The 57,671-nt window shown below is 41.2% G+C and carries 54 protein-coding genes and 1 tRNA gene; 29 read left to right on the top strand and 26 right to left on the bottom strand.

Features of this window, described 5'->3' with window-relative positions:
* Nucleotides 1–488: 488 nt before the first annotated feature.
* Both BUE31_RS15670 and BUE31_RS15665 read left to right on the top strand, forming a co-directional pair.
* Complete coding sequence (locus BUE31_RS15670) at nt 489–1,679, top strand: DUF5009 domain-containing protein (protein WP_073404736.1); 1,191 nt, start codon at nt 489–491, stop codon at nt 1,677–1,679.
* A gap of 620 nt (nt 1,680–2,299) precedes the next feature.
* The gene (locus tag BUE31_RS15665; protein WP_143167138.1) at nt 2,300–4,345 is read left to right on the top strand and encodes a DUF5916 domain-containing protein; all 2,046 of its coding nucleotides are present in this window, start codon (nt 2,300–2,302) and stop codon (nt 4,343–4,345) included.
* 432 nt (nt 4,346–4,777) lie between these two features.
* On the opposite strand, the gene BUE31_RS15660 is transcribed toward BUE31_RS15665, so the two are convergent.
* Nucleotides 4,778–5,632 carry a ThuA domain-containing protein gene (locus tag BUE31_RS15660; RefSeq protein WP_073404734.1) on the bottom strand — a complete coding sequence of 285 codons (855 nt, stop codon included), beginning with the start codon at nt 5,630–5,632 and terminating at the stop codon, nt 4,778–4,780.
* Nucleotides 5,633–6,010: 378 nt separating this feature from the next.
* Between BUE31_RS15660 and BUE31_RS15655 the strand changes: the two genes are divergently transcribed.
* The 4 genes from BUE31_RS15655 to BUE31_RS31085 all read left to right on the top strand — a co-directional run bounded on the left by BUE31_RS15655 (nt 6,011) and on the right by BUE31_RS31085 (nt 13,479).
* On the top strand, nt 6,011–8,734 hold the full coding sequence (locus BUE31_RS15655; protein WP_073404733.1) for a TonB-dependent receptor: 2,724 nt from the start codon (nt 6,011–6,013) through the stop codon (nt 8,732–8,734).
* A gap of 15 nt (nt 8,735–8,749) precedes the next feature.
* On the top strand, nt 8,750–9,982 hold the full coding sequence (locus tag BUE31_RS15650) for a right-handed parallel beta-helix repeat-containing protein (RefSeq protein WP_073404732.1): 1,233 nt from the start codon (nt 8,750–8,752) through the stop codon (nt 9,980–9,982).
* 116 nt (nt 9,983–10,098) lie between these two features.
* Nucleotides 10,099–12,816 carry a bifunctional YncE family protein/alkaline phosphatase family protein gene (locus BUE31_RS15645; protein WP_073404731.1) on the top strand — a complete coding sequence of 906 codons (2,718 nt, stop codon included), beginning with the start codon at nt 10,099–10,101 and terminating at the stop codon, nt 12,814–12,816.
* A 510-nt stretch (nt 12,817–13,326) separates the two neighbouring features.
* The gene (locus BUE31_RS31085; protein ID WP_159440696.1) at nt 13,327–13,479 is read left to right on the top strand and encodes a hypothetical protein; all 153 of its coding nucleotides are present in this window, start codon (nt 13,327–13,329) and stop codon (nt 13,477–13,479) included.
* A gap of 998 nt (nt 13,480–14,477) precedes the next feature.
* Here the strand turns inward: BUE31_RS31085 and BUE31_RS15630 are convergent.
* The gene (locus BUE31_RS15630) at nt 14,478–15,338 is read right to left on the bottom strand and encodes a helix-turn-helix domain-containing protein (protein WP_073404728.1); all 861 of its coding nucleotides are present in this window, start codon (nt 15,336–15,338) and stop codon (nt 14,478–14,480) included.
* A gap of 126 nt (nt 15,339–15,464) precedes the next feature.
* Between BUE31_RS15630 and BUE31_RS15625 the strand changes: the two genes are divergently transcribed.
* The 3 genes from BUE31_RS15625 (at nt 15,465) to BUE31_RS15615 (ending at nt 19,914) form a co-directional block, all read left to right on the top strand.
* Nucleotides 15,465–16,412 (top strand): phytanoyl-CoA dioxygenase family protein, encoded by a 948-nt coding sequence (locus BUE31_RS15625; protein ID WP_073404727.1) that lies wholly within the window; start codon nt 15,465–15,467, stop codon nt 16,410–16,412.
* Between the two features lie 239 nt (nt 16,413–16,651).
* A complete protein-coding gene (locus BUE31_RS15620; RefSeq protein ID WP_073404726.1) occupies nt 16,652–18,445 on the top strand; it encodes a hypothetical protein in 1,794 nt (597 codons plus the stop codon).
* Nucleotides 18,446–18,612: 167 nt separating this feature from the next.
* Nucleotides 18,613–19,914 carry a CehA/McbA family metallohydrolase gene (locus BUE31_RS15615; RefSeq protein WP_234997842.1) on the top strand — a complete coding sequence of 434 codons (1,302 nt, stop codon included), beginning with the start codon at nt 18,613–18,615 and terminating at the stop codon, nt 19,912–19,914.
* 142 nt (nt 19,915–20,056) lie between these two features.
* Here the strand turns inward: BUE31_RS15615 and BUE31_RS15610 are convergent, their stop codons facing one another.
* On the bottom strand, nt 20,057–20,677 hold the full coding sequence (locus BUE31_RS15610; RefSeq protein ID WP_073404725.1) for a hypothetical protein: 621 nt from the start codon (nt 20,675–20,677) through the stop codon (nt 20,057–20,059).
* Between the two features lie 107 nt (nt 20,678–20,784).
* On the bottom strand, nt 20,785–21,561 hold the full coding sequence (locus BUE31_RS15605) for a helix-turn-helix domain-containing protein (protein WP_073404724.1): 777 nt from the start codon (nt 21,559–21,561) through the stop codon (nt 20,785–20,787).
* 128 nt (nt 21,562–21,689) lie between these two features.
* On the opposite strand from BUE31_RS15605, the gene BUE31_RS15600 reads away from it, so the two are divergent.
* A complete protein-coding gene (locus BUE31_RS15600) occupies nt 21,690–22,160 on the top strand; it encodes a YybH family protein (RefSeq protein WP_073404723.1) in 471 nt (156 codons plus the stop codon).
* A 115-nt stretch (nt 22,161–22,275) separates the two neighbouring features.
* Here the strand turns inward: BUE31_RS15600 and BUE31_RS15595 are convergent, their stop codons facing one another.
* Nucleotides 22,276–22,839 carry a dihydrofolate reductase family protein gene (locus BUE31_RS15595; RefSeq protein WP_073404722.1) on the bottom strand — a complete coding sequence of 188 codons (564 nt, stop codon included), beginning with the start codon at nt 22,837–22,839 and terminating at the stop codon, nt 22,276–22,278.
* 326 nt (nt 22,840–23,165) lie between these two features.
* Here BUE31_RS15595 and BUE31_RS15590 point away from each other — a divergent pair, with 326 nt between their 5' ends.
* The 5 genes from BUE31_RS15590 (at nt 23,166) to BUE31_RS15570 (ending at nt 25,929) form a co-directional block, all read left to right on the top strand.
* Nucleotides 23,166–23,618, top strand: coding sequence for an SRPBCC family protein (locus BUE31_RS15590; RefSeq protein WP_073404721.1), 453 nt, complete (start codon nt 23,166–23,168; stop codon nt 23,616–23,618).
* Nucleotides 23,599–23,922, top strand: coding sequence for an ArsR/SmtB family transcription factor (locus tag BUE31_RS15585; RefSeq protein WP_073404720.1), 324 nt, complete (start codon nt 23,599–23,601; stop codon nt 23,920–23,922). Before BUE31_RS15590 ends, BUE31_RS15585 begins: the two co-directional genes overlap by 20 nt.
* An 18-nt stretch (nt 23,923–23,940) precedes the next feature.
* Nucleotides 23,941–24,387 (top strand): SRPBCC family protein, encoded by a 447-nt coding sequence (locus tag BUE31_RS15580; RefSeq protein ID WP_073404719.1) that lies wholly within the window; start codon nt 23,941–23,943, stop codon nt 24,385–24,387.
* Between the two features lie 124 nt (nt 24,388–24,511).
* Nucleotides 24,512–25,363 carry a DUF2911 domain-containing protein gene (locus BUE31_RS15575; protein WP_073404718.1) on the top strand — a complete coding sequence of 284 codons (852 nt, stop codon included), beginning with the start codon at nt 24,512–24,514 and terminating at the stop codon, nt 25,361–25,363.
* A 26-nt stretch (nt 25,364–25,389) separates the two neighbouring features.
* Nucleotides 25,390–25,929 (top strand): SRPBCC family protein, encoded by a 540-nt coding sequence (locus BUE31_RS15570; protein WP_073404717.1) that lies wholly within the window; start codon nt 25,390–25,392, stop codon nt 25,927–25,929.
* Between the two features lie 201 nt (nt 25,930–26,130).
* Here the strand turns inward: BUE31_RS15570 and BUE31_RS31575 are convergent, their stop codons facing one another.
* The 4 genes from BUE31_RS31575 to BUE31_RS15550 all read right to left on the bottom strand — a co-directional run bounded on the left by BUE31_RS31575 (nt 26,131) and on the right by BUE31_RS15550 (nt 28,259).
* Nucleotides 26,131–26,265 (bottom strand): hypothetical protein, encoded by a 135-nt coding sequence (locus BUE31_RS31575; RefSeq protein ID WP_255376666.1) that lies wholly within the window; start codon nt 26,263–26,265, stop codon nt 26,131–26,133.
* Between the two features lie 196 nt (nt 26,266–26,461).
* Complete coding sequence (locus BUE31_RS15560) at nt 26,462–26,851, bottom strand: response regulator (protein WP_073404716.1); 390 nt, start codon at nt 26,849–26,851, stop codon at nt 26,462–26,464.
* A 309-nt stretch (nt 26,852–27,160) separates the two neighbouring features.
* Nucleotides 27,161–27,571: a VOC family protein gene (locus BUE31_RS15555; RefSeq protein ID WP_073404715.1), complete on the bottom strand. Its 411-nt coding sequence runs from the start codon at nt 27,569–27,571 to the stop codon at nt 27,161–27,163.
* Nucleotides 27,572–27,764: 193 nt separating this feature from the next.
* Nucleotides 27,765–28,259 carry a hypothetical protein gene (locus BUE31_RS15550; protein WP_073404714.1) on the bottom strand — a complete coding sequence of 165 codons (495 nt, stop codon included), beginning with the start codon at nt 28,257–28,259 and terminating at the stop codon, nt 27,765–27,767.
* A 942-nt stretch (nt 28,260–29,201) separates the two neighbouring features.
* Between BUE31_RS15550 and BUE31_RS15540 the strand changes: the two genes are divergently transcribed.
* Entirely contained in the window at nt 29,202–29,744 is a 543-nt protein-coding gene (locus BUE31_RS15540) for a GNAT family N-acetyltransferase (protein WP_234997841.1), read from the top strand.
* A gap of 73 nt (nt 29,745–29,817) precedes the next feature.
* Here the strand turns inward: BUE31_RS15540 and BUE31_RS15535 are convergent, their stop codons facing one another.
* The 3 genes from BUE31_RS15535 to BUE31_RS15525 are packed head-to-tail and all read right to left on the bottom strand — an operon-like array spanning nt 29,818 to nt 31,855.
* Nucleotides 29,818–30,501 (bottom strand): hypothetical protein, encoded by a 684-nt coding sequence (locus tag BUE31_RS15535; protein WP_073404711.1) that lies wholly within the window; start codon nt 30,499–30,501, stop codon nt 29,818–29,820.
* Nucleotides 30,498–31,424, bottom strand: coding sequence for an ATP-grasp domain-containing protein (locus BUE31_RS15530; protein WP_073404710.1), 927 nt, complete (start codon nt 31,422–31,424; stop codon nt 30,498–30,500). Before BUE31_RS15530 ends, BUE31_RS15535 begins: the two co-directional genes overlap by 4 nt.
* The gene (locus BUE31_RS15525) at nt 31,424–31,855 is read right to left on the bottom strand and encodes a hypothetical protein (protein ID WP_073404709.1); all 432 of its coding nucleotides are present in this window, start codon (nt 31,853–31,855) and stop codon (nt 31,424–31,426) included. Before BUE31_RS15525 ends, BUE31_RS15530 begins: the two co-directional genes overlap by 1 nt.
* A 565-nt stretch (nt 31,856–32,420) precedes the next feature.
* Between BUE31_RS15525 and BUE31_RS15520 the strand changes: the two genes are divergently transcribed.
* The 3 genes from BUE31_RS15520 to BUE31_RS15510 all read left to right on the top strand — a co-directional run bounded on the left by BUE31_RS15520 (nt 32,421) and on the right by BUE31_RS15510 (nt 35,060).
* A complete protein-coding gene (locus tag BUE31_RS15520) occupies nt 32,421–33,227 on the top strand; it encodes a bestrophin-like domain (protein WP_073404708.1) in 807 nt (268 codons plus the stop codon).
* A 293-nt stretch (nt 33,228–33,520) separates the two neighbouring features.
* Nucleotides 33,521–34,396 (top strand): alpha/beta fold hydrolase, encoded by an 876-nt coding sequence (locus BUE31_RS15515; protein WP_083619982.1) that lies wholly within the window; start codon nt 33,521–33,523, stop codon nt 34,394–34,396.
* 94 nt (nt 34,397–34,490) lie between these two features.
* Nucleotides 34,491–35,060, top strand: a complete 570-nt coding sequence (locus BUE31_RS15510) for a dihydrofolate reductase family protein (protein WP_073404707.1) — start codon at nt 34,491–34,493, stop codon at nt 35,058–35,060.
* A 160-nt stretch (nt 35,061–35,220) separates the two neighbouring features.
* Here BUE31_RS15510 and BUE31_RS15505 read toward each other — a convergent pair whose 3' ends face one another.
* The 6 genes from BUE31_RS15505 to BUE31_RS15480 all read right to left on the bottom strand — a co-directional run bounded on the left by BUE31_RS15505 (nt 35,221) and on the right by BUE31_RS15480 (nt 41,102).
* The gene (locus BUE31_RS15505) at nt 35,221–36,084 is read right to left on the bottom strand and encodes a sugar phosphate isomerase/epimerase family protein (RefSeq protein ID WP_073404706.1); all 864 of its coding nucleotides are present in this window, start codon (nt 36,082–36,084) and stop codon (nt 35,221–35,223) included.
* A gap of 17 nt (nt 36,085–36,101) precedes the next feature.
* Nucleotides 36,102–36,827 carry a 3-keto-disaccharide hydrolase gene (locus BUE31_RS15500; protein WP_073404705.1) on the bottom strand — a complete coding sequence of 242 codons (726 nt, stop codon included), beginning with the start codon at nt 36,825–36,827 and terminating at the stop codon, nt 36,102–36,104.
* Between the two features lie 43 nt (nt 36,828–36,870).
* The gene (locus BUE31_RS15495; protein ID WP_143167137.1) at nt 36,871–37,263 is read right to left on the bottom strand and encodes a c-type cytochrome; all 393 of its coding nucleotides are present in this window, start codon (nt 37,261–37,263) and stop codon (nt 36,871–36,873) included.
* Between the two features lie 246 nt (nt 37,264–37,509).
* Complete coding sequence (locus tag BUE31_RS15490; RefSeq protein WP_234997840.1) at nt 37,510–39,132, bottom strand: DUF6377 domain-containing protein; 1,623 nt, start codon at nt 39,130–39,132, stop codon at nt 37,510–37,512.
* A 42-nt stretch (nt 39,133–39,174) separates the two neighbouring features.
* Nucleotides 39,175–39,930: a DeoR/GlpR family DNA-binding transcription regulator gene (locus tag BUE31_RS15485; RefSeq protein WP_234997839.1), complete on the bottom strand. Its 756-nt coding sequence runs from the start codon at nt 39,928–39,930 to the stop codon at nt 39,175–39,177.
* A complete protein-coding gene (locus BUE31_RS15480; protein ID WP_073404702.1) occupies nt 39,927–41,102 on the bottom strand; it encodes an MFS transporter in 1,176 nt (391 codons plus the stop codon). Before BUE31_RS15480 ends, BUE31_RS15485 begins: the two co-directional genes overlap by 4 nt.
* A 187-nt stretch (nt 41,103–41,289) precedes the next feature.
* Here BUE31_RS15480 and BUE31_RS15475 point away from each other — a divergent pair, with 187 nt between their 5' ends.
* Both BUE31_RS15475 and BUE31_RS15470 read left to right on the top strand, forming a co-directional pair.
* Nucleotides 41,290–41,481 carry a cold-shock protein gene (locus BUE31_RS15475; RefSeq protein WP_073404701.1) on the top strand — a complete coding sequence of 64 codons (192 nt, stop codon included), beginning with the start codon at nt 41,290–41,292 and terminating at the stop codon, nt 41,479–41,481.
* A 5-nt stretch (nt 41,482–41,486) separates the two neighbouring features.
* Nucleotides 41,487–41,936, top strand: a complete 450-nt coding sequence (locus BUE31_RS15470) for a cold-shock protein (protein WP_073404700.1) — start codon at nt 41,487–41,489, stop codon at nt 41,934–41,936.
* A 376-nt stretch (nt 41,937–42,312) separates the two neighbouring features.
* On the opposite strand, the gene BUE31_RS15460 is transcribed toward BUE31_RS15470, so the two are convergent.
* On the bottom strand, nt 42,313–42,693 hold the full coding sequence (locus BUE31_RS15460) for a DoxX family protein (protein WP_073404698.1): 381 nt from the start codon (nt 42,691–42,693) through the stop codon (nt 42,313–42,315).
* A gap of 221 nt (nt 42,694–42,914) precedes the next feature.
* Between BUE31_RS15460 and BUE31_RS15455 the strand changes: the two genes are divergently transcribed.
* The 8 genes from BUE31_RS15455 to BUE31_RS15420 all read left to right on the top strand — a co-directional run bounded on the left by BUE31_RS15455 (nt 42,915) and on the right by BUE31_RS15420 (nt 49,945).
* On the top strand, nt 42,915–43,496 hold the full coding sequence (locus BUE31_RS15455; protein ID WP_073404697.1) for a Crp/Fnr family transcriptional regulator: 582 nt from the start codon (nt 42,915–42,917) through the stop codon (nt 43,494–43,496).
* Nucleotides 43,497–43,579: 83 nt separating this feature from the next.
* A complete protein-coding gene (locus tag BUE31_RS15450) occupies nt 43,580–44,470 on the top strand; it encodes an MBL fold metallo-hydrolase (protein WP_073404696.1) in 891 nt (296 codons plus the stop codon).
* On the top strand, nt 44,464–44,931 hold the full coding sequence (locus BUE31_RS15445; RefSeq protein WP_200801931.1) for a nuclear transport factor 2 family protein: 468 nt from the start codon (nt 44,464–44,466) through the stop codon (nt 44,929–44,931). Before BUE31_RS15450 ends, BUE31_RS15445 begins: the two co-directional genes overlap by 7 nt.
* Nucleotides 44,932–45,187: 256 nt before the next feature.
* Nucleotides 45,188–45,622 carry a Crp/Fnr family transcriptional regulator gene (locus BUE31_RS15440; protein ID WP_159440695.1) on the top strand — a complete coding sequence of 145 codons (435 nt, stop codon included), beginning with the start codon at nt 45,188–45,190 and terminating at the stop codon, nt 45,620–45,622.
* A 355-nt stretch (nt 45,623–45,977) separates the two neighbouring features.
* Complete coding sequence (locus BUE31_RS15435; protein WP_143167136.1) at nt 45,978–47,258, top strand: carcinine hydrolase/isopenicillin-N N-acyltransferase family protein; 1,281 nt, start codon at nt 45,978–45,980, stop codon at nt 47,256–47,258.
* 499 nt (nt 47,259–47,757) lie between these two features.
* Nucleotides 47,758–48,585 carry a carboxypeptidase-like regulatory domain-containing protein gene (locus BUE31_RS15430; RefSeq protein ID WP_073404693.1) on the top strand — a complete coding sequence of 276 codons (828 nt, stop codon included), beginning with the start codon at nt 47,758–47,760 and terminating at the stop codon, nt 48,583–48,585.
* Between the two features lie 29 nt (nt 48,586–48,614).
* A complete protein-coding gene (locus BUE31_RS15425; RefSeq protein ID WP_234997838.1) occupies nt 48,615–49,544 on the top strand; it encodes a hypothetical protein in 930 nt (309 codons plus the stop codon).
* Between the two features lie 29 nt (nt 49,545–49,573).
* Nucleotides 49,574–49,945, top strand: coding sequence for a hypothetical protein (locus tag BUE31_RS15420; protein WP_073404691.1), 372 nt, complete (start codon nt 49,574–49,576; stop codon nt 49,943–49,945).
* 313 nt (nt 49,946–50,258) lie between these two features.
* Here the strand turns inward: BUE31_RS15420 and BUE31_RS15415 are convergent, their stop codons facing one another.
* The 7 genes from BUE31_RS15415 to BUE31_RS31080 all read right to left on the bottom strand — a co-directional run.
* Nucleotides 50,259–53,714, bottom strand: a complete 3,456-nt coding sequence (locus BUE31_RS15415) for an ABC transporter permease (RefSeq protein ID WP_143167135.1) — start codon at nt 53,712–53,714, stop codon at nt 50,259–50,261.
* Between the two features lie 208 nt (nt 53,715–53,922).
* The gene (locus BUE31_RS15405; protein WP_073404690.1) at nt 53,923–55,191 is read right to left on the bottom strand and encodes an Hsp70 family protein; all 1,269 of its coding nucleotides are present in this window, start codon (nt 55,189–55,191) and stop codon (nt 53,923–53,925) included.
* 223 nt (nt 55,192–55,414) lie between these two features.
* Nucleotides 55,415–55,540, bottom strand: coding sequence for a GIY-YIG nuclease family protein (locus tag BUE31_RS31690; RefSeq protein WP_410504001.1), 126 nt, complete (start codon nt 55,538–55,540; stop codon nt 55,415–55,417).
* A gap of 69 nt (nt 55,541–55,609) precedes the next feature.
* A tRNA-Val gene (locus BUE31_RS15395) sits at nt 55,610–55,684 on the bottom strand.
* Between the two features lie 231 nt (nt 55,685–55,915).
* Nucleotides 55,916–56,227, bottom strand: coding sequence for a hypothetical protein (locus tag BUE31_RS15390; protein ID WP_073404689.1), 312 nt, complete (start codon nt 56,225–56,227; stop codon nt 55,916–55,918).
* A gap of 432 nt (nt 56,228–56,659) precedes the next feature.
* Nucleotides 56,660–57,127: a thioredoxin family protein gene (locus BUE31_RS15385; protein ID WP_083619976.1), complete on the bottom strand. Its 468-nt coding sequence runs from the start codon at nt 57,125–57,127 to the stop codon at nt 56,660–56,662.
* A gap of 79 nt (nt 57,128–57,206) precedes the next feature.
* Nucleotides 57,207–57,671, bottom strand: a 465-nt coding sequence (locus tag BUE31_RS31080) for a hypothetical protein (RefSeq protein ID WP_200801930.1), incomplete at its 5' end; no start/stop codon positions are given.

Below are 57,671 nucleotides of genomic sequence, written 5' to 3'. Positions count from 1 at the left end.
TCCTTTACTCTCTATCACTACCTGTGTAAACAATTCTTATTTGCAGTGCTATTGGTCTGAAAGACCTTTCCCGGCTTGCCTTTGGTCTTAGTTTACTTTTTTTTGGAGAATAATTCCCGCTGATAATCATTCCTGATTACCGGAAAGCATTCCCTTTGCCTTTACTATATCGCATTATCGCAGGCTTTTGCCGTGTAATAATGTAGATAGTTCTTCTATTGTTTTGTCTTTTCTGCTGATTGGCTAAAAAAGGCGTCATTGCAATAATGCTCAACCAGCCTTGGTTTACATGCGGAAATGCCCGATGGATGAAATTATATCCATACTACAAAAACACTACTGAAATTTCATCTTTCCTGCACTTTGCTTGTGTATTTTAAAAAGATGCCCCCGCTTTTATAAATATAACAAAAACGATACATGAAAATCTGAACTATACCTCCTATATTTAAATCAGTATTTCTATTAACCTGATTAAACCCTTTACAATGCTTCAGCCGAAACGCCTCCTGTCTATTGATGTGCTCCGCGCCATCAATATGTTTTTCATGATATTTGTTAATGATCTGAGTGGTGTGAGCCATGTACCCAAATGGATTGATCATGTTAAAGGATCTGAAGACGGGATGCACTTTGCCGATACAATTTTTCCTTTATTCCTGTTTATAGCCGGCTTATCCATTCCTTTAGCCATAGGCAGGCGAATTGAAAAGGGTAATTCCTTCGTCTCAATAGCCGGTTATATCCTGTTACGGTCATTTGCGCTAATAGTAATGGGCTTTTTTCATGTTAATATGGAAGAATACAGCAAGCAAGCTTTTTTACCTTTACCTGTTTGGGAATTGCTGCTAACCATAAGTTTCTTTTTAATCTGGATGGATTATCCCGAAACGCTTGCTAAAACAAAACGATATGCCTTAATAGGTACCGGTATCGTAATTATTGCTGTCCTGGCATTTTTATACAAAGGTGTTGCCGAAGATGGAGGCACCCGCTGGCTTGAACCGTCATGGTGGGGCATTCTTGGCCTTATAGGCTGGGCGTACCTGGTTTGTTCAGGCATATACCTGCTGATAAAAGGCAACTTTACAGGATTGATTATTGCTCTTTTATTACTGGTTGCTGTAAATCTTATTGTTCATGGCAGGCCAGTTATTAATGGCGAAATGCTTCGCCTTAAGATCTGGGTAATTAAAGATGGCTCCTGTGCAGCTTTGATGATGTTTGGTGTGGTAGTATCGTTATTGTATTCAAAAATAATTGCGAAAGGAAGTTACAAGTGGTTATGGCCGGCATTTACAGTTTTAGGCGCCGCATTAATAGGACTGGGCTTTTTTGTAAGGCCATATACTCAGGGGATCTCAAAAATCCACTCAACACCTGCGTGGATCTTTTTATGCACTGGCATTGGCATAATAATGTTTGAGCTTATTATATTCCTGGTTGATGTTAAAGGCAAAGCAAACTGGTTTAAAATTATTAAACCGGCAGGCACAAGCACGTTAACCTGTTATCTGATACCATATTTATTAGTCGCTTTAATGTCGCTGGTGCATTTCAGGTATCCGGAATTTTTAGATGAAGGTACTGGCGGTATCATCCGCTCATTTGCCATATCATTTATCGTTATCCTTATAACTGGCGTACTTGAAAAACGAAGGATCAGGCTTAAAATATAAATCGCTTACTGTATACAATACCGAAACCAGGGGATAACTTATGATGATGAATAGGCGGGGTAATGCTTTGGGTGTATAATTCAGATCTTAAAGGATATTTGCCGGATGAGATAAGGCGGGGTACAAAATAGCCTTAAAACAAAAAAGAGGAAGCAAGCGCTTTCTCTTTTTGTAGTAACTGACCTCATTATTCATCATAAAGAACTAGTTGGTTAGACCGAAAATAATAATTACGCAAATATATATTCTATGGAATTAGCAGACTAATTTTTTTGCATTTATTTTCAAAAAAAATGCATTTATAGGGCAAAAAAATACTAACAAGGGGTGGTTTACTAACAATATCAGTATTGTTACGCCTTAATTGATGTTTTTGGCTCGTCAAATTATGATATTTATGCAGAAATAATCAATAATGCCCAAAAATGAGGTAAACCGGGTTTATATCGATGAAAACCCTTTATTTTTTATAATTTAATCATTAAAAATACCCGGATTTGAAGTTAAGATTTTTACTCATCTGCTGCTTATTTAGCTTGCATATTTTTGCTCAAAAAAGGAATAATAAATTCCGGTATCATATCCACCGGTTAACCTCCTCTGTTAAAATTGACGGCGATATGGACGACCCAGCATGGCAGGATGCCGAGGTTGCCAAAAACTTTTATATGGTTTTACCTATGGATACCAGCTTTGCAAAAGTGAAGACCGAGGTAAGGATGGCTTATGACGATAAAAACATCTATATTTTGGCTGTATGCTATAAAGTATTAGCCGGCCCCAGTATGGTTGAATCGTTAAAGCGCGATTTTGCTTTTCAAAAGAACGATAACTTCATTTTCTTTATGGATACCTATAATGATCAAACTAATGGTTACTCGTTTGGTTCAAATGCGGTAGGCGCTGAGTGGGATGGTACTATGTACGAGGGGGGAAAGGTTGATTTGAACTGGACAAACAAATGGGTTTCGGCAGTTAAGGATTATCCCGACAGGTATGTTTTTGAGGCTTCTATCCCTTTTAAATCTATCCGTTACAAAAAAGGAATCTCTGAATGGGGTATAAATTTTAGCCGCAATGATTTGAAAACTACCGAAAAATCAAGCTGGACCCCAGTTCCTCGCCAATTCCCTACGGCATCACTGGCTTATACAGGTACATTAGTATGGGATGTGCCACCGCCTGATCCGGGGCCTAATATTTCCATAATCCCATATGTTTTAACTGGGGTAACCAAGGACTATGCCGGGCACAAGAATGCCGCTTTACACCTTGAAGCAGGGGGGGATGCCAAAATAGCCATATCATCAGCACTGAACCTCGATCTTACAGTGCATCCCGATTTTTCGCAGGTTGATGCGGATAAGCAGGTAACCAATTTAAGCAGGTACGAGCTTTTTTACCCTGAAACACGCCAGTTTTTCTTAGAGAATGGCGATCAGTTCAACAACTTTGGGTACGCATCCATCAGGCCGTTTTTTTCAAGGCGGATAGGGTTAACATCGAATATAATAGGAGGTGCACGTTTAAGCGGCAAGCTTGATCAAAACTGGCGTATCGGGGTTATGGATATGCAAACCAACAGCAATGATGCAACGGGCGTCCCGGCTCAAAATTTTACAGTTATTGCCTTACAAAGGAAGGTATTTGCCCGTTCAAATATTGGGTTCCTGTTTGTAAATAAAGAATCATTTAACTACCCGCCAACAACCTCGGCAACCCCAACCGACTCGAAATACAACAGCAATTTTGGCCTTGAATTTAACCTGGCGTCTGCTGATAATTTATTTACAGGCAAGGCCCTTGTTTTAAAATCATTCAGTCCCGATAAAAGAGGGCACGACTTTACGCAGGCCGGTAACCTGCAGTTTGCTAATAAATATTGGAACGTTGGCGGCCAGTACGAGGTGGTTGGCACAAACTATAATGCAGGTGTGGGCTATGTGCCGCGGCAAGGCTATATTAAGCTCAACCCTTACATCGGGTACCTTTTTTTTCCTACGCATGGCGCTATTCTGAGCCACGGCCCGCAGCTTAATCTTACCGACTATTACGATGGATCATTTAATCCGACAGATAACCGGGCTTTCTTTTCGTATCAAATAACATTCAGGAACAAAAGCATTTTAACCGGCCTGGTGGAGCGCGATTACGTGAAGCTGCTGCAGCCTTACGACCCAACAAATTACACGGGTAGCTTTTTACCAGTAGGATTGCAAAGCACCTGGCACAATGCGGAACTATCGTACTTCTCAATCCCCCAAAGTCTCTTTACCTATGATTTTACGGTGGATTACGGGGGCTATTATGACAAAGGAAAAAAGATAAGTGTGGCAAATGATATTGGCTATCGTTTTCAGCCCTTTGTAAATATCCAGATGAACACCACCTATAATAATTTGCAGCTGCCACAACCATGGGGACAAAAAACATTCTGGCTGGTTGGGCCACGTGTTGATGTTACCATGACCAACAAATTTTTCCTGACCGGCTTTTTTCAATATAACGAGCAAGGCAAAAACATTAACATAAATACCCGCCTTCAATGGCGCTACCGCCCGGCATCAGATTTCTTTATTGTTTATACCGATAACTACCTGCCCCGTCCGTTCTTTGTTAAAAACAGGGGGCTTGTGTTTAAGTTTACCTATTGGTTGAACAATTAGTGATTAGAGGTTAGTTGATTAGAGATTAGGGGAGAAGATTTACGAAGTTTTTAAAACTTCGTAAATCTGTTGCAGATAAGAAAAACTAACCCACCCCCGGGCTGTGTCCTCACAGCACGCCGCTGACAGGTAAACGACCAATAAAGGTCTAATATTAACACTCCAACTCCCGAAGCTAACTAATCTCTGATCACCAGTCTCTAATCTCATTCCCCCTGACTGTGTCCCCACAGCACGCCGCTGACAGGTAAGCGACCAATAAATGTCTAATATTGACAACCCAACTCCGGAAGCTAACTAATCTCTGATCACCAGTCTCTAATCTCCCCCGTGCTGTGTCCCCACAGCACGCCGCTGACAGGTAGACGACCAATAAATGTCTACTGCTAATGCTCCAACTCCCGAAGCTAACTAATCTCTAATCACCAGTCTCTAATCTCTAATCCCCAACCATAAAATAGCATCAATCACCATCTTCGCTTCCATTGGACTACTAAAGGTGTACGACAATGTTTTATCAGTATTATCATACTTGTGCTCATAATCCATATCGTTATGGCCCATGTTAAAGTATACCATTTTGTATTTGGTGTTGGTCCATACGGCGGGGTAGTAGCCGCTGTGCCAGATCTCGCTTTGCTTTGGCCCGGTGCCTAACGGGAAACTGGCGGAATCAATTGATGCCAGTATTTTTATATCCGGGTTTTTACGCAGGTCAAATTCCCACCTGTACCATTCGTTTGGTGAGGTTTTAAATATTTTGGGCAAATGTTTAGTAGCCGGAAATTTTGTATCAACATCTAAAGTTGCTGATGAAGGCCTCCATATATTGCTAACGTATTGCCCTGAACCCAGGAACTCCTTATGATACCAATCCCAGTCCTGGTTATATTTAGAAGGGGTAAGCGCAAAGGCAGAGAAGTGAAAACCCATCCATCCACCGCCATTTTTCATATACGTTTCAAATGCTTCCCTTTGCGCAGGCACATCAGGCCGGGTGTCTAAAAAAATAACTACCTGGTAATGCGATAAAAATTCAGGATTAAGGTTATTCCAGTTTTTGGTTGAATCATAAGCGAAATTATATTTTGCCGCCATTTTAGGGAACCATCCGTTTGCCTCATGCACAAAGCTGATGTGTGCCTTATCTTCTTCGGCAGTATAAAAAGCAATCACCTTAAATTTTGGACTGATGTTTTGTGCCTTAACGCTTGTTGAGGACATAAATAGCAAACAGATATTGAATAATAAAAATGCGATCTTTTTGACCCGGGATAGTAATGACATTTTGTTGTGGTTTAATTGGTACAGGTTAAAATTAGATACATTAATTGTTATTTGAATTTAAAAACCAGCCTAAATATGCCCAGATGTAGATTTGTAGAGTGTTTGTAGTGGGAGGAGTCTTTAGGGTGATACATAAAGATAATCCACACCCGCACAACTGGAGAATCTTTTAGCATAAGTTCTCTCAGGAAATACCAAAATTCAACTTTTCGGTATTAAATAATTATTGCTTAATTGTTGATTTCATGTTTGGTTTTTGTTTGAAAAGTTGTCAAATATTAAGTTATGATTATCACTTAATTAACTATTTTTCATATGAGGGTTTATTCAGTTTTCCTCCAGTATTAACATGATGATTTGCAAAAAATCACACGTTATATGATCAGCAAAAATTACTTATTTGTTCTGTTTATTTTATTGGCTTCTTATGCATCAGCACAAAATGCATCCATAAAAGGGAAGGTAACGGATGGTAAAAGCAGGGAGCCATTGCCAGGGGCTTACGTCCGCTTAGACGGATCTAAGAAAGGATCATCAACCGATGCCTTTGGAAATTTCGAAATCAATAAGCTAAATCCCGGCGAGTACAAAATCAAAGTCAAATATGTTGGCTTTGGAGAGTTTGAGCAAAAAATAACTGTAGCTGATGGGCAGGTATTTGTATTGAATATAGCTTTGTCCGAGTCGAAGGAAAACCTTAAAACAGTAAATGTTTATGGTAAGCTCAATGAGAGTAATGAGTCATCGTCAAGGCAATCAGAAAAGAACGCAAATAATGTAACCAATATACTCTCAGCAAGGGCAATGGAGCGTTCGCCCGATTTAAATGCCGCCACAGCAATAACAAGGGTTTCGGCCGTAACTTTACAACGCAACAGCGGATCTGACGAAGCATATGCCATAATCAGGGGTTTAGAGCCCCGTTATAATAATACACTTATAAATGGTGTAAAAGTAACCAGCCCTGATCCTGTTTCGAGATTTATTTCTTTAAATGTTGTGCCTTCTGATCTGTTAGATCGTATAGAAGTAAGCAAAACCCTCACACCCGAAATGGAAGGCGATGCTATTGGCGGCACTGTTAACCTGGTTTTTAAAGATGCTCCGGATCATGAATATTTTAAAATAGACGGATCAATTGGTTATAGTGCCATATTCTTTAACAGGAAGTATGACAATTTTAACCAGGGCGCAGTTCTTCGTCAAAGCCCTACTGACAGATTTGGCCCTAATTATGCAGCTCCTGCAGGATATTTTACAAGACCTAATCTTGATTTTACAAAAAAGAATGCGCCTCCTACAACATTGGCAAGTTTTACTTACGGACGCAGATTTTTTAATGACAAGCTGGGATTCATTGTTTCTGATAGCTATCAAAACCAATATTATGGAACAAACTCTGAATTTAACATAGCCATATTCGATCCCAAAAACAATAATAAACCTGTTATTTCAGATGTTGCCAACAGAACCTATTCTACCCAGCAATTAAATAATGGTTTATCGGCTCATTTGGATTATAAGATTGATGATAAGAATAAAATTGCTCTGGATAATGTGTTCCTTTATACATACACAGCCCAGGCACGCTTAAGTATCGATACCTCAATAATAGGTGGTAACGGCGGTCGCGTTGGGCCAGGGACCGGAACTGTTTATAACGACAATCGTTCTTTTCTCCAGAATCAATATGTTGAAAATTTAAAACTTAGCGGTAAACATGCTATTGGTAATCATTTACAATTTGATTGGGCAGGGATCTATTCCAATGCCACATTAAACTCACCTGATAGGGCTGATCTTACCTTAAATCACCTTATCAACCCTGATTTTTCCAGTACACCTAATTACTTTGACGCCATATCCAGGATCTGGGCTAAAAGCGGGAACAAGGACCTCAGTGCTACTGGTAATTTAAGCTATACAACAAAACTGGGAGAAAATAGTGCATTGCAAATAAAAGCAGGGGGATTATATCGCCACAGCACACGTTTTAATAAACAAAATGAATATCAGCTAAAGCCCGCACCTGAAGCAAACGGGGTAAAAAGCCCTTTTACAGATATTTACCAGGCAAACTGGATAGTGTACAATGTAACCGGAAGTTTACGAAGTGACGCTGCTAATTATACGGCGTACGAAGATATTAGTGCCGGCTATGGTGAGTTTAAACTAACATTGGATAAGCTGGATGTAATTGGCGGAGTACGCGTGGAAGGCACCAAACAAGGATATGATACCCATCCCGTTGTGCTGGTTGTAAGGAGCAGCGCACAAAAAACATATACGGACGTATTACCAAGCTTACAACTTAAATACAAGCTTACAGATCTTTCTAATTTAAGAGCTTCATACTTTAAGTCAATCTCGCGCCCCGCATTATTTGAAATTGTACCTACTCCTGTGTACGGTCAAAGTACAGATATTACGGGAAATCCGGATGTTCAGCACTCGGAAGCAGATAATTATGATTTGAGATATGAGCTTTATCCTAAAAACGAGGAACAATTTTTTGTAGGCGCTTTTTATAAAAACATTAAAAACCCGATAGAGTTTGCCTTACAAGGACTTGACCAGGGAGGCCAGGCATCTACCACGCCGCAAAACTTTGGAACAGCTAAAGTAGCGGGTGCAGAAATTGTTTACAGCAGGTATTTTGGCAATTTTGGTGTGTCAGGCAACTATACTTATACCTATTCAAATATTAAATCGCCTAAAGTAGTTAATACACCAGATGCCCAGGGAAACATTATAAGTGAGCTTAAACTTCAAAACAGACCATTGCAGGGACAAACCGGAGACGTGGTGAATTTATCACTACTATATAAAAACGATAAACATAAAACTTTTATCCAGCTTGCCTATACCTATACCAGCAAAACGCTTCCATTTGTTTACAACGGCTACGGTTATGATTATTACACACAGCCGCAATCTTTCTTAGCATTATCAGGCGAGAAGCAAATCAGCAGGCACGTAACACTTACCGGCAAGGTAAACAATATTTTAAATACCCCCACTACAGTTAAAATTGATAACCTGGTGCAGTCAAAAGACCTTTATAACGTAAGCTTTAATGTAGGTTTCAGGTATTCGTTATAATTTAAAACTATCAAAATGAAAACAAAAAATATTAATTTATTCATCACGGTTATATTACTGTTAACAGTAATAGCTTCCTGTAAAAAGGCAGAACTTACTACTTTTACTAAGATCAAAATACCAACTTCCAGCCCTATTCAGCCCGGTAACATCAGCGGATTTGTAAAAGGTACTTTGCTAACCGGCCAAACATATACGGTTACCGCCGATATCACAGTAAAAAAAGGAGATACCTTATCCGCCCAACCCGGGGCTATTATAATAGTAAAGAATAATGCACAGTTTACCATCCAGGGGGTTCTGAACTTATTGGGCTCACAAACTCAGCCTGTTCTTTTTAATTCTGACGTTAACAAGCCTGGTACCTGGGGTGGGTTTCAATGCGATAGCGCACAGGCAGTAAATATTAAATGGACCCATGTGGACAATACAGGTGGCCCTGATGCTTCAGGAAGTGCCCGTAGGACAATTGTTGTAAATAAAGTTGGGGTACCGGTAGACATCGAGGATTCATGGTTTACTAACGGACAGGATGACCTGATGGGCTTGTTTGGAGCCAAAATAACGGTTTTGAGGAATACCATAAGTTCATCAGGAAGTACCGATGGTGAAGGGATAAACCTTAAATCAGGCACTACAGGGATTGTAGCTTATAATGTAATATTCAGCCAGGCCGGTAGTGGTATTAAGCTGGAAACCAACAAAAATGTGCCTTTTCCGCAAACAGAAGTTGATGTTTATAACAATACCGTAGTTGCTGTTGGATGGAGGCGGGGATCTGCCGAACCTGGTCGGGGAACCTCAGTTGGTGTAAATGCAATTGGCCATATTTATAACAATATTTATGTGAATTGCTATCACGGCCTTGAGGTATTTAATGATGCCGATGTAGTACACACCACTTATGGCAACAATCTTTTTTATGCAACTGTTGACAGCTTTACCGACCTTGTTGACCCAACCATACAGATAAACATCAGGGACAATTTTTATCCTGCAGGTGCTTCAGGAGTACCACAACCTACTGATCTGATCTCGAAAAAAGTAGGTGACCTTGATCCGCTGTTTGTGAAGTTTGATGGCACCGTAGCTGCTCCTAATGGTTATCCTAATACTAATGATTTTCACTTGAAACCAGGTTCACCGGCATTCGGGGCGGGCAATTCGGACTTTGATAAAAAAATCAAAGGCTTGGGTAACCAGGATTTAGGCGCTTACACAACTGATGGAAAAGGAAATCAGCACTGATCATAAACAGCCGGCAAACAACATTTAGTTACAAAACGGAATTGTTACCAGAATATGCTTCATTATTAACAAGTAGTTTAATGATGAAGCATATATTTGGCGTATAATTACTGCCCATGTATAAAAATACAAAGCTCCCCATCTTTTTTATCGCATTAAGCATTATAGCACTAGCTGCATGTCATACCGCTAAAACCAATAAGGCTGATGCTGACAATGAACAGGTAAATATGCACAGCGCCTATGATGACAGTACCCTTAACAATAGAATTTTACCTGTATTAATGCCATATAACAGGGTGATAGACCCGGCCGGGAATGTAATAGCGTTTGGCGATCCTGCCGATGAAAACCATAGCATGGATGTTAAACTGATTCCCGGGACAACATCAGTAGCCGTGGAGGACAGGTTTGGTATTGCGATAATTGATACGGTAAAGCAAAAGGTAACAGCGCGATGGGCTTATAACAGCGATACTAAATACAGCGGGCTAATGAGCACCTACTCAGGGCTCAAAGTTTTAAAATCAAATCAAAAGACTTATGTTTTTTGGAGCGCGGCAGTAGCTAAAGGACGGCAGTCGCGTTCACTTGTGTTACAGGCCGCCTGGGAAGGCGGGAAATTAAGTATCGTAAATACTTTTGAATTTAAGCCTGAAAGCCCGGCCCCGCTGGCCATGCCAAACGAAGTGGCTTTAAATAATGAAAATGGCACCAACTATTTATATGTTGTTTTAAATGGCAACAACCAGCTGGTTAAGATAAACCTTAGCGATGGTAAAACTGTTTGGACAAAACAAACAGGCGTGGCTCCATACGGGATAACTATAATAAAAGGAAAGATTTTTGTAACTAACTGGGGCGGCACCCAACCAAAAGATACTTTAAGCCGTGAAACTGCCGGCGTACCTTATGGCAGCACTTATATTGACCCCAAAACCGGCGCTACAGCATCAGGAACGGTATCTGTTTATGGTTTGGATGGTTGGGTTATTAAAGAAATACCGGTGGGCCTGCATCCCAACGCCATTATAAGCAGTGCGGACGAACAATTTGTATATGTAGCAAATGGCAATAGCGATATGGTTTCGGTTATTTCAACTAGCAGCCTACAGCCTGTTGATGCTATTTCCGTTAAACTAATGCCCGGTAAAAAAAGCTTTATTGGCGATACGCCAAATGCCCTTGCAATTAATAATGCCGGCACCACATTATATGTTGCCAACGGCCTTGATAATGCGGTAGCTGTTGTAAAATTAGGATCAAAAGCAGCGGCAAAAGGCTTTGGGAAAAGTGAAGTACAGGGTTTTATCCCTACTGAAGCCTATCCCGGTGGTTTGGCGCTTGACGGCAATACCCTTTTTGTTACCAACCTTGAAGGCGAGGGATCGCGGGTTAGCAGTAAAGAACTTAAAAAGGGTGAAGATTCTGTTAATGGCAATGCAGATACCTATAACTCGCACCATCAAAAGGCAACAGTTTCTATTATTCAAATACCGGATAGTAAAGGATTGCAGGAATATACCGACCGTGTAAAAAAGCTAAACTTAACCTTCAGGCAGGAGATTGCCCAATTACTGCCGCGCAAAAACATAGCCCCAAAGCCAATGCCGGAGCGTATAGGAGAGCCATCTGTATTTAATCATGTACTTTATATTATAAAGGAAAACCGCACTTACGACCAGGTTTTAGGCGATATGCCCGAAGGCAACGGCATGAAATCGCTTTGTATTTATGGCGACAGTATTACACCTAATCAGCATAGTTTGGCCCGAAACTTTTTATTGCTTGATAATTATTATGCATCAGGCAAATGCTCGGCCGAAGGGCACCAGTGGACGGATGCCGCTATGGTTACTGACTATGTTGAAAAAAGTGTGAGGGCCTGGTTCCGCAGCTACCCGCATGTACAGGAAGATGCGCTGGTTTATGACAGTAATGGCTTTATATGGAACAATGCTGCAGACCATGGCAAAACGGTAAGAATTTATGGTGAAGCCTGCATCCCGCACTTTGATGATAAATTAACTTGGACAGATATTTATAATAACTACAAAGCCGGTAAGCCATTTAATTTTACCAATACCAGCACCATATCAAGAGTGCGCCCAATGTTGTCGCAAAATTTTCCTGGATCCGACGAGCACCGCATCCCGGAACAGGTGCGGGCAAGCGCGTTTATCAACGAGTTAAAGGATTATGAAAGTAAACCAGGGGATCAATTGCCGCAATTGATGGTGATGGCTTTATCCGCAGATCATACAGTAGGCACGCGGCCTGGTTTTCCAAGTCCGAATGCAATGGTGGCCGATAATGACCTGGCGCTTGGCCGTATTGTTGAAGCCGTAAGCAAAAGCCGTTTCTGGAAAAATACGGTGATCTTTGTTACTGAGGACGACTCACAGGCAGGCTGGGATCATGTATCGGCCTATCGTACCACTGGTTTTGTGATAAGCCCATACAGCGTATTAAATAGAAATGTAAGTACTAACTATAATCAAACCAGCTTTGTACGCTCAATTGAACAAATATTAGGGATCCCACCTATGAATATTATGGATGCTACAGCGCTGCCAATGTTTAAATGTTTTACCAATAAACCATCTGCCCAAACTTATAGTGCCCTAAGCAACCGTGTACCTATTAATGATATTAGTCCTAAATTGTCATCCCTAAAAGGAGCGGCACTACATTATGCCAAGCTTTCATTACGGCCCGAGTACGACCATATAGATGGGGGCAATGATGATGTGATGAACCGGATCCTGTGGTTTGCTGCAAAAGGGAAAAAGAAATACCCGGCTAATTTGGCGGGCAAGGATGCGGATGATTAAAGCAGGATAAATAACGTTACGCGACTATGTATTATTTTAACCCAAATAGAAATAAAGGTAGGACTTTTGCATCCTACCTTTATTCATGGTATGGTAGTTTCTTTTTTAAATACATAATTATATAATTTCAGTATAAAACTAATATAATTATGTATCTAAAAATTGAACCGACAACAAAGAAATTGTAGAAACCCTTTTCAAGGAAACTATTGAAAAAACAGAAAATAACATGCTTTTTACTAAAAAATTGGAAAATGGATGTTATTTTCTAGAGATAATTAAACCAGGTGAAGAACCGCCTATTTCTTAAAGCTTGTATGATACTTTATATGCTGCGCTGCTCTCACTAATGTGAAACGAGGATGAGGCCCACAATAATAGGAAGAATACACTACAGAATATCTTTTTGAATACTTTACAGTTTTTGGAGAGAAGAATTAGTTATAACAAGTTAACATCCGTTTTCTGAAAATTTATCTTTTTCTTTGAAGACTCTTATTATATTTAAGTATGAAAAAGAAAAAAACAGATACTCCTTTAAAGATAAATACTGATTTCGAGAAGGCTTTAAAAGTGGTTCTATTAGGGAAGAAGGAAAAGGATGATAAGAAGGACAAGGAAGAGGTTAATAAGTTAGATCAGGAAGAGGATATTAAGGAGTAACTTTATAAGGTTAATGTTGCAAGTTATAATTATTTAATTACATTTGTATTATTGATTAATGTAAATACTTTAATCAAGTAAAAAGCCCCCGAAGTCGTTACCTTCGAGAGCTTGGATACTAAGGGTTTCACGGCCTCTATATGGACTCAGACCTCTGATATGATTTTAAGGCTAAAAAGGCCTTCTTGTCGTATTGGAGGTTTTCCTATTTGTATCTTGAGTGTAAAAGTATATAAAAAGGAATCTATATTTTCAATTTATTTCCAAACAAGTTTTCAACTTTCTTATATAATGCTATTTGTCAGAGTGTTATGGTGTGAGTTTATGGACTTTCCATCGTGTAAAACTCACAAAATTCTCAAAGTATTTTCTTTTTCCTTAAGACTTTCCATTAATTTCAGATATGGAAGATGAAGAATTCAATAAGTTTATCGGTACTATAAAACTAGGCACTCAACCCTCCTTAGATGGAGTTCAATTGACTAAGAAGCAGTTTTCAGATTGTTCAAATGTTATCAGGTCAAAACATCACCTTAATTGGGATAATTGGATGATAACAAAATTGATGAACACGGTGGTTAAGGAGGAAACGAAATGATTAAGAAAGTAAGAAGTAGAGAACTGTTCAAGGACAGAACAGTTAATTATACAACATGGTATTTTTTAAAACTTCCAACATGGAAAGTTGTGGATGTTTATATAACAGATCCTACAAATTTATGATGAAATCACCTATTATATCATAACCCTAATATCATCATAAGATTGTTGAGTATACTTAATTATTGAGGAACCATCATTTATGGAAGTTAACGTAATCTTACTAGTTCCGTCCTCTAATTTCTCTAACGATACAATATGATCAATGTTTATGGATACAAAAGTTCCATAAACATCTACTATTTCAATGAAATTTGGCATATCTTTTTTTCTTCCAATTTACTAAAATTAAATCATGCGACCGTTTTTAGGTTAAAGTAATATATAGTCGCGTAACATTATTGTTTTCCGGCTTTACTATCCCAGCTTCGCCTGAAATCGGACGGGTTTTCTCCAACAATCTGCTTAAATAGCTTATTGAAATAGGAAATGCTTTCAAAACCTATGGCGTAGCAGGTTTCACTTACGTTATGGTTTTGCATTAACAGGTTTTTTGCCCGCTCAATTCGGTATTGGTTTACAAATTCGGTAAAAGTCATGTTGGTTTGCCTTTTAAAATACCGGCAAAAGGCGGGTGTTGTTAAATTTACCTTCTCTGCAACTATGTTAACATCTGGCTTTTGATGGTATTGGGCATCAATATATTCATAAATGGCGCCCATCCTGATCTTATCCTTTAAAATAAAGTTTTTGCTGGTTAGGTTATCATTTAAAATAACGTATTCATTTGAGTTTGCCAGCAATTGAAAAATATTGATCAGCTGCAATAACTGATCAAGGGAATTTAAGCTGCCCAGCTGTTTTAGCTTTTGGGCGACAAGGTTTTTGGTTTCGCCGCTAAAGGCAATTCCATATTCAGCGCTTTTAAATAAATTATTGATCACAGAAAATTCAGGAACAAGACCTACAGCCGTACCCAGGAAATCAGTTCTCAGCTGGATCACTATCTGGTGGTAATCACTTCTTAAACGGTAATCAAAATTAAGGTGGGGGAGGTTGCCCCCGATAAACACCAGGTCGCTATGGGTATAAGTTGAGATATGTGTGCCCACATGGCGGATCCCTGCGTCGGCTTCTACATAAACGAGTTCAACTTCCGGATGATAATGCCATAAAAATGTATTTCTTAAACGGGGTGAAAATAGCTTGAACGATTTCCCCGGCTCAAACTCCACCTTTTCCAGTTGGATCTCATTCATACGCAATTGCTCTGTTAGTGATATCTAATTTAAGTAAAATGTCAATACAGAGCAAATTTTGGTTAACATATAGAATAATGAGCCATTATATACAGGCTACTTTTGATTCATCAAACCAATTTAATTATGCAAGCAGAAACAATGAATGCCCACAAGGAGATCCCCGGAAACCCTTCAACTGCAAAATCAAGCCAGATAAAACTAAACGACCGCAGCAATGGCGAGCCGCTTCGTTTACTTAGTGAAGATGACTGGAACTTTTGGATAACCAATGGCTATGTGATCATAAAAAATGCCGTACCAAAAGAACAGGTTAAAAAAATGGCCGACTACCTGTGGCAATATGAAGATAAAAACCCTGATGATATAGAAAGCTGGTACAAAAAGCCTAATGCCCAAATGCAAATGAAAGAGCTTAACAATACGGGTATGGTTGAGATCTATAACCACCAGTATATGTGGGACAATAGGCAATATCCAAAAGTTCATGCCGCTTTTGCTGACGTTTGGGGAACCGAAAAGCTTTGGGTGACTATTGACCGGGCGAACTTGAACTTCCCGCTGCGCCCCGGCTTTGATTACAAAGGGTTTATACATTGGGATTATGACCCTGAAACCAAACCTCAAAATGTGCAGGGTGTTTTGGCCCTGGCCGATCAGATGGATGAAAGCATGGGCGGCTTTCAGTGTATCCCCGAATTATACCGTACTTATGACACCTGGAAGCTAACCCAGCCGGATGATCGGGATCATTATAAACCCGACCCAACAGGATTTGAGATAGTAAAGGTTAAGTTGGAAGCAGGCGATCTTTTAATATTTAACAGCCTGCAGCCTCACGGCATAAGGCCAAATACAAGTGGTGATAAAGTGCGCATAGCACAATATATTGCCATGATGCCTGCCCAGGAAGATAATGAAGAGTTACGGAAATGGCGAATTAACAGCTGGCAAAACCGCGATGCCATGGAAGGCTATGCATTTCCGGGTGATCCACAAAAGCGCGAAAAGCAAAACCCTGTGGCTGAACTTTCCGAATTAGGAGAAAGGCTGCTGGGCCTGAAGAAGTGGTAGGCCGGGTTTGCTGATTTAAGTGAACAAATTGGAGTGAAAAAAGCTATAAGGCCCCAGGTTTTATAGCTTTTTTTCTTGTTACAGTTAATAATTTATCCCCAATATTTAATAATATTCTATTTGTAAATTATCAATAATTGTTTTTATATTTATCTATAAATTAACATATTGCTTATTAAGCATTGTGTTGATAACCTGAACACTTTTATCAATATTTAAACCTTTCAATCACAATTATTATGAAACATTCATTCAAAATCATTGCAGGGATTATTTCCGGCTGTGCACTATGGTGCTGCTGTAACACTAAAACAACCCCTGCTGTTGATAAAATTAAACTCCCACAGGATGTTTATCCTTCTTGTACGGTTACACCTGCTATGTTTAACTCTTGGTTTGCCAGCGGCAAGGCCGAGCCTAACGGATTGGTATTGCCGGCTAACAGTGTTGCCTTTTTGCATCAAAACAACTGCGAATTTTACCAATGGTCTGAAAATATGTTTTTATGGCTTACTTCCCCAAATGCCAAACAATACGGAAGTGAAAATACGGTATTAGAGTCGCCTTTATTTTATGATGTTTTACCGGCAGATTCAACCGGTAACCGCAAATTACAACCTCATACTGCTAATACCCCATTAAGAATGGCCAGCCATGTTACCAAAAACGGCCCGAACAGGCTCCCTGTTATTATTGATACAAAGGGAAGAATGCTGGAAGTTGAAACAGCAGAATCAGCCCCGAAAGCTAAAGCGCTGGTAAAAAGCGCTGCTGGAGCCCAGGTTGAGGTGGATCATGTAAGCCTTGACAGTAAAGGCGCTTTTGTATTTATGGACAAAGCCGGGAAAGTTATTCAGCACCCGCAGGCAATTATCCGTCATAAGCTCAACCAGAAAAATATAGTGGAGCGGTTTACAGCAGGTGGCAGATCGGTATTTTTGGATGCCGCAGGTAACCAGGTGCAAACCGAGGCAGGGCAGGCAACCGGTGATGTTTTGATGGCGCAAAATGGATCATTAGTGTACTATTTAACGATGGTGAATGATGTATATGCCTGGTTTTTAACCGGTGCAACAAACGGCAAATTAACCGCTAACACCTTCCCAACCACACAGGGCGCTTTAGATAGTATCATCACTTACGCCAAAGCCAATAATGTTACCCTGCCTGATTCAAATGCTTTGGCTATGGAGCTTAAAACTTCATGGGTTGAGGCCAGCTCCCTTTCAAACGCAAGCGATTATGTAACCGTTATGGCTACAATCCCAACATACAATACATCAAACCCACAACAATGGATTCCCAATGGCGAAAAAACAGTGAAAATGGCATTGGTAGGAATGCATATTGTCGGCAGCGTTGCCGGGCACCCGGAAATGATCTGGTCTACTTTTGAGCACCAGAGCAATACGCCTAATGCCGAATACCAGTACCTGGATAGCAATAAAAAGGTAAAAGTAGTACCGCAGGATACCGGTACCGGCTGGCTGTTCAGTAAAGATGCTTCGGATAAATCTTTCAATGTTTCGCATATGACGAATGTTGACAAAAACTTTAATTCAACCGATACCATTACCGCCGATTCCGGCTTTACCATTACGCCGAGCAATACCCTTAGCGCATTGCCATGGGGCAGCGCCAAAGATTCTGTTACCAACCAGGAGGATCAAAGCTCGGCAGCTTCAAACAGCGAGATCATCTCCATCAACAATAACATCCGCTCATTGCTGGGCGATAAAGATGTGCGCGGCAATTACCTTTTAATAGGCGCAACATGGACAAGCGGGGGCGCAGCACCAACAGGTGGCGTGTACGGGCTCAACGGCACGGCCCCGGGTGTATCAATAGGCACAAGCGTGCTGGCTAACAGTACCATGGAAACCTATTTCCAGCAACCCAAATTCTCGTGTTTTACCTGCCACTCATCATCAGTCCCTGCCCTGAATCCGGATAGCATAAGCCATATTTATGGGAAAATAATTCCGTTGATTACGGTTCATGATGATATGGAGAAGAAGAAAAAAGGGAAATAGATTGTTAGTTTAGATTTAAGTTTGAATAAAAGCACCTGTAGACATTGCAGGTGCTTTTTGTTAACATCATCTCATTCCTGGTTCATATAGTTTATAAGCCGGTTACAGCTGTCATTGTAACACTGTTTTTACCTCATTTTACCGGTGTTAACAATTTTTTAATACCAATGGATAGGGATATGTTATTTGCCGGGTATAATTTCGGGCCAATGGTTTCACACGAACTTTTAAAGAATATGATATTAAAAAATACCAGGAAAATAGCCCCGTTCAAGGGTATTGTATATACCGGATTACTGGCGATTATGGCCTGTTGCACTAACAGTTCTGCACTGGCCCAGTCGGGCCATGTCAATCCCTGGGCGCCTGTGGAAGTTGGTCCATTGCCTCCTATCGCAAGCCTTACAGATGGCATGTGGCTAAAGGGTGATCTTCATGTGCATTCCATTCATAGTAAGGATGCCTCGAATAACTCCGTTGCAAAAATCATCGCCTTTTGTAAGTCTGTCGGCATGGACTACATCGGCATTACCGACCATGACAATCATGTAAATGGCGATGTTGCGCATAACACCTGGGCAGATCCCGAGTTTAAGTCAGACTCCGTATTACTGCTGTATAGCGCAGAATGGACAACCACCCGTGGCCACGGCAATGCGTTCTCGGCCAAACCATATGATCACCAGCGGCTATATGATGTCCGCGATCAGCGCGATGTGGTGGTTGGGGCTGTGAAAAAGGAACTCGGAATTCACCTGTCGGCCAATCACCCAAGCGGAAAAGATCATTTCGGATTTTCTTATGACATGGTCGAATCTATCGAAGTATGGAATTCTGCTATCTGGTCCAAAAATGCCAATGCGATCATGATCTGGGACGATATGCTTTCATCAGGCCGCAAACTTACCGGCAGGGGTGGGAGCGACTCGCATCACGGCACTCCTGATTCACCCGATAAGGCAACGAAGAACAGCTACCAGGCAAAGGCCAACTATGTAGGAACCCCAACAACCTGGGTGTTTGCTAAAGCACGGACAACGCAGGCAGTTATAGACGCCCTTACTAACGGCCGTGTTTCAGTCAGCGCAAATCCATACGCACCCCGCGTTGAATTTTACGCTGACCTTGACCAGGACGGCAAAATGGATATGATGATGGGCGACGATGCCAAAGCAACGGGGAAGCCTGTCAAATTCCGGGTTCAGCTTACAGGAAATACTTCTCCGGACAGCACCTATAAAGTTAGTGTGGTAAAAAACGGCGACCCGTTCGGCACCTACAAAGCTACAGGCAAAACGCCTGTGGTAGAGTTCACCGATACACCGGCAACACTTGGTCGTACCTATTACCGTGTTGTGGTTGAGGGGCCGCCCACAGCCTATCCGCAGGTTCCCGGATCAATGGCGCTGAGCGGTAATATGGTAGGATTGTCAAACCCGATCTATTTTAATTTTGATCCGAATTTTTGATGTGGGAGGGAGCATATATTAGAGTAAAAAGACTCTAATATACAAAGGCCGGATATTTTTACCAGGCCTTTGTGATGGAGGCTCCACAAATCTCTAACCATTTCATATCTAATTTGCGTTTAATAGCGGATTTGGACAGAATCTACTTAAAGTCTTCGTGCTTTTGATCCTTTAAAGAGTTTGGTTCTAATAATGGTTCTTCGTATGTTTCCTTAGGGCTGCTTAAAGGTGGCTTTGCCTTATTTTTTGAAAAGTCAAGCTTATAGCCTACGTTATCTTTAGTGGTAACAAATACATTATCGTACTCTTTATCATCTTCAGCCAGAAAGAGCATCACTTTCTCGTTAATACTTTCCTTTGGTATCCAGTCATCGCCAGCTTTAGTAGTGGCCCATGCGCGCACTTGTGCATGCCATTTGATATCACTCGGATACTTAAGATAATTGACCGCAAAGCAATAGGTAGCAAAGTCAGCATCATAAGGAAAAGTAACAGCAAATGAAGTTGAGGACAGTTGCCAGAGCCTCGGCAAAGCAGCAAAATCATCCTTATTATACATATTACAGAATGCAATTAATGCGTTTTTTATGTCTTCATGATTTGCATTATCCACTAAAATAATTTTGTCATTTTCTTTTTCGACTGTAGGCTTCTTATCTTCTGATGGGCGGGAAGGATCTTTTGCAAGTTGATCCCCCGATACACAGGCTTTAAGAATCAATCCAATAACAATAACTACGGCTATAATAAGTAAGGTCTTCATAACGATTGTAAGCGTACGCTAAAAGTAACATATTTTAACGCATGTCCACAAATCTAAACATTGTATATCCTCCTTCGTCAGGTCAAATTGGAATCAACTATAGCATCCTAAAGCCCTTTCACTTGATTAGGCGTTAACCCGGTATACGATTTAAATTCCTTAATAAAGTGTGCCTGGTCATAATAACCGCATTCAAAAGCTATAGAAGTAAGCGGTGCGGTGGATGACCTTATTAGCTCAAGGCTTTTGTTAAACCGCTGAACAGAAAAAAACTTTTGGGGCGTTATGCCAACCCAATCAATAAAAAGCTTTTGAATATAACGTTCAGAAAAGCCGGAGTGTGTTGATAGATTTTGTATGTTGAAGGGTTTATCTTCTTTATAAACATGATCACACAAATACTCAACTAATTTCAATTGGTGATTGCTTTTTTTATTCCTGGTTAACCGCTGAATTAAAAACGCTTCAAGAACTTCTATTTTCTGCTCAATGGAAGGTTGTTCCATTAAACGATCATAAAAATCAGCAGACTCTCTGCGGAAAATATCGCAAAGATCAATCGACTCATTGGTAAAGTCCGATGCCGGATTGGGAAAAAAAAGCGAATTGGCGTATGGATGGAACCGTGTTATTAAACAAGTATTGCCTTTTGCAATGGCGGCCCTGGTTGGGATAGTCCAATGCCCTAACACCTCTAAGCTGGGCACTTTCATCGACTGATCTCCCCGGTGCCTGACAGTGTCGCTACCGGAGATGTCAATACAAAGTTCTACAGATCCGCTCGGATACATAACTTCCATAACGTCTGCAGGGTGCCAGCAAGTCCAGTAATTCTTTATATAGGGTTTTAAAATATCAGATGGAAAAAACACCCGGTCTCTCATACTCAAATATAATGATGTTGTGATAATTATTAAGCAACGTTGCCATACAATTCTTGTTCGTTTTTATACAATTTTCTCTGTTTAATGGATTTTACCTTTGATGAATATCAAACTAAAAATTTATTAAAATGAAAAGTTACAAAAAAAGCCTGCTAATTTTCTTCCTGGCATTCGCGCATTTTATTGCCAATGCACAATCGAATCATACAAATGCTTTAAATGAAGCTAAAAAGGCTATTGCCGCAAGTAATGCTACTTATTTTACCGCAATTGCAAAAAACGACGGCTCTATTCTTAATCATTACGCAGAAGATGCCTGCTTGTTGCCGCCTAATTCGCCTATTCTATGCGGGCGTACTGCAATGGCAAAGTTCTTTAAGGATGGATACGAAAATTACGGCCTTAGGGGAGGTAAATTCATTACCCTAAATATTTACGGAGACGGCCTTGAGTACGTTACCGAAGAAGGTCTCTGGCAATCATTTGACGCCAATGGAAAGTTATTTGACGATGGCAAATTTTTAGTGCTTTGGAAGAAGACAAAGAATGGTTGGAAAATGTTCCGGGATTCGTTCAGCACTAATCGTGCTCAAAAATAGGATGGAGGGAAGTCCTTTTTTCAATTAAAACAATAGTAGAGCCTGATAGAAATATCAGGCTTTTGTGGTTTCTCACTCTGCTAATTTTCTATTGAAACCCTGGCAGAACATCCTATTATTTTCTTATCTCGTAAACCAGCTCAACCATTCCGCTTTTGTAGGCTTTAACATCTTTTAAGTGTAATGCTTGTTCCTGTCCAATCTGATCAAAAAACGGCATTCCATCACCTAAAATAACAGGCAGAATTGACTGTCTTATTTCATCCGCTAAGTTTAAACGAATGAAGTCTTTAGCAAGCTTAGCACCGCCTACAAGCCAAACATTTTTGTAATTTGGTTTTAGTCGTTCATTGACTAATTTGTTCAGGTCGCCCGAGTAAGTTTCAATGTTCTGCCTGTCAACCGGCAGTTTTCTGTGAGTTAACACAATGGTCGGCACATCTCCATAGGCCCAGCCATAAGATTTTGAAAGTTCCAAAGCGTGTTCATAGGTCCGGGAACCCATTACGTAGCAGTCTATTGTTTTAAGAAATTCCTCCACATCTTGCCCGGTAACAGTAACTCCTTTCTCGTAGTTGTCAGCTGTCTCGAACCACGAAACGCTATTGTCTTTTTTGGCAATATAGCCATCAAGACTTGAAACCATATGGATGGTTATTTTAAATTGATCTGCAGTCATCTATGTGTTATTTGAGGATATGCGTTGTTGAATTGTTTTTGGTTTTGTTGTCCGTACTATAGTGTTCGAATGTCTTCGGTTTCGTGCGATAATTATATGCACAGCGATAAAAACCCCTCGCCTGGTGTAATAGGCCAGTTCTTGAAGGAACCTGTTACGCTTTCATCGTTATTTAAAGCTACCAAAAAATCTTTATTGTGCGGTTGAAAAATGGAGAAAGGTGACTACTAAGACGGACAATTAGCGCTTGTTTTAAAATTTATTAAAAAAAATTTGCGTAACTCAGAAGTTACTTATACATTTGAGTAACTTAAAGGTTACCTATTATGGCAAAAATTATTAAACACCAATTTTTCTTCCCACATCCGCCGGAGACAGTTTGGGAATACCTGACAAAATCTGAACTGATGGCGCAATGGCTCATGAAAAACGATTTTCAGCCTATTGTAGGCTTTGACTTTCAATTCAGGACAGGCCCGATACCTAACCTGAATTTCGATGGCATCTTCTACTGCAAGGTACTAGCGATCGTCCCCTTTAAAAGGCTTTCCTATTCATGGAAGAGCGGCCCTGGCGAGGGCAAGATCACACTTGATTCAGTTGTGATATGGAAACTGGAGCCCAAAGACAAAGGCACGGAGGTTTTCTTAGAGCACAGCGGTTTCGCGAAAAAAGAAAACCTGGATTTTTACAACGGCTTGCTGCATGGCTGGGTGGAGAAACTCCAAAATATCGACAAACTTTTAAACACTGCACCACATGGCCATACCAAAACTTGATACCTTCCAGGTGATCGGAGACCCCAGCAGGCGGAAAATGCTGATACTGCTATCAGCGGATAGTTTGACCATCAACAGCCTGGCAGACCATTTCGATATGAGCCGCCCTGCGGTATCCAAGCACATTAAAATACTGCAAACTGCGGGGTTTATTTCCATTCAGGACATGGGCCGGGAACGGTACTGCACACTGAAAAAGGATGGTTTTGAAGAGCTGCAGGCCTGGCTTTCATACTTCGACCAGTTCTGGACATCGAAACTGAAAGCGTTAGAAACCTTATTAAATAACAAATTACCCAACTAAAGCATCGCCAAAAAGGTTATGAATAAACAAGATTTTACAACTACGATTGAAGTGGAGGAAACTCCGGAACAAGTATTTAATGCAATTAATAATCCCCGGGCCTGGTGGTCGGGCGAAATTGAGGGCAGTACAGTCAAGCTTAACGATGAGTTCACATATCGTTATAAAGAATTTCATTTATCAAAGCAACGAATAGTTGAAATGATCCCTGATCGAAAAGTAGTATGGCTTGTTACTGAAAGCCAAATTAATTATGCTGAAGATAAAAAGGAATGGACCGATACAAAAATGAGTTTTGAAATTTTTGAAATGGACAACAAAACGCAGCTCCGTTTTACTCACCAGGGATTGATTCCCGAAATTGAGTGTTTCGATAGCTGTTCAAATTCATGGAGCCAGCTTATCCAACAAGGTTTATTTAGCTTGATTACCACAGGTAAAGGAGAGGAGATTTTTTTAGGGTGAAGTTTTAACGCAAAAGCCTGGTTCGCAGCCTTTCTCTATTTCGTAACATAAGATTAAAATCAGCCACAACAAAATAACCACAACAGCTTTTATCATTCAAAAATCAACCAATAATTACTCAACTATGAAAGTCTCATTATTTTATCTTCTCGCGTTAATTAGTTTCAGTTTCTATAGCGCCTCTGCCCAGGAATTGAAAGGAAAAATACCGTCAACAAGTCCCGGCCAACGTATTGAACAGGATTTTGGCCTTGGCACCATTTCGGTAAAATATTACAGGCCAAATACCAAAGGCAGAAAGATATTTGGCGGCATTGAACCCTATGGCACAGTATGGCGTACAGGAGCAAATAATGCCACCGTCATCACGCTAACAGATACGATAGCAGTGGAAGGTCATACCGTTGCGCCCGGTGCATATTCGCTCTTTAGTATCCCCGGCCCCGATGAGTGGACCATAATATTTAACAAAAATACCAGCCAGTGGGGCGCGTACTCCTACGATGAAAAGCAGGACCTGCTTCGGTTTAAAGTAAAGCCGGTAAAACTAGCCGCCAGGATAGAAACTTTGACCATTCAGTTTGCCGATGTTCACCAGGAGGACGGTGTGCTTCAAATATTATGGGAAAATACGGGCATCAACCTCCGGTTAAGAACCGATATAAACAAGCGCATCATGGCCAATATACAGGAAGCGATGAAGGGCGATAAAAAGCCTTACTATATGTCGGCCATTTGGTATTATAATCATGGGCTGGATCTTAACCAGGCGCTTGCCTGGATGCAGGAAGCCGATAAAGCACAGCCCGCGGCTTTTAATGTAAAATACTGGCTGGCCAGGCTACAGCTAAAAACAGGCGATAAAAAATCGGCGATCACTTCCGCCAACGAAGGCCTTAAACTGGCTTTGGCTGAAAATAGCCAGGAATATGTGCGCATGAATAAAGAGATTTTGCACGATGCAGCTATAAACTAATTTAAAAATAAAAAAAACATAAAAAAATGACAACAACAGATTTTACCGCTACCATATTGGTAGACCAGACTCCGGCAGCAGCTTTCAACGCCATCACCAATGTACGCGGATGGTGGTCGGAAGAAATTGAAGGCAGCACAGATAAGCTCAATGAGGTGTTTAACTATCATTTCGAAGACATTCACCGCTGTCAAATGAAATTAATTGAACTCATTCCTGATAAAAAAGTTGTTTGGCACGTGATGGACAACTATTTTAAGCCCGGGATTTTCAATGATGCTTCACATTCTTTGTCCAGCGGCGATGGGTTCGCTAAAACCGAGTGGGTAAACACAAAAATTATTTTTGAGATCTCTGAAAAGAACGGCAAAACACAAATCCGCTTTACCCACATGGGTTTAGTCCCGGATTATGAATGTTTTGATGTCTGTTCAAATGCATGGGGCCACTATATAGGTGAAAGTTTGTTGAACTTGATAACCACAGGAAAAGGCCAGCCGAATAGTACGGACAACCCGATGACTACAGATGAAGAGAAATTTAAGTCTGCCGCAGGTAATGCCTGAAATTCTTCAGAAAAAAGTCCCTGTTAGGGGCTTTTTTCACCAAATGAAAAGCGCCCTTCACGATAGTTCTTCCGAATCTATCGTTATGTAATCAATCCATTTTGTACGGAAAATTTGATTAATGTGGCTGTATTTTTACTTCCGGTTTTATCCATTAGGCTTTGCCGATGCCCTTCAATAGTTCTCCTGCTTGAAAATAATTTAGCGGCAAATGGCAAATAGAGCCGGGATACGCAGAAAGCTAAATAATGCACGGATCACCATTTCCCTTTTTTTTGAAAGAGAAATGAGTGTTACATTGATATTTTGGTTAATGGTGTTATTTGTTGTGATCATTTTAGAGCTGTTTGGTAAGATCTGATCACGACGCTAATCAGGCGGACAATGCGAATCCCTTAACCGTCCCATTGCAGGGCCTCTGTCAAATCATTCCGAAACACTTTGATCAAACTCCAATCTTAACCATACAGACTATAACAAACCAGCCCACCAATAGTTAATATCCACGATTGTACATTTTAAAAGAGACCAATCAAGCGGGTTCAGCCATGGGGTGGCGCTTTCTCCGCCTGTGCAGGTATGTCTGGGTCACGCGGTAAAGCACTTCCATGTCAAATGGCTTTTTCAAATAACCGTCAAAGCCAAGCTTATGATATTCCTGGTCAATCTGCTTATCGGAGCTAAGGGCGATGACCGGCAAACGGGGGAAATGCGATTTGATCCAGTGTGAGATTTGTTTATCAGAGTGGTGCCTAAGCCAGCAATCAAGTAGTACGAGTTTGGGATGGTACCGCCGGATCATCTCCAGGGCATTTTCGTTCGTATCGGTCAGGCTGCAAACCCGGTAGCCCTCCATTTGTAAAGCAGTGGTCACCACATCAAGGGTGGCGGCATCTGCTTCTTGTACCATGATCGTTTCCATAAACTTTTAATTTAAGTGAAAAAGACAGAAACCCGAACAAATGTATAAGTAGTAACAGTTGAAAAAACGAATAAAGTTAAGCATTAAAGCTACTAATTTTTAACGTAAATACTGGTCCGTATCGTATTTTTTTTAAATTTTATTATACGTTAAATTGGTAGGAGTTCAGGAGAATCAAAACAAGCAGTGGCCTGTTCGATTCCTTCCCCGGGGAAAGGAATCGAACAGGCCACCCTTTTTTACAATCTTCCGAACACCTGTAATGGGGGCATAAGACAATTCCCCGTAGATGTTGCGCTATACAAAGGGTCAGCTCCTGTTGTAGTTCAGCATCCAGTTGATCCCGAATTGATCCCTTACGGAACCGAACAAGGCATTCCAAAACATTTCACTGACCGGGGCCAGCTCCAGGCCGCCCTCTCCAAGCTCCCGGAAGAACCTGTGGATCTCTTCCTCGCTGGTGCAGCTGATCGCCAGCTGGATATTATCGCCAACAGTCTGTCCTTTGGGACCGCTCATATCCGAACCCATAAGCAGCATCTTACCGTTCAGCGTGAGGGCCGAATGAAAGATTTTGCCCTTTCCCTCCGGCCAGTACTGTTCCATAGGTGAGCCATCTACCAGTTGCAGGTCTAATTCTCCGCCAAAACGAGCTTTATAAAAATTCATAGCCTCCCGGCACCTGCCGTTAAAGCCAATGTAAGGGTTAATTGTATCCATCGGGTTAATTTTAATGTATAGTCCTAATTTAATAATTTAGAGAGATTTTAATAACAAGCCTATAGTGCTTTGAAAAAATAGGGATTGGCGCTTCCCGGTTATGCAGTCACGTACCACCGCTTTTACTTATTCAGTAAAGGCTGATCGGTCTCATTTTCTTCAATAATACACAAAAAGAGCGTACAGGGTATTTTTAATCATAGCGCATGGCGGGATAGTTCAGCAGCCTGCGCCACAAGGCGATCTGGCCGATGATGCTGGCTTCGCGGTAGATGGTAAAGGACAGGAGTTCATAATAGGTCATTTTCATGAAGCCCATATCTATCTCGCTGTCCAATTTTTCATCATTCATGCTAACCAATACTTCCCTTGCAGCTGGGCTGATCTTTTCCCAATCTGTCAGATATTCGGCCATGTCAGGATACCTGGTATCGTTCTGGATGCCCTTGTTGTCCTGGAATAGTTCGCCGCCATTCTGTTTGTACTCAGGGTGGGTTTCCGAGGTCATTTGGTACCGCTGGTGCACCAGCGAACCGGTTAGCCAGGCGATGTGGTTCGCTTTGGTATTTAAACGGTTATAGGTATCTTCTTCCGCGATCCCTTCGATGGCTCTTTTAAAAAAAGTGGTCTGCATATCGAACAAGGTCAGTAAGCCTTCTGTTCTGCTGCTGGCTGTTTTGGTTTCCATAATATAGGTTATTTTTAGTAAAGTTATCACAAAGTGTCATGGCAATAACGGTGTTGTCGTGACAAAGTTGAGGGGTATTTGTGACATCTTTTTTATCACCGGGTCGAAAGCCAGGTTTTGTTGTTTTCTTTACTCACCGCCCAAGTTTGGACTAAACATCATTTTAAACCAACGGGCAATGTCATTAAGTTAAGGGAGAATTGCAGCTCACCCTCTTTACCGCTTGCGGTAGAGAGGGTCGACCAGCGAAGCGAGGTCGGGGTGAGTCGACGCCAGTGCATTTGCGCCAATACATTCGCGTTAACGCCGCTTGCAGAGGACTCACCCGGTCGACGCTTCGCTGGACCGCCCTCTCTTTTGCAAGCAAAAAAGAGGGCAAAAAAGCTTAACTTAATGACATTGACCAACGGGACACTTTTTTCGAAAAAGTGGGTTTACATGGTTAGCATAGTTTATGGTTAATGTTGTTTTATATTATTGATAATCAATTAATTAATATTGTTTTATCAAAATGTAATGGGCTTACATCAATCAGCCCAAAATACTAAAATGTTGCTAATGCTTTTAGTATTTTTAATTTAATTACTTATTTTTATAAAAAATAAGGAGAGCAAAGCAAAATGGAAAGGCAGGAATTGGTTTTAAAATCACACAAAATTTCAGAATAATGAAAAACAGCAATATCACATTGACTAAAACAGAAAAAGATGATTTAAACGCATTTTCCGTCCTCGCGGGGTCTCCACAATGCTATTAAGTTAAGAGAATGTGGTCTATAACTAGCCACATAACTTCGTCGAATAGCCCCACCTAAATCCTCCCCGGTAGGGAGGACTTAAAAAAAGCGCGAAGCTAAAGTCTCCCCTACCGGGGGAGATTTAGAGGGGGCTAAAAGGCTTTGGGAGAGAATCGCATTTGTGTTTCCCCTTAACTTAATAGCAATTGAGAGACCCTGCTGAGACAGAGGGCTCAAAACAACAAAATCACAAAAATCTCAAAATAATGACAAACAACAATATCACATTGATTAAAACAGAAAAAGATGATTTAAATGCATTTTTTCAATTTCAGCTTGACAAAGAAGCAAATTATTTAGCAGCGTTCACAGCTAAAGACCCAAACGATAAAACTGCTTACATTGAAAAGTATTCAAAGTTTTTAACTGACCCGACAATAAATATGCAGACAATAAAAGCTAATGATGAAATTGTAGGTAGTGTAGCAAAATTTATTATGGAAGGGGATGCCGGGATTACTTATTGGATTGACAGAAAATTTTGGGGACAAGGAATTGCCACAACAGCGCTTAAAGACTTTTTAAAAATTGAACAAACCAGGCCGATTTATGGACGTGTTGCATTTGACAATTATGGTTCACAAAAAGTTTTAGAGAAATGCGGTTTTGTAAAAATCGGAAAGGACAAAGGATTTGCTAATGCCCGGCAAACAGAGATTGAAGAATATATTTATAGGCTTTCAGAGTGATAAGCCGCCGGGTTGGACAACAACCGCCTGTCCAGGCATTTTGCTTGGACGGGCGGCGGGGGCTACTTTATTCTTATTTGCTTTTATTCCGTTTTGAAAGAGAATCTGCAAGTAATATGATCTGTTTAATATCAGCCGCACCAAGCGTTTTTAATTGAATGCTAGATAGCGATTTACTGATTTCCTTTATTTGTTCCTTGTTGCCCCCGGCAATTATCTCTATTTGTTGGGGCTTAGAAGGCGCTGTAATATAAAAGAATGTCAGATAAGACATTAGGATAAAAGTTAAGCCACCCGTCGTATAAATCCCTCTGACGAACGCTGTTCTTGCCTTCCCCAAAAAGTCTAGTTTTTGTGTGTTTAATTCGTGATTTTTCTGAATGCAATATAGGTAATCCCCTACTTGCTCTTCCTTAAATTTAGTTATATCGGTGAATTTCTTGACGGTATCTGCGCTGCCCCGTGCATAATAATATTTAAACGGATTGATCCCTTGTAGCCCGTTGATCATCGAAATAATGTATAATACGATGATCAGCGTAATGCAGATTGCCAATATGATTTTGACAACAGGATGCATGGCATCTCTTGTATTAAACAAAATGGTGATCAGTAGTCCGATAAGGGACAGAAATATCCCAGAATTGGAAACAATCTGGGCACATTTGCCTTCAACCATTTTCTGGCGGTCATTTTCCTCCTCGTAAAGATTTTTAAGGTATTCAATCTTGTCATCTAATAAAGTGTCGCCTTTCATAGGTTGGTCGTTAAATATTGAATAATGGATGCTGAAATTTTTAAACCTGTATCCATTTCGATCCAGGCCCACTGACCGTTTGGATTGATTTCCAGAAACCAATACTTACCGGCTTTATCTTGGATCAAATCAATTGCGCCGAAGTTGATGCCTAATGTCTGGCATAGTTCTATACATTGCCGACTCACCTCCGAAGGGATTTCACAGGCTGAAAATTGCAATTTAATCTTTCGCCAGTCCACCTTGGTTTCCTCATGCGCCTGGGAGTCAACCTTCGCGGCAAATACCTTGCCGTTAACCACGGTAATCCTAAGCTCATATTCTTTTTCAATATACTCCTGATAGATACAAGGAGTCAGGTCAAATTCATCGAGGGTTGCCATCTCAACTTCGCCAATAAGATTCGTAAACAATAGCGATGTGGAACCGTTCTGTGGCACATAACCCGAATATAGCGGCTTGATAATAATTTGTGAGTTTTGACCGTAAAATGCCTTTAATTTTTCTTTGTCATTGGTGATCAGTGTCCTTGGTATATTCATCCCAATCAATCGTGCTTTTTGTAATTGGAGAAGTTTATTTTCGGCCATCCTGATCCGGAAGGGGTCGCTTAACCATTTAAAATGAGCTAAAGCATGGTATAAATTCTCCAGTAACGCTTCAAATTCTTGGAAAAAGTATTGCTGTTCAGCAGGATTCATTCCTTTGAGGTCAGGCAATTGCGTCCGTCTGTACCAAATACTTTTGATTTCAGAATGTTCTTTAAAGAAGACCTTAAAGTCACCCTTATCGCTGATTTCATAAAGGGGCGACACCAACAAATCCTCGCAATTAAGCCTGAAATAAGAAATTTCCTGTTGGTTGAGTTGATTGATTAGGAAATCTGCCGTATAATCTTCCTTGTGGGTAATGATTAGGATCATTATTTGTCACTGTCAGTAGCTTCCTTGGCTTCGGTGAATGTCTGGGTGGAAAGCATTTGAAAAAGCCGGTGGGCATCCGAATCGCTAGTTTCCGCATTCACTAAAGTAAGAGTATTGGTGTCTGTCAAAGCCCTGATACGATTAATCGTCTCGTTAAAGTCACTGTCGCCGCTTTCAAGTTGGTTACGCGTAAAAGTGTGAGTGGTGAGCTGATCATAAGCAGTTTTAGCTGAGCGGTTAATGTCAGAATCCGTCCCTTCATCATCAGCTTTGGTAAAGGTGGTCGTGCCTAATTGTGGTAGTTGAATTGCAGGATGATTCGTTCCTTTCAATACAGAAAGGTTCAAATCGGCCGAATATTCAATGAGTTGCGAGCCCTTTTCAAGGATATTTATAGGCTTTTCTAGGAACTGGTATACAAATGGTCTCATGGTTGGTGTAAATTTATTTTAAATATATAAAATTAATTCGGCAGCCGGGTCAAGTGTGCACAGTTGACCAAATGATTTTTTGAGTATCCAACTCAATAGCTTGTTTTACCCGTACGCCCTGTCGATGTCTTTTATGAGGTTCCTTACACCCGCTTCAAGGGTCCCCCTTGTAGCCCGAAGGACAGATAGCCAACAAGCAAATACCCTGCAGAATAAACAACCTGAAGGTTATTTGCTTTATTAAGTATCACCAAAATAGTACTTTAAAATATGAGCCGTAATTATAAGTACAACAAACAGGAAGAATTATAGATTAAAAAGCGGACTATTTAGCATACGGGCCACAAGCCGGGGCCGCTTGCGGCAGCGGAGGACCACGCCGGGACAAAATTATTGTATAAATAACTGACGGAGGTAGCTGTGTTAACATTGTACATCGTCTGTAAGCCTTACAGCGCCTATAACAGAAATAGGAAAATTAAGATCGGGTAGTTTGATAAAATATAAAATTAGGCCTATTGTAGTTATTAATTTTTAATTAAGTAAACTTACATAAAAATTAATCATGGTATTGTTAAATGCATTTGTATATAAAACACAGTTGCCGCTTATTGCGCTTGTTTTGTTTGCGGGCATTTTGCTTTTTTATTATTTGGGCGTAAAAATTGGCAGCTATATAAAATTACACCACCCGGAAACTAAGGTTGAAGGCATAGGTCCCCTTGAAGGTGCATTGTTAGGCTTGTTATCGCTGTTGCTTTCCTTCACCTTCGGAGTATCCTCTTCCCGCTATGATGCCCGCAGATCGCAGATTGTACTGGAAGCCAATAATATCAGTACAGTTATTTTACGTGCTGATATGTATCCCGATACAATCCGTAGCCAGTTGAGAAACGACTTGCAAAAATATGTAGAAACCAGGATCGCTTATTACAATGCAGGGGATGATACAACCATCCATCAATTATATGCGGATGCCGGAAAACTGGCCGGCATTATTTGGGAAAGAGCTATAATCGTAAAAAAGGAATCACCTGATTTCGTACGTGACAATCAAATGATCCCTGCAATTAACGCCATGATGGACAGTGTTACCGAGAGGGATGCAAGCCGGCTGGCCAGGGTGCCTGACATTATTATTTATTTACTGGTTAGCCTTACTGTTTTGGGTAGCTTTATTGTTGGCTATGGTAAAAAAGAAAAGAAAAATGACTGGATCATATTAACCTTGTATTCATTAATGACCGTAATGACCATCTATACCATTTTAGACCTTGACCGCCCAAGACGCGGCTTTATACAAACAACTACCCCCCACGAAAAAATTAGTGAACTTCGAAATTATTTTTTGAGCGTTGATAAAACACCATAATAGTTAAGGCATCGGAGCTAATAAGATTGATTCGATTATTATATTAGTCCGCAAACACTATCTATATTCTTTGTACAAACCCGCCCGGTCAAGCGTCGTTCGCTACCGCAATGTTACTAGCCTTTGCGCTATTGCCTCCCCGTCATACCCACGCCAGTAGGGAGGTAACAAATCTTCAATTTTAGTTTGTCACGATCCACCCCTCAAACTGTCATTTTTACACAGCGTAAAATCCTGAAATACCTTCGATCTTTGAATTGTCAATAAAATCAAAACAATTTAAATAACATATCATGAAAAGAGTATTTAAAGGATCTAATGTCCTCAAACCGGTATTAATAACTGCTATGCTTTTTTTTACAGTATTTCTGTCTAAAGGGCAACAGCGTAAACCTGCCGACAGTGGCTATGTGCCTGTTAATGGCATTAAAGTTTATTACGAAGTATATGGTGAGGGTAAGCCTCTGGTTTTGCTGCATGGCGCTTTTATGAACATTGAGATGAACTGGGGGCAATTAATACCTGAATTGTCAAAAACAAGGAAGGTAATTGCCCTTGAAATGCAGGGACATGGGCACACGCAGTATTCAGACAGAAAATTAGACCTGGCTACCATGGCAAGTGATGTAGAAGGCGTAATGAATTACTTAAAGGTTGATAGCGCCGACGTGGTAGGGTATAGCATGGGTGGTTCCATCGCTTACCAACTGACGGTACAAAGCCCTAAACGGGTAAAAAGATTGGTGATCATTTCTTCTACTTATAAAACCAGCGGTTGGCTGCCTGTAGTGACTAATGGGTTCAAAGCTTTGAAGCCTGAATTTTTAACGAATACTCCTATGAAAGCCGCATATGATGCAGTAGCGCCTGACAAAACAAAATGGACAAAGTTCCTGGAACAGATGCTTGCTTTTGTAGGGTCGACATTCGACATGGGCGACAGCAATATTGCGAAAATTACGTCGCCGGTATTGATCATCTCGGGCGACAATGATGGCCTGGATAAAGTTGAGCTGGCAAAAACCTATCAATTACTGGGAGGTGGTGTATCTGCTGATATGGCGCCGATGCCAAAATCGCATTTAGCCATTGTTCCTTCGCAGGGGCATGTGAGCCTGATGATGCAGACAAACACGATATTAGGTTACCTGGGTGGCTTTTTAAAGTAAACATAATTGCATTTGGTATTGAAAAGATGCTTCGATAAATATTTCGGACGATGAGCGTTAATGTTAGATTTATCTATAAACCAATTATAAACAAATGAGAAAGATCAGAATTTTTGAACATATCTCGCTGGATGGCGTGATAGAACACGACGGAGACTACACCTATGGCGCATGGACTACACCCTATCGAAGCCCTGCCGGGGCGGCAATCCTCTTTGATGCATACGGACCGAACTTCGACCTGCTGCTTGCCCGCCACACCTACGACATATTTAGTAACTTTTGGCCTAATGCCGGAGATTTCCCAATGGCAAATGCTATAAACGCTGCAACGAAACACATCGTAACCCACAGGCCCGACAGCCTGGAATGGGGGCCGGTAAAGAATTTGGGCGGGGATGTTATAGAGGCGATTCGCGATCTTAAGTCAACGGACGGCCCCGACCTGATCGTAGTGGGAAGTTCGACGCTAACATCCGTGTTGCTTGACCAGGGACTGGCTGACGAGGTTGTGCTGATCACTTACCCGGTTTTGCTTGGCCGGGGTAAACGCTTATTGTCGGATAATATTGACGCCCGGGAACTTGCTTTTGTTGACTCGAAGACCACGCCCACAGGTTTGTTCATCAACACTTATCGACACGTTGGACCGCTGAAAAGCTAATCTTTTACCAATATAGACGCCTGAGCGGGCTACAAGTCTACCCGCCCGGTCAAGCGTCTTTCGCTTTACCGCGAACAATTTTGAGTGCCTACACTCAACAAAAAAGCCTTCAGAAATTAATCTGAAGGCTTCATTTTTGTGCTCCATACTATAGCGTTTTTTATAAGATGTCGCGAAGATATTTATTGCTTTGCGCAATGCTGGCATAAGGATCCATCTTGAAATTTTCCTGTTCAACAATATAGTATTTTACGCCTTCGGATTTCGCTGCCTTGAATATTTTCTTAAAATCAATACTACCGCTGCCTGCTTCAGTATTCAACTTTGGATCGGCTTTATCCATATCTTTTACGTGAATCAATTTAAAACGCCCCGGATAGTTTTCAAGCCATTGCACAGGGTCATTTCCCGCACGAATAACCCAATAGACGTCCATTTCAAAATCCACAAGATCAGGATCAGTGTTTTTTAATAACACGTCCATGATCATCAGTCCATCAACTGGTTCAAATTCAAAATTGTGGTTATGGTAGCTGAGTTTCAGTCCAGAATTCTGCACACGTTTTGCAGCGACGTTGACCCAGTTGACAAGTGATTTTATATCATTTGCGTTTTGTCGCAAATTCGGACTTATGTAAGGTATGACCACATAATCCTGTTCCAGAATTTTCGCTGCTTCTATCACATTGTCAATCGTATTAATCTCTCCTGATTTAAAGAATGCATCCATTCCATAATGTCCGCTTGGCGTAGTCAAGCCATTGCTCCTGAGCAATTTCTTGAACTCTACAGCGCTCAGTCCCCAAAAACCATTTTCTTTGGAATAGCCGAAAGTTTCCACTTGTTTGTACCCTGCAGCTGCCACTTTGGCAATTACACCCTTTACATCTTTGGGCAATTGCTCACGAAGTGAAAACAGTTGCAGCCCATACTTTTGGTTAGTTTTGGCAAACATTAATTTCGGCATTGTAATAATGCCTGTTGTAAACAGGGCGCTCTGGCCCAGGAATTTTCTTCTGTTCATCGTATTGGTTTAAAAAACTATAGCGCTTTAATTTTTATGTTTCTGAAAGCCACTCCGGTCGACCAATCCTGTAATGCAATACCACCGTTGATGTGTTTGCCAAATTCAGGAAACTTGCTGAAATGAGAACTTGCGACCTTATCGGCCCAGGCTTTGGAGGAAAAATCTTCTTCCGCAGTTAATATCCCATTCAAATAAAATTTCACCTTCCCGTTTTGTTGTTTAATTTCAGAATGGTTCCAGGTATCTGCCGGCCGGCTTTTCACCGGAGTTTTTTGAGGTGCGAAGCTATAAAGGCACCCGGACCGTAACTGTGGTTTTGGGAAATCAGGATTAGCACTATCCAGTAGTTGATATTCCGGCCCGGATGCCCATGCAGCAGGAATCTCTTTTCGTTCCAAAACGTTTACAAACACGCCGCTATTCCCGCCTTTAGGAAGTTTCCAATCAAACTTAAGGTCGAAGTTTTTGAATTCCTGATCTGTTACAAGATCACCAGCGCCAGATTTGTCCAGCGGGTCGCAAACAAGCGCTCCGTCCTTCGCTTTCCATACCGTAAATTGTGAGGTACCGTTGTATAAGTGCCAGCCTGCTGTGGAATGTCCGTCAAATAAAAGCTGCCAGCCGTTGGCCCGCTCCGTCTTCGAAAGGTTGTTGTTTTGATCGCTCCTGAAGGCAAAGCAAGTTATAGCCAGCCCAATGATTACTGCAGCTGCTATTGATGTGGTGATTTTATTTTTCATGATCTATAGGTTTAATTGAAATTTGATCCCAGGTGCATTTCTCTCATTTGTATTTAAGGATAAATCTTACAATAGCGCTCGCGTCGGTCATGGAGAGTGAAGGATGAGGGCTCATCGGGGCGTCCCCCCAATGGCCTGATCCGCCTTTTATTATTTTAGCCGCAAGCGAATCAATATCATAATGCCCATATCGCTTAGCTACCTCCGAAAACGCGGGGCCGATTAGTTTTTCCCTTTCTTTATGACAATTTCGACAATCGTTCTTCACAATTAACGCTGCGCCTTCATCTGTAGAAGTCATAATTGAAATCGTGTTTGAATTTTCCCTTGCGGAATCGTGTGTTTTAGTTACTGCGGCACTATCTGCCAATACTGTGTCGGCAGTACTTTTCTGGTTTGTTGAATTACCACCGCAACCAGCTAGCAGAAAAGACACACACAGAATAATTATTAATCGTTTTGTCATTTATAAATTAAAAGTTTGTTACAGTTAAATGATCCGGGGGGATCGGTTAGTTTTTTTGATTTATTATCGGTTGTGTAAAGGTAAATCGATTATGGATTGCGTTATACTGACACAATAAAAAAGTAGTATATAAAGTCTTATAACTATCTTAAAATCAGTATATTGATATAGTAATCGGATCTAAAAAAGTAGTGGCGGGAGGGAAGTTAAATCCTATTATGCTTCAATCAGGCCTATTTTCATTACACTTTGTTCAAAACTGTCGCGCGATAGCGCTGCTTTATTCCTGGCACTTGTACGGTAGTTATAAATTGTACTTAATGAATATCGAAGAAACGCCGCAATTTGGGCGCTGTCTGTTATTCCAAGTCGTACCAATGCATAGATCCTGAGTTCAGTATTTAAGAGTTCTCCGGGCTTAACTGATATCCTCTCCTCTGGGATCAGGAGCGAATTGAACCCGCTGATAAAATTCGGATAGAGACTTAAAAAGATCCTGTCGAATATTTTGTACAATTCATCTACCTCTTCATTCACCATAGCAGGCGACCGTAAAATTTTTATCAATTCGTCGAGGTGTTTTTCAGAAGCTTTCTTATTCAGCACTTTCCTGAAATTCTCCAGTTTATTAATATAGGCGGAGCACAGGTCAAAAAATTGAGCGATATATACTTCTTTAATTTTGTTGGCTTCCAGCAAAGCTGAATTTGCTTCATTGAGCCGCAAATTTGTAGAATTCAAAGTCCGGTTAAGTTCACTTAGCTGTACGGTTGTGGAGTTCAATGCTTTTTTCATTCGCGACTCCCGTTTCATTTGTTTGTAAACATATACTGCTACCCCCGCCAGAAAAATGGAAAGTGCGCTAATTAAAATAAGATATAAGCGAAGCTGGTCTTTTTGCTTTGCTTCCTTCTTTAAGTAAGCGGTATTAATAATTGCATAAAATTCGGATATATGTAGTGTGCGGAATTTTGAATCGCTGAACAACGCATCTTCAATTGCCGACTGCGTACAACGGTAAGCATTATCAATGTCTCCGGTAGCATTTAGCAATAAAGCCAATTCTTGCATAGAAGCGTTATCTTTAATAGCGAATTTGACATCAAGCGCGGCAGACTCAGCATAATATCTAATCGCCTTTGTGTTTTCATTTTGCTTTGCATAGTCAATGCCCAACAAATAAGTAAACATGGCGTAATCAGGAGTGTTTTTATCCTTCGTTTTCAAAATGTTCAGTATAAAATTCTCCGCCTTTTTGGTGTAGCCTAATTTTATATTACGTACCGTGGAATTTACTTGATAGTCGATAGAATTATGATCCAAAACGGCCAGTAATGAATCCTGATAAAGGCCAACCCGGCTCTGATATTCATCATTTTCGTTATTGGCAAGATAATGTTCATAAAATTCGGCCTTTGCCGCGTAGTAATCCGCTAACTGATTTCTTGAGATTCGGCGGGGATTAATACTTTCGAGAATGTCATTTGCCTCAAGAAATTTATTCAGTGGAAAATAGATATTGGCAAGATCTAACCCGGATCTCACGATCAAATCCGAACGCCCCATCGATTTTGCGAGTGCCGAATTCCTCAGGGCATACGAAACCGCTGAGTCAATTTGAAATTTCTGGTACTCATAGTATAGAATGCTGTTTATCCGGTATTGCTCCAACGGGGAACCCAACGCTGCTTTCGTTCTTTTTATAGACGCTATTCGCTCTTCTTTTTGCCGGGTAAATATCGCTTTATCGGCGATAGCCTTGTTTAGGTCGGAAAGCGACGCATCATTCTCCCGCGCTTTCTGATCAGCAGTAAGCAAAGAAATTAAAAAAATCAACAAATATTTAACCTTCACAGTGCAGCCTGGCCTCCTTGCCGGGTTCTATAAAATTTCTATATCATAATGCCTGAACGCATCAAGGCGTTTATCGTCGCTTTGCAGATCGGTTATAAGCGTATCCACCTCATCTAAACCACAAACCTTAAAAAAGTCAGTGGTTTCAAGTTTTTCGAAATTGCTCAGCACAACGGTTTTTCGGGATGATTTCATCAGGGCCTTTTTGACCTCGCCATCTTCAAGCACAGCTGCAGTAATGCCAACCTCACTATGCACTGCGCAAACCCCCATCATGTAAATGTCAGCCTGGTACATGCCTGCTTCAGCACAGGTTTGCTGACTAACATTAGTTTGAGTTATGCGGTTATAATGTCCCCCCAAAACGATGATTTCAATACCCTTATAAGTATTTAAAATTGGGATCAATGCCACATTGTTAGTAATTACCCGAAATGTAGCATCCTTTGGAAGCATCGAAGTTAATACTTGAATGGTTGTTCCTCCGTCCATAAATACTGTTCTTGCATTTTTTAACAACTGTACAGCTTTTAATGCAATTGCATTCTTACCTTCCGCAAAAATCCCCTCCCTGTCATGGAAAGACAACGGGTTCTTTGCCGGGCTGATCGCACCCCCTCTTACTTTAACCAAAAGCCCGCTTTTATTAAGCAGTTCAATGTCGCGGCGTACCGTATCTTCTGATACGCCCAGGTCTTTCGCCAACCCTTCGAATGTGACTTGATTCTTGGCCCTCAATTCTTTTAAAATGATTTCAAAACGTTCCTCTTTAAGCATATTCATTGTACATTACGGATAGATTTAACCTGGTAGGTAACCCCTATTGACAGCAGCAGTAACCCTGTAACAAATAACGCTGTTGGCAACGAAAAGTGATGGGCTATAAATCCCAAAATAGCTGGTCCGGCAAGCTGTCCGGCATAGCCCATGGTTCCGATCACTGAGACAGCCTTTGAGCTGGGCACGTTTTTTATGCGGCCGGCTGCGGTAAAAAAAACGGGTACGATGTTCGCTGCGCCAACTCCAATAAGAACAAAACCTATAAGCACGGCAAAAAGCCAGGGAGCGAACACCACAAGGATAAACCCGGCGAACGCGATAATACTTCCATAAATAACAACATGTTTGCCCCCGGTTTTAGAAACAATTTTGTCGCCGAAAAGCCGCATCGTAGCCATTGCAATGGAGAAGGAGGCATAACCTATGCCTGCCATAGCTTTATCGACACCTTTGTTGTCTCTGAGAAAAACTGCGCTCCAATCTAAAACTGCGCCCTCTGATAAAAATGCTATAAAACACATGGCGCCAAGAAAAAGTACTGCGCCATTGAGCAGGCTGAATTTTTTATTTCCTTCGGTCTCGGTTAAATTGATGGACTTTGCGGATATTTCATGTTCGGTATTTTGGTCCATTAAGGAACTGAATTGTGTTAGGGTGATCGCAAGTAAACTTACTGAAATAACGCCTGCTGTTATAGCGGGGGAGAGGCCGGCCTTGATTAGAACACCTACAACAATTGGCCCGCACAGCCCTCCTACGCTAAAGAGGCCATGTAGGGATGACATGATATGCTTGTCGGCCATGTTTTGTACATGCGCGCCGTGAGTGTTCATTGCAATGTCGATTGACCCTACGCCCGAACCGAATATAAACAGCATTCCCGCTATTTCAAACCAATTGTTTAACCAAAGCACGATAGGGAAGCTAACAGCTATCACTATAGCTGAAACGGTGATCACTATCCTTGTTCCTGTTTTATGAATAAGCCAACCGGTAAGAGGCATTGTTATTATAGCCCCTGTGCCTAAAAATAATAGAAGCAAACCTAAACTGCCATCATTTATTCTCAACTTGTCCTTTACAAAAGGAACCATTGGAGCCCAGCTGGAAATGGCTAAACCACAAACCAAAAAGATAATTTTCGTGGCGTTTTTTGCGTGTTTTAAATTGTTCATTAGCTGGTATCGAAATTGTTTTGCAATATAATGCAAATTTGCATTAATTCGCAAATTGCTTGAATTGATATCTTAAAAACATTTCGGGAAATAGGACTCAAATGGATATACTTGCTTATCAATATGTGCAACGCCTAAACTTCGTAAATAATAAATCGTACCTTGCAACATTATTCAAAACAATATCATGGCAACAGGAACAGTTAAATTTTTTAATGAATCAAAAGGCTTCGGCTTTATTACGCCCAGCAATGGTGGAAAAGACTTATTTGTGCACGTTACAGGCTTAAGCGGCCAGATTCGCGAAGGTGACGAAGTTACTTTCGATGTGGAAGAAGGCAAAAAAGGTCCGGGTGCAGTTAATGTTAAATTAGTTTAAGCGCATTGGGAAGATCTACAGAAACATTCGGTAAAAAGGAAAAAGAGAAGGCCCGCCTTAAGAAGGCCAAAGACAAAAAAGAAAGGGCTGAAGACAGGAAGGCAAATGCCGGTACTGGTAAGAGCCTGGAAGATATGATGGCTTATATTGATGAGTATGGAAATATCACGTCCACGCCGCCCGACCCTTCCAGGAAAATAAAGGTCAATTCAGAAGATATTCAAATCGGTATCGCTAAACGGCAAGACCTGCCACATGACACTGTACGGAACGGTGTAGTTAGTTTTTTTAATGAAGCAAAGGGCTATGGCTTTATCCGTGACCTACAAACTGAGGAAAGTATTTTCGTGCATATAAACGCCCTTACAGCACCATTAAAGGAAAATAACATGGTTACATTTGAAACCGAGCAAGGGCAAAAGGGCCTGTCCGCAATCAACGTGAAAATAAAATAAATCCTTCCTCCCGGTCAAGAGCCTTTCGCTTAACCGGGAACGATTTTGAGTGTCCGCACTCAACACAAAAGCCCTCAGAAATTAATCTGAAGGCACTGCTACTGCAATCGTTTTACATTTTACTGCCGCAAGGCTCCAGCCTTGCGGCCAGCTTGTAGATGACAAAGCTACCAGTAGCAAACTATCCAATCACGAATACTCTTAAACGTACAAATTTTGCAATAACAAAGCGGCCCGCTTCAATAGTAAAACAGGCTGCCTTTCAGCTAACCACAAGGCAAGAGCCTTGCGGTAGCGGAAAAACGTTTGCGGTAGTTAGGGTTTCAGAACAATTGATTTGATATTTCGGAATGAGTTGGTCAGTTGTCCCGGAATGTCAAGACAGAGGTTGATTTTGACGTAACTTCAAGGAACTCAAATAAGAAATAACCACAGTCAGTATAATAAAGAACGTTGTACCATACTTATCTATTCCATTTCCATTGGCAATTAACACATAAGTGGCGCCGGTGAAGTAAAAAATAAAGCCCGCGTAAGCTGCTTCGTGGAATCTTTTTACGGGTTGTAATAAAATTGTAATGGCTCCCAGTATTTTTACCGTGCCCAGAAATGGCATTAAATACTGTGGTAAACCGAGGTTGTGGTTTACTTTTACCAGGGACGCTATCTGAAGTATGTTCAGGATACCTGAAAATCCGACGAAGGCAACGAAGACTGTAGAAACCCAATAGGTGATTTTTATTTGTTTACTATTCATTTGATATATTTTAGAGGATTAATTACAGATCAAGATTAGGGTTTTCCGCCATCCAAAAGTAAGCGGTTACCCAAAAGAAAGCAGTTACCTTTATGTAAGCAATTGATGGACTGCTCATTCAGTACAAATCATTAACTTGCCGGAACAAACTGGATTATTGCCCAACACAACATTTATATATACCTGGATCTTCCAGGTTGACCGAATCATTTACTATGTCTATGCACCAATTGCTACGTGAAAATATTGAACAACATGTCCATCTTACTGAGGCGGAGCTTTCCGGCTTTACGACATTGTTTGAATTGAAAAACGTCAGTAAAAAACAAATGCTTCTAAAAGCGGGCGAAGTTTGCAGGTTTGAAGGCTTTGTTACCAAGGGAATGTTCCGGGTTTATCATATTGACAAAAACGCAGCAGAACAAATACTTTATTTTGCCATTGAAAACTGGTGGATCACGGATATTGACAGCTTTACTAATGAAAGACCGTCGCAGCTTTTTATTGAAGCTATTGAAGATAGTGAGGTGCTTTTAATTTCAAAAAAAGACAAGGAGTTTGCTTATGCAAATTTACCCAAAATAGAGAAGTTATTCCGGGTAATGACCCAAAAGACTCATGTTGCCCTGCAAAGAAGAATGATAGATAATTTAGGTAAAACTGCCGATCAACGCTATGCTGAGTTTATAGAAAAATACCCCCAGCTTTTCAGACGCCTTTCTAACCTTCAGATAGCAGCTTACCTGGGCATCAGTCACGAATTTTTGAGTAAAATAAGAAATAAGATCGCCCATAAAAGATAGGCTGAACTTCATTTATTGAACTTGTTCAACCTTTTCAGGTAGTTGATGACCGCATCTTTGCATTGTCATTAAAAACAACAAAAATGAAACCAACTATTTCAGCAGCATTTTTAATCATCTTAATCTTATTCAAAATGGACGTACAGGCACAAAGTTTCAAAACTATTGAAGCAAACAATCTAAAACTACAGGTTTACAACGCATCAGAAAATAGTTTTGGTGTAGCTTCGGTCATTGTATCAGGAAAAACCGATGCGGTTCTGATCGACGCACAATTTACCCTGGCAGACGCTGAAAAGGTAGCCCGGGAAATCAAAAATTCAGGTAAAAAATTAATCGCTATTTATGTTTCTTACGGCGACCCTGATTTTTATTTCGGGCTGGAAGTATTCAAAAAATATTTCCCGGAAGTAACGGCTTATGCTTCACCGGCAACAGTGGAACACATTAAAGCCACGGCTCAGAAGAAATTAGAGGTTTGGGGCGGACAATTGGGTGATAAAGTCACTTCAAACGTTGTTTTACCGCAGGTTCTAAAAGGAAATAGCATTGACCTTGAAGGTCAGAAATTGGAGATCATCGGCTTAGAAGAATTTCCGGCTAAAACTTTTGTCTGGATACCTTCCATCAAAGCAGTGATCGGTGGTATTAATGTATTTGGAACCACTTTTCATCTTTGGATGGCTGATGCACAAACAGCAGAGGCCCGTAAAGAATGGATCAATGTTTTAGACAAAATTGAAGCGTTACATCCGGCTATTGTGGTTCCTGCCCATGCTAATTCTGGAAGCCCATTTGACGAAAACGCAGTGAAGCATACAAAAAACTATATCCAGTTCTACGAAGAGGCTTTGAAAACCAACAAAACTTCGGAAGCCCTCATAGCCGCTTTAAAAGCAAAATATCCTGCGCTTACTTTTGACATCGCCTTGCAAATAGGTGCAAAAGTAAACACAGGTGAAATGAAATGGTAAAATTATCAACCCTGTTCAGCCTGGCTATGTTTATCGCGCTGCCAGGTTGTTCTTTAAATAAAAATAAAATGACAAATTTAGAGATCGTAAAGAGCACTTACGAAGGTAAAACTTCTGAAGAAAACGGAAAAAACCTGGCTAAATATGTAGCAGAAAATATCTCCTGGACCGAAGCAAAAGGTTTTCCTTATGCAGGAACTTATATTGGCCTGGAAAACGTTACAAAAAACGTTTTTAGCCGGTTAGGCAGTGAATGGATCGATTATAAATTCACACCGGAAGGTTATGTGGCGAGCGACGATAAGGTTGTTGCCTATGGCACTTACACGGGTACCAACAAAGCCACAGGTAAATATTTTGAGGCAAGGGTAGCACACCTTTGGAAATTGAAAGACTGGAAAATTACAATCTTTGAGCAATTTGTTGATAGCCAGATGGTTAATAATGCCATGAAGCTGTGATCCTGTAACTAATATCTTTACATTATTTTATCCGAATAAAGACTCCGAACATACTTCTGTCGGAGCCTTTAATATAAAAGACCTTAACATGAAATCTAATCCCTTTGTATTTTTCAATAGCTTAAGATCACAAAGCTTCGAAAGCTGACGAGCCCTGGTTACCCCTTCAGCGCCAATGCTTCAACATTGGCGGCAAGCGCATGGCGACACCCTAAATATGACAAGCAATATGGATAAGAAATATCTTTACCAGGATATGCAATCAAAGGTTTCGATTTCTAAAGCTGACTTTGAAAAGTTCGTCGACTGTTTTGAACTCAAAATAATCGGCAGGAAACAAAAACTTATAGAAGAAGGGAAGCCCAACAATAAATTATACTTTATTGAGGAAGGTCTTTTATTTTCTTATAAAATGCTTGACAATGGCAACCGGCAAGTGATCCAATTCGCCAAAGAAAATTATTGGATTTCTGATTTATATAGTTTTTTTTCAGGCTCAAAGGCTTTATTTACCATTCAGGCACTGGAATTTTGCAAAGTTTGGGGATTTTCAAAAACAGATTTTGACAAAATTTGCGAACAATATCCTGAAATGGAAACTCTATATAGATCCCCCGCCCGGTCAAACATCTTTCGCTTAACCGCAAACGATTTTGAGTACCGACACTCAACAAAAGTCCTCAGAAATTAATCTGAAGACTTTCTATTTAAGTGGGAGTTACTAAATTTAAACCAGTAACCCTCCTGATTATAAATAGGGGATACCCTCAACCAGCTGAGATAAACTCACGGAATATCCAGGCCTACCCGCTAATTCTGCTGGAAACGTCTCTCCAGCGCATAGCCATTGTATTCCTCTTGATAGATAAGCCTTTTTTCTTTTCCCTGGGCGGGGATCGTTTCATTCAGGCCGGAGACGTACGTTGCTGTCACACTTTGGTGCTTTAAGCGTCTTTAACAAGATGAGCCGTTAAACACTAACTTCTCTTTTGAATTATAAATTCATGCCCGATTACCGTAAATTTTCTGATAAAGAGCCGAAAAACATGAAAAAACTAAAAATACTTTTTATACTCGCCCTGCTGCTTACAGCAGAGACCACTTTTGCCTGTACCATCGTTTCCTGCACCCGTAAAGGACAGGTATTCGCGGCAGCCAATGAGGATGATTACAGCTCTACTCCCTATGCCAGGATCTGGTTCAATCCCCCTGCAAAGGGAAGGTACGGCTCTGTATGCTTTGGCCTGACCGACGGGCAGGCGCAGGCGATGATGAATGAATACGGACTATACGTTGATTTTACGGCACAATACAGTATTGACCCTTCAAAATACCATCCGGCCCATCCTTACCAGGGCGATTTGTTCTTTGAGATCCTGACGAAGTGTAAAACGGTAAAAGAGGCTTTGGCCTTTATGAAAACGCATGATTATGCCTTTGGCTCACAGGCACTGCTGGCCGATGCAACCGGCAGTTCGGTGGTAATCAATATCGGTGATAAAGTACTCAAACAAGGCAGTTTCCAGATCAACACCAACTTTAATATCAGCGACTTGAAAAAGGGTGTTTCAGACCGGCGGTACAACCTTGCAAAACAAATGCTGGTTAAAAGCTCAACCGTATCCCTCGCCTCGATGAAGGCCATACTGGACCGAACCCACCAGGAAGGCGACCTGACCACCTTATATTCCTATGTTTTTGATATGAAACGCGGACTGATCTACGTTTACTTCTTTCATAATTTTGATGACGTTTATGTCATTGATATTAAAAAGGAGTTAAAAAAAGGTTACCGCCTGGATAACCTGGCAGATCATTTCCCGGTTTCTTATGCCTATGAAACCCTGGTACAAAAAGACCCGAACTATAAAAAGGAGCAAATACTGGGCGCTTACTATAAAGGCGGCCGGCCAGACAGCCTGATAGACCGTTATATTACCAGGGCGGCTCATCCGGCAGCTAAAGACAGCACGCTCCGGAATGTCATGATTGAAATAGGCATACAATTGATAAAAGATGCCTGGAACCAGCACGATGGCGGTCACATGTGGGATTACTGGTTCAGCCTTCCGGCCGGATACGCCATCACTCATTTTAAAGACAAACGCCTGGATGCTGCTGACCGTATCTTTAAATCTATTACCGGCGGCCCGATAACGGATATCAAGATGAAGAACTTTCTCACCGAGCTGGAAGCCTACATCAGCCTTGTACAGGGCGATGCGGCTACCGCGAAAGCTTTATATGCCAGCGCGTCAAGTGACCCGAATGTGGCTTACCCGGTTTCTTATAACCGTGCGAAAAAAATGTTAACCGAAATTAATTGAGCCATGAAAACAGCCGTCAAGTTGCTCTGGCTATTTGTCAGCAGCTCCACTTTGGCCTGTTTTGTCACGAGTACGCCACCTCTTTTGGCCTGCGCTGCATACCCGCGCCCAATGTCATTAAGTTAAGGGAAACACAAACATGATTCACCCCAAAAGCCTTTTAGCCCCCTCTAAATCTCCTCCGCTAGTTAGCGGAGAGACTTTTAGCTTCACTCGTGTTTATTTTTTTAAGTCCTCCCTACCGGGGAGGATTTAGGTGGGCTATCGGACGATGCCATGTGGTTAGTTTATAGCCAACGTTCTCTTAACTTAATGACATTGTACCCGCGCCAGAGGGGGCGGTCAAGGTTGAAAGAAATGTTTAACCTCGTAGCATCTGATAAAAGCAGTAAAGATAAAAGGTAGAACTAATTGGGTACAGATGATTAGAGAGCAGATAAATTACATTATCTAAATGAAAAATTATACCTAACTTTATAACACACAGCCTACTATCCTTATGCCAATCCAAAGTAATAAAGCTGTTTCACCTTTAAGTTGGGTAATTATTACCGGATTGGGCTTTGTATTGTTCGTAGCCGCGGCGGTAATACTTATGATCTTTAGCAATAAAGCAGCGAATTTAAGTCCCCAGATTTATTTTTTTTTATTGGTTTTTGTGGCCTTAATTGCATCGGGCTTTTTATTTGGCGCATTAAAAGCACATGCCAAATATAGCGGCAAATTGTATAACGGCACTTTAGCGCTTGGCGGGCCCGCAGTGATTTTTTGCCTGATTATTTATTTTGGCTTAAAGCTTTCTCCCGTAGCCGACTCATTTGATATCAAATTCATTGTTTTTGGTGATGAAAGCAAAAATGAGCTGGTAAGTGGCGGATTGCTTAAGGTGTTGTTCAACAAACCCGACTCGGCAAGGATTGAAAATGGTGTTGTAACCTTTAACGAGTTGCCAGCAAATTTATTAGGCAAAAGCATTACTATTACTCCTGCCGTGGCCGGTTATTACCGGCAAAGCCAGCAAGTTACTATTCCTGTTGATGGGCGTACGCCTATTGAGCTGCACCTTAAAAAAAAAGCTGATTCCTTAAAAATAAGCGGTTTGGTTGTAGATGGGCAAGGTCAGCCTGTGCCGGATGTACTGATTGTACTGGCAAACGGGCTTTATAAAACCAATGCCGATCAGTTGGGCAATTTCAGCTTTATATTACCAATAAAGGATGGCACAGAGCTTCCGGTAAGGGTTTACAGGGAAAAAAAGCTGCGTTATAACAACACACAGGTCTTTTCTTCAAAAATACCGCTTACCCTTCAGTTGAATAAGTTATGAAAGCGATCATCTGCATAATAAGCTTATGTATGAACGGGTTTAGCGGCTACGGACAGACCATTGTTTTTAAGGGCCAGCTATTAAACAACAACTCTGTAGTTAAAAACTATACGATAATTATCAACGGAAAACCGGCAACAACAGACGATTCTGGTGTATTTACAACGGCCATAAGCAGCAGCGCCAGCCAGCTTACCGTTCAGCCATCCGACAAAAATTATATCATCGCGTACCCAACAGGCGGCAGGGTGCTGGTACCTAAAGACCCATTATTACTGACTCAGATTGTACTGGAAGGCTTCCAGTCAAACAGCCAGATCAAGAGCTACCTGGCATCATTGGCCCAACTAAAAGATGCGGCTAAAAAAGGGCAATCCGAAACAAAAACATTACAGATAAAAATTGATTCCATAGCCGCCAGTCTTAAAAAATCGGGTTATACCAATGATGACCTGAGAATAGCCCGGGAAAGGCAGGATGGCATTGATTTGTTTTACCCCGAGATCAGCAGCACCCTGCAGAATTATATCCTGCAGGCTCAAGCTTTAATGATCGCCTTTAAATTTATAGGTGTGTATGCCTTCGTTAATGTTAATGCGCTCACCCAATACGCGCAAACCCAAAACGGTTTCAACCAGGCATTTGAAAAATTATATGTCAATTATCCTACTTACTCAAAAAAAATGACCGATTACTGGGACGATCCATCACTTCCCAAAGCATTTGAAGGTATAGCTGATACGCTGATCTATGGTATCGGAAAAAATAAGATCGTCCCATTAAATGACCTTAAAAATCAAATCAATCAATATTTCCAAAACCTGGTACCAGAGAAGGATAAAGACACGCTAAAAAGGCAAATTCAATCACAAATAGCTGAGCAGGTTCCGGGTATTACCGATCAGCTTAATGCCATGGAACAACGTGTAAAACAATTTTTGAACCGGTTAAAGAATTAATATTCATCAAATAACTAAAGCATATCACCATGAAAAAGTTAAATTTATCATTCTATGTTATTTTAATCGTTATTGTGGCTTTTTGCACCACAAACTGCGGCAAAGACTCTAATAGCGGCGGCGGGGGCGTTGCTGTTCTTTTAGGCGACCTTATCGGTTTTTGGCAAAATAATAGTGATTCATTCACGTTTCAGGATCAGGGGGGGCAACTCGGGGGCTCCGGAACAATTAACAATAGAAGCGGAACGGTTACCAATAGCAAAATTAATAACACCTCATTTACTTTTGACCTGATATTTGACGATGATAAAACTGTAAAGGGTTATCAGGGAACGATAGATGCAACAAAAAAGATATTAAAATTAACTTCAGGAACAACAAATACTTTTACTAAGCAATAACTGGTTAACCCGCCCAGTCAAGCGTCTTTCGCTTTACCGCGAACGGTTTTGAGTGTCCACACTCCACAAAAAAGCCCTCAAAAATTAATCTGAAGGCTTCGTTTTTGTGGTGGCTATTACACAAATATCCAACCATTTCCTATCTGATTTGCGCCTGATTGCGAATTTAGATTTATAATTTTTTTGGATCAAAAGGCGGGTGGGCTACAAATTATAGTAAGTATTGGTTTAAATTTCTATATAAATTAAATCATCGTAGGTCGGCCGGAATATATTCGCCTTCATATGGAGTTTATTAAATGGGCTTTTATAGTTATTCCGACCGCAAACTTTTCACCGGGTTTGCCAGTGCAGCTTTGATCGACTGGAAGCTTACGGTTATCAAAGCGATCAAAACAACGCCGAGTCCCGCCAGGGCAAACATCCACCAACTGATGGTGACCCTATAGGCAAAATTCTGCAGCCATTGGTGCATAGTCCACCAGGCAATAGGCGATGCAATTAAAATTGCCACCATAACCAGTTTGACAAAATCTAGAGATAACAACGTAGTAATGCCCTGTACGCTGGCGCCTAAAACCTTACGGATGCCTATTTCTTTACTGCGCTGCTCTGCTAAGAAAGCAGAGAGGGCGAATAAACCCAGGCAGGCAATAATAATAGCCAGTACGGCAAAGCTGGTAAATATTTTACCCGTACGGGTTACGTCTGCATACATATTGGCAAAGTCCTCATCCAGGAAAGTGTAACGTATGGGTTGATTGGGCGAATATTTTTTCCATAACGCAGATATATTTGCAATAGCATTTTGTACATCGCCGCCGCGAAGTTTAACCGTCATCATTGATGTGCTCAAAGCATAGTGAAGCACAACAGGGCCAATCTCACCACGCATCGACTCATAATTAAAATCTTGCATTACACCAATAACAGTAAATATGCCATTGTCGCTGATACGTGCTCCAACCGGATGTTTCAAACCAAGTTTTTGCGCCATGCTTTGATTGATGATAATGGACCTTCCGGCAGTATCATCGGCCAGCTCATAGGAGAAATTTCTTCCTTCAATTAACTTAATGCCTAATGTTTGAAGGTAAGTATCGTCTACTTGCCAAATCTGGCCCAAAACAGGAGGCTCAATTTTTTCACGCCCTTCTTTAAAAAAAGCATTTCCGTTACGCGCGGTGCCGTTTACCGGCAGGTAATCACTTATGGACACGCTTTTAACAGCAGCTATTTTATTAAGTTCTGTTTTAAAATTCCTGATGTTTTGATTACCCAGCGTATTAGTGCTTTGCAATATCATCACCTGGTCTTTGTCAAAACCGACCTTACGGTTCAGTATAAAGTGCATTTGGTTGTAGATAACAATGGTACTGATGATCAAAATGATGGAGGCCGCGAACTGAAACACGACTAGCCCATTGCGTAGTACAGGGTTTTTGCTGCCGGTACTGATAGTCCCTTTTAATACCTGCCCCGGACTGAAGCCCGATAGATAAAATGCAGGATATAAACCGGCAAGCGTACCAACAACCAACGTAGAAAGCAGGATAACCGGAACAAACCACCATTCAAACCACGGCATGGTAAGTGACTTTGCCGCGATGCTGTTGAAATAAGGCAATAACAGCCACGCTGCAATAATGCCCAGGATGAACGAGATAAAGCTGTAGATGAGCGATTCGGTAAGGAACTGAGCGATAAGGCTGCTGCGGTACGAACCTACAACTTTGCGCAGGCCCACTTCTTTAGCGCGACCAGCCGACTTGGCGGTAGAAAGATTGATAAAATTAATGCAGGCAATGATCAGGATAAATAAGGCGACAGCGCCGAAAAGCCAGACAAAACGTATATCACCGTTGGTTAGCCCATCCGAAAAATCGTATGAATACAGGTTGATATCGGGCACCGGCTGCAGGTAAACATGGAACTTCCCAGCTTCTTTTTTGGGGTCTTGCGCACCTCCCTTACGAGCTTCGGGCATCCAGTAGTTTTTTCTCAGGCCGATATTGAGTTTTTCTTCAAATGCTGCTACATTGGTGCCGGCCTTCAGTTTAATGTACTGGATATAGTTGTACCAGCGCCAGCTATTTTGCTCGCCGGCCCCAAATTCCATCCCGGAGAGGGTGATAAAAAAGTTGAACGGGTGTAAATGCGAATTTGCAGGAATATCGGCCATAACGCCACCTATTCGGTATGGATGCGACTGGTCATTGTCAATATACATTACCCGGCCAAGCGGGTTTTGGCCACGGTAATACTTGTCGGCCATAGTTTTAGAGATCACCAGGGTTTGCGGCTCTTTTAAAGCTGTAGCACCATCCCCGTACACCATTGGCAGCTTAAAAGCGCTAAAGAATGACTCATCAATGTAAATTATACCTTGCTCGTAAGTATTTTGCGACGCTTCAGCAGGGCGCAGTTCGGCGTGGCCAAGGTATGAGTTAATTAGCCTCATTCGCCCGGCAAATTGAACTTCGGGAAAGTCTTGTTGTATAGCTTTTGACATAGGTGCGGGCCAAGCCAGGCCACGGCTCATTTCGCCGTCGCCTACAACCCGGAAAATACGGTCGGCACCTGGATAAAACCGATCGAAAGTCATTTCGTTATGAATATACAAGCCAATGAGTAAACAGGCAGAGATCCCCAAGGCAAAGCCCCCGATCTTTACGGTTGCATACATTTTTTGCCTGAGCAACTGGCGGTAAGCGATTTTAAGGTAATTCCTTATCATAATATTGCGTTTTAATGTTTCAGGAGCCCAATTTGGCAGGCTTTCTGAACGCAATATTACCGGTCGTATTCGTGACAGAGGTGCCAACTTATCAATTGGCCCTCCTTTTTTCAAGTAGTTTTTGTATTCCACCGGGGTTTTGCCGGTCATCTCTTTGAAAACCCGGTTGAAAGTTCTTTTGGAATTGAATCCCGACTCGTAAGCGATACCCAATAGCGTGAGCCGGTCGTAGATCGGGTCACGCATTTTTCGAGCAACTTCACGCACACGAAATTCATTGATAAAATCGCTGAAGTTCTTTTCCAGCCCAAGGTTAATGATCCGGGATAAGTCATGCGGATGGATCATAAGTTTAACCGCCAGTGTGGCCAGCGTCAGTTCGGCATCCTCATAAAGGCAGTTTGCCGCCACCACCTCCTTAAGCCTCCGGCTTTTCTCTTTTGCATCCGATCTGTCAGTTATTGGCATTGCCAGCTGGACGCTGCTATCCGGTTTCAGCATCGCTTCCACGGCCATTCCAATCAGTACAAAGGCCAGCGTCAAATAGAAAATAGCATTAAACAGCGATAACACACATAACAAGCCGAGCAAGAGTAATGAGCGGTCCAGTGACCGGAAAGCAAAACGGGGTCTGTCCATCAGCACCGGCTGCAACCGGCGATAGAAATCCTCAATCAACCGGTGCGACAGGTACAAATAGGTCATGACCAAAACTAAAATCAGCCAGGCTGGCATCCAAAATCCAACAAGTAAGGAGCAAAAATGAAGCTTATCTTTCCAGCGGAAGCGCCGGTCCGGCCAGGTTAACTGTCGTACATAAAAATACAACAGCGGGCCCAGCGCTGGCAAGAAAAACGGTGAAAGGCCACCAGTCTTTAATACGATAACGGCTAAGGCCGAACTCAAAAACAGGTTAGCTGCTTGGCCGGGTCTTTTTGCGAATCCTAAGAGCAGCGCAAGCGTCAGCCCCGAGAACAGGGTCCCCATGGAGGCCAGGTCATACAGGCTGATATGAAAAAAATAGGGTCTCAAATACAGTTAGCAACTTCAATCATCGTTCCAAATTACACATTTAATTGATTGCTAGTAAATTATGTAAAAATTGAACTTGTTTATGTAATAAAAGCGAACAGCTCGCTGTTCGCTTTTGATTCAGTTCGAACCAGTGACCCTCTTGATTATAATCGGGATGCGCTGAATCAGCTATTTTCTTTTCATCTATAAGCCTGGTAAACTATTGCTAATCCCCAAACAGGTAACCACTTAAAGCTAACCCCCTGGCTACACTTTTAAAGTTATCGCCCGAATTTAAGTTAACGTGAGGAAATCTGTTTTTGAAAAGTTTTTGAATACTAACCACCATAGAAGTGCCGCCGGTTAAAAAAAGGCTATCGATATTTTCAGGGTTGATATTATTTTGCAGCATGAAATCATCCAGGTAGTTTGCAATCCGGTCCACATCTTTTGCGATGATCTGTTCATAGTAAGGCAAGCCGATTTTCTCCTCAATGTCGATATTCATTTTGTGATAGCTAAACGTTGCTGTATCGGCATCGGTAAGCGTAATTTTTGTTTTTTCGATGGATTGGAATACAGAATAGCCTAAATTATTTTCAATAAGCGTGATCAGATTTCTAAACTGCGGGTTATTACCTGAAAAATAATAGTAATCTTCTATATCCTTTTGAACGCGCAGGCCGTTAAAGAAATTCATTTGCTCCCATGAGCAAATATTGGCAAAGAGCGATTTTGGAACAGTTAAAACCTTCCCCGGGGTTGCCTCATACTGCGTGTTTTTGCCAAAATATGGTGTGCCCTTCTCCCACATAAAAGCGGAATCGAAGCTATCGCCGCCTATATAGATCCCGCCATTGGCCATCATGTCATTCTTACGGTCTTTACTCCCTGCTTTTTCAGGGTCAAGCACTAAATATGTAAAATCTGTGGTACCTCCGCCAAGGTCAGCCACCAATACATTTTCCTTTTTAACGAGGCTTTTTTCATAAGCGAACGCTGCTCCAATGGGCTCAAATTGAAAACGGATCTCTTCAAAGCCGGCAATTTCCGCCGCTTTATTTAACCGGGTCTGCGCCAGCGTATCTTTTTTTACATCGTCGTCATCAAAAAAAACAGGTCGGCCAATTACGGCTTTCCGGCAATCATATCCGATCAATTGATCTGCACGGTCTTTTAGCTCCTTTAAAATGATCGCTATCAAATCCGAAGCATTATACTTCTTATTATGGATCCTGGTTTCTGTAAAGCTGCTTCTTGATAATATTTGTTTAACAGACTTGATAAAGCGTCCTTTCATGTCATCGTTCAGGTAGGCTGTAATCGCCTCTTCCCCTACAACATAATTTGAGGTGCTTCCGGCATTGAACTGATGATAGAAATAAATGAGCGAAGGAATAATGATGGTACTGTGTATTTCTTTCGTTTCTTCGTCGTAAATAGCCAGTGCCGAGTTGGTTGTTCCAAAATCAATTCCGTATAAAAATTTCTTCATATTAAGGAGATAAACAGTAAAAAAGGCAACAAAAAAACCCTTAGATTATCTCTAAGAGGTTTTTGTTAAGTGGGAGTTACTGGGTTCGAACCAGTGATCCTCCCGATTATAAATCGGGATGCCCCGAACCCGTTATGAGCTTTTCTATCATTTTGCGGCTTTCCCAATTTTTAATTTGCTTTTCACGCCTTAGGGCATCGGGCTTTGTCTCATGTTCTTCAATCTATTTTATTTTCCAATCAAACACTCCACCAGTAAAGCCTGAGTGGTTAGTATTATGCTTTACCAGCCTTTTAGCCACATCTTCGCATGAGCCGACGTAATATTTATTTTTTGTTGGCGAATAGATTATGCAGGCAAAATATATGATTGCAAATCTCTCTAAATAGAAAAACCTGGTATTTCTACCAGGTTTTTGTGGGAGTTACTGGGTTCGAACCAGTGACCCTCTGCTTGTAAGGCAGATGCTCTGAACCAGCTGAGCTAAACTCCCTTTATTGTTGTGCTTCCTGTTAACTTTGAGAACCGTTGTGTTCCCTTCGTTTTGGGATTGCAAATATAGAATCTATAGACTATTCTTCAAAAAATATTTTACTTTTTTTATTAATTTGTTTTTTATACGCGGTAAGTGTATTATTAACAGCTATTTATATTATTGAATTTACCAGGTTGTTATGGCTTTGCTTAACGCTTTTGCATGTTAAATTAATAAAAACTCACAAAATTACATCGCCATATGCTCGCCCGGGCGCGGATCATCGGGCAATATCTCCATTTCGGGGAAGTCGATGTACTCAGCATACCATTGGATAGCGCTTACAACATCCAGAGCATCTTCAGCTACAATATTTATAGTTTCAAAGGCATATAGCTTACTTTCGGCGTAGGCATAAAGCTGGATTTCGTTGTTATCCGGACTAAACGACTCTTCAGTAAGGCAAAATACCCTGATCTTTAAATGGGTGTCTCTTGAATGAATAACGTCCCGGCAAGGATTATTCGGATCGGTTGCTAATAAATATATATTGTAATCCATATAAGTGTAACAACATTAATGTGTTATGGTTTCCAATTAATAAGGTAAGATTATAAGATGTTGATAAATTATAAAGTTGTTTAGAAATTTACAGGTAGCTATTTTATTGTGCAAAATTATTCCATCGGGGTGTGTAAATAATTCCTCAATTTATTTTCTCTACAGGAAAAAATAAAATTATTTATAGTCTTTTTAAGCAAATTTATTATTGGCATTGCTTTTGGGTTAAATTATAAGCCCTTCCAAAGGGTTGTTTTTCATAGGTAGATGTAGGGCCGTAAAACTGCGAGAGTTTTTCGGCCTTTTTTGTTCGGGTAGTAGCAAAAAACATAGATTAATTCACGGTTGTATTGGTTATTGCAACGCAGCCGTTTCAAATAAAGATCTCTATTTATACTGACCTCAAAGCCGGGTATCGAAAGAACCCGGTTTTTATTTTTTCAGGGCTTGCTTCCCAAACTTTATCAGGTCATCAGCTTTAATAAAACCAACTGAACCTAAAACCGGCTTACCTTTAGGGTCGAATATAATGAGCGTGGGGTAAGCTCTTAATTGCCATTGCCGGGCAAGCTCGGGGCCGCGGCCTTTTTCCATATCAATAGCCACATTTACAAAATTGCTGTTATAAAAAGCGGCTGCTTTATCATCGGTAAAAGTTTGTGCCTTAAGCATTTTACATGGCCCGCACCAGGTGGCATAAGCGTCAACAAAAATATATTTATTTTGTAATGCAGCTTGTTTCAGGGCTTCATCCCACGAGTTTTCAATGAAAACAATATGAGTGGGGTTTTTATCTGTAGTGGAACCATGATAGTATTTTACGCCGGTTAAAGCTAACCCCGCTACCAGCAAAATTTGCACTGTGTATTTGTAAAGTACTGAAGTAAAAAGATCTCTCATATTTATAATTAAGACAAAAAAATAGCACCTGTAAATTGAATTTACTAAAGGTGCTATTTTTTATTGAATATAATATTAACTATTGCTCTTTCTGCGGTTCCTTGTTAGGAGGTGGCTGTTGGCGTTGTTTAGCCTGTTGCTGCCTTTGTTGTGCTTGTTGTGCGGCACGTTGCTGGGCCTGTTGGGCAGCTTGTTGCTGGCGCTGTTGAGCCTGTTGTGCAGCCTGCTGCTGACGCTGCTGAGCTTGTTGCTGGGCCTGTTGGGCAGCCTGCTGCTGACGCTGCTGAGCTTGTTGCTGAGCCTGCTGAGCCTGCTGTGCGGCTTGTTGCTGGCGTTGCTGAGCCTGTTGTTGGGCTTGTTGTGCGGCCTGCTGTTGCTTTTGCTGAACCTGCTGTGCTGCGCGTTGCTGAGCCTGTTGTGCTGCCTGCTGCTGCTTTTGCTGAGCCTGTTGTGCGGCTTGCTGAGTGGCCTGCTGCTGCTTTTGCTGGGCTTGTTGTGCTGCTTGCTGAGTAGCCTGTTGCTGCTTTTGCTGAGCTTGTTGTGC

The organism is Mucilaginibacter sp. OK098 (assembly GCF_900142915.1).
Taxonomy (GTDB): Bacteria; Bacteroidota; Bacteroidia; order Sphingobacteriales; family Sphingobacteriaceae; genus Mucilaginibacter.
This window is presented reverse-complemented; position numbering and strand designations above follow the sequence as displayed.

Coding starts and splice junctions, on each gene's coding strand:
- BUE31_RS15670 (WP_073404736.1), top strand. CDS start 489: ATGCTTCAGCCGAAACGCCTCCTGTCTATTGATGTGCTCCGCGCCATC.
- BUE31_RS15665 (WP_143167138.1), top strand. CDS start 2,300: ATGGACGACCCAGCATGGCAGGATGCCGAGGTTGCCAAAAACTTTTAT.
- BUE31_RS15660 (WP_073404734.1), bottom strand. CDS start 5,632: ATGTCATTACTATCCCGGGTCAAAAAGATCGCATTTTTATTATTCAAT.
- BUE31_RS15655 (WP_073404733.1), top strand. CDS start 6,011: ATGATCAGCAAAAATTACTTATTTGTTCTGTTTATTTTATTGGCTTCT.
- BUE31_RS15650 (WP_073404732.1), top strand. CDS start 8,750: ATGAAAACAAAAAATATTAATTTATTCATCACGGTTATATTACTGTTA.
- BUE31_RS15645 (WP_073404731.1), top strand. CDS start 10,099: ATGTATAAAAATACAAAGCTCCCCATCTTTTTTATCGCATTAAGCATT.
- BUE31_RS31085 (WP_159440696.1), top strand. CDS start 13,327: ATGAAAAAGAAAAAAACAGATACTCCTTTAAAGATAAATACTGATTTC.
- BUE31_RS15630 (WP_073404728.1), bottom strand. CDS start 15,338: ATGAATGAGATCCAACTGGAAAAGGTGGAGTTTGAGCCGGGGAAATCG.
- BUE31_RS15625 (WP_073404727.1), top strand. CDS start 15,465: ATGCAAGCAGAAACAATGAATGCCCACAAGGAGATCCCCGGAAACCCT.
- BUE31_RS15620 (WP_073404726.1), top strand. CDS start 16,652: ATGAAACATTCATTCAAAATCATTGCAGGGATTATTTCCGGCTGTGCA.
- BUE31_RS15615 (WP_234997842.1), top strand. CDS start 18,613: ATGGATAGGGATATGTTATTTGCCGGGTATAATTTCGGGCCAATGGTT.
- BUE31_RS15610 (WP_073404725.1), bottom strand. CDS start 20,677: ATGAAGACCTTACTTATTATAGCCGTAGTTATTGTTATTGGATTGATT.
- BUE31_RS15605 (WP_073404724.1), bottom strand. CDS start 21,561: ATGAGAGACCGGGTGTTTTTTCCATCTGATATTTTAAAACCCTATATA.
- BUE31_RS15600 (WP_073404723.1), top strand. CDS start 21,690: ATGAAAAGTTACAAAAAAAGCCTGCTAATTTTCTTCCTGGCATTCGCG.
- BUE31_RS15595 (WP_073404722.1), bottom strand. CDS start 22,839: ATGACTGCAGATCAATTTAAAATAACCATCCATATGGTTTCAAGTCTT.
- BUE31_RS15590 (WP_073404721.1), top strand. CDS start 23,166: ATGGCAAAAATTATTAAACACCAATTTTTCTTCCCACATCCGCCGGAG.
- BUE31_RS15585 (WP_073404720.1), top strand. CDS start 23,599: ATGGCCATACCAAAACTTGATACCTTCCAGGTGATCGGAGACCCCAGC.
- BUE31_RS15580 (WP_073404719.1), top strand. CDS start 23,941: ATGAATAAACAAGATTTTACAACTACGATTGAAGTGGAGGAAACTCCG.
- BUE31_RS15575 (WP_073404718.1), top strand. CDS start 24,512: ATGAAAGTCTCATTATTTTATCTTCTCGCGTTAATTAGTTTCAGTTTC.
- BUE31_RS15570 (WP_073404717.1), top strand. CDS start 25,390: ATGACAACAACAGATTTTACCGCTACCATATTGGTAGACCAGACTCCG.
- BUE31_RS31575 (WP_255376666.1), bottom strand. CDS start 26,265: ATGATCACAACAAATAACACCATTAACCAAAATATCAATGTAACACTC.
- BUE31_RS15560 (WP_073404716.1), bottom strand. CDS start 26,851: ATGGAAACGATCATGGTACAAGAAGCAGATGCCGCCACCCTTGATGTG.
- BUE31_RS15555 (WP_073404715.1), bottom strand. CDS start 27,571: ATGGATACAATTAACCCTTACATTGGCTTTAACGGCAGGTGCCGGGAG.
- BUE31_RS15550 (WP_073404714.1), bottom strand. CDS start 28,259: ATGGAAACCAAAACAGCCAGCAGCAGAACAGAAGGCTTACTGACCTTG.
- BUE31_RS15535 (WP_073404711.1), bottom strand. CDS start 30,501: ATGAAAGGCGACACTTTATTAGATGACAAGATTGAATACCTTAAAAAT.
- BUE31_RS15530 (WP_073404710.1), bottom strand. CDS start 31,424: ATGATCCTAATCATTACCCACAAGGAAGATTATACGGCAGATTTCCTA.
- BUE31_RS15525 (WP_073404709.1), bottom strand. CDS start 31,855: ATGAGACCATTTGTATACCAGTTCCTAGAAAAGCCTATAAATATCCTT.
- BUE31_RS15520 (WP_073404708.1), top strand. CDS start 32,421: ATGGTATTGTTAAATGCATTTGTATATAAAACACAGTTGCCGCTTATT.
- BUE31_RS15515 (WP_083619982.1), top strand. CDS start 33,521: ATGAAAAGAGTATTTAAAGGATCTAATGTCCTCAAACCGGTATTAATA.
- BUE31_RS15510 (WP_073404707.1), top strand. CDS start 34,491: ATGAGAAAGATCAGAATTTTTGAACATATCTCGCTGGATGGCGTGATA.
- BUE31_RS15505 (WP_073404706.1), bottom strand. CDS start 36,084: ATGAACAGAAGAAAATTCCTGGGCCAGAGCGCCCTGTTTACAACAGGC.
- BUE31_RS15500 (WP_073404705.1), bottom strand. CDS start 36,827: ATGAAAAATAAAATCACCACATCAATAGCAGCTGCAGTAATCATTGGG.
- BUE31_RS15485 (WP_234997839.1), bottom strand. CDS start 39,930: ATGAATATGCTTAAAGAGGAACGTTTTGAAATCATTTTAAAAGAATTG.
- BUE31_RS15480 (WP_073404702.1), bottom strand. CDS start 41,102: ATGAACAATTTAAAACACGCAAAAAACGCCACGAAAATTATCTTTTTG.
- BUE31_RS15475 (WP_073404701.1), top strand. CDS start 41,290: ATGGCAACAGGAACAGTTAAATTTTTTAATGAATCAAAAGGCTTCGGC.
- BUE31_RS15460 (WP_073404698.1), bottom strand. CDS start 42,693: ATGAATAGTAAACAAATAAAAATCACCTATTGGGTTTCTACAGTCTTC.
- BUE31_RS15455 (WP_073404697.1), top strand. CDS start 42,915: ATGCACCAATTGCTACGTGAAAATATTGAACAACATGTCCATCTTACT.
- BUE31_RS15450 (WP_073404696.1), top strand. CDS start 43,580: ATGAAACCAACTATTTCAGCAGCATTTTTAATCATCTTAATCTTATTC.
- BUE31_RS15445 (WP_200801931.1), top strand. CDS start 44,464: ATGGTAAAATTATCAACCCTGTTCAGCCTGGCTATGTTTATCGCGCTG.
- BUE31_RS15440 (WP_159440695.1), top strand. CDS start 45,188: ATGCAATCAAAGGTTTCGATTTCTAAAGCTGACTTTGAAAAGTTCGTC.
- BUE31_RS15435 (WP_143167136.1), top strand. CDS start 45,978: ATGAAAAAACTAAAAATACTTTTTATACTCGCCCTGCTGCTTACAGCA.
- BUE31_RS15430 (WP_073404693.1), top strand. CDS start 47,758: ATGCCAATCCAAAGTAATAAAGCTGTTTCACCTTTAAGTTGGGTAATT.
- BUE31_RS15425 (WP_234997838.1), top strand. CDS start 48,615: ATGAACGGGTTTAGCGGCTACGGACAGACCATTGTTTTTAAGGGCCAG.
- BUE31_RS15420 (WP_073404691.1), top strand. CDS start 49,574: ATGAAAAAGTTAAATTTATCATTCTATGTTATTTTAATCGTTATTGTG.
- BUE31_RS15405 (WP_073404690.1), bottom strand. CDS start 55,191: ATGAAGAAATTTTTATACGGAATTGATTTTGGAACAACCAACTCGGCA.
- BUE31_RS15390 (WP_073404689.1), bottom strand. CDS start 56,227: ATGGATTACAATATATATTTATTAGCAACCGATCCGAATAATCCTTGC.
- BUE31_RS15385 (WP_083619976.1), bottom strand. CDS start 57,127: ATGAGAGATCTTTTTACTTCAGTACTTTACAAATACACAGTGCAAATT.